This is a genomic window from Colwellia sp. (assembly GCF_013215345.1).
In the GTDB taxonomy this organism is placed as follows: domain Bacteria; phylum Pseudomonadota; class Gammaproteobacteria; order Enterobacterales; family Alteromonadaceae; genus Colwellia.
This window is the reverse complement of sequence record NZ_JABSOV010000028.1, coordinates 1-44,464: the sequence shown is the minus strand read 5'-3', so window position 1 is coordinate 44,464 and position 44,464 is coordinate 1. Positions and strand designations below refer to the sequence as shown.

Genomic DNA, 44,464 nt, shown 5'->3' with positions numbered 1-44,464 from the left:
CACAATAACCTATTGCGCGAGCTACATCACCATGAACAATTTGAAATGCACCTTTAGCTTTATCACGTGAATGTAAACTAAAGCCGTCAGCGTCAATATTAACTAATTGCGGTTCACTGTCTTGACGTAACATAGGATCGTCTTGCGCTAACATTTCAGTAGTGCGTTCTTGCTGGGGGTAGTACAAGATTTCTTGTTTGCCTTGTAGTTGCTCAGCTAATGAATCTAAACAGTTTTCATGAAAAATAATATCGCAATCAGTATACCATAACCAGTCTGCCTTACTTGAGCGGGCCGCTATGTTTCGGCCAATGCCACGTCTAAATAATTTACCTTTAGACATCTCTTGGAAGTTCCAAGTGACATTATCAACACTCTTTTGCTTGAAAAATTCCAACACCGCTTGGGTTTTAACATCTTCTTTGGCATAAAAAACGGTAACGGTAAGGGCACACTTAGTTGGTGGGTAGTTAACAAAAGAGCTTAATTGGTAGGTGAGCATGTTTGAATAGCCCCAGCAATGACTGACTATTTCTAACTGGAAAAAACCATCAACGGCAGTACGCTCTGTTTTTTGTGGCAATGCTTCTCTAAACCAAGATGGAGGTAAAATTCGCGTCATAACAAGACGGAAGAAGTGAATGGCATAAGTATTATACCAGCGTGGAGCGTGAGTGGTTGTCGTTATCATTAGCTAGTTCGCATTTTGATTAGTCATGATTTTTGAGCCTAGCAGTATATCATAAGTTTAATTTTTAAAATTAGCCGTTTATTATTTACTTACTCGAGTAGGTCGCGAGTAAGTAAATAATAATAAATAGTTAATGAAATATTAAAAACGATATTCCCACTTCACATAAGCATCAAACTCGGTACCGTCTTCATAGGTCGTATCGTTACTGATAGCGACCTGGTTATTAGCAAATTTTGAGTTGGTTACTATCATGCCAAGGGTGAAACGAGAATCGAAAGCGATGAATTTATATTGACCATCAAACTGTAAAATATCTTCGGCCACTTTAGATACAGGATTACCTAGATTAATATCGTCAGGATATTGGTCAATATTATCGGTATTTAATTGTACTTTTCTAAACTTTAACTGCCAGCTATTACCTGCTTTAGTTTGGATTAGAAATGTAGCCACTAAAGTTTTTGCATCATTATCATAAGTAGAGCCTATGGTGCGACGATAATAACGGTAGCCTGACTCATAGGTACTATGCTCATAAAAACAGTTGAGGTAGGTTGAATCACTACCGCCACAAGCTACTTGGGTATCGGTAAACTCTAAGTTGGCCATGATACGTTGATCTAATAAAGTGAAGCGGGTTTCAATGCCATACATATCGGCTTTATCGGTAATTATGCCCGCATTAGGTGAGCCATCTTCACCTATGGTCTGAAAATATAGCGCGTAAGGTAGGTCATATAGTGTATCAGACCAACGAATATCATAACCAGCAAGGTGATTACCTTGATAGGTATTATTCGATGAATCGCAGTTAGGATCGCCGTTGGCACATTCTTGACCACCAAAAAGTATTTTAAAAAAATCCGACATTGAACTCGGTTGGCCTTCGCCGGCCCATTGAAATGACCAAGAAGCGCCAATCTCTAAACCACGAAGTGGACGGAAAGTACCTCTAGTACTCCACATCATTGTATCAGGAACTTCGCGACTTTCTTCTAATTGTGCCATTTGTGCGGTAAGTGTCCAAGGACCAATCCAACTTAGCCAAGGGGTTTCAAAAGCTGCTGAGTTATCACGGGTAATACTCAACGCAGGTAAAGGTCTTGAATTGGTGGTCATAATTAAATTGGTGTCGATGCCAGGGCCCCACCAGCGTTCAATTGCACCGGCACTTAATACCCAATTACCTAATTTATAGGCCAGGTAACTGCCGTCGAGATTAAAGTCACTACCTTGATTTAATTCCGGGTTGTCATCTAAACCTAGGCGATAATTTACTTGTAATTTACCTGCTAGGTTACCAACAAAAAACTCATCGGAAAGTTCAATGTTTCCTTGGTCAAAATGGTCATTACCGTAACTGGTAAAGCGATTTTGATTAGTTGCTAAGTAAATACTCTTTTTGGTCGTATTTTGATTACTTGACGCATATTTATAGTTATACCTGACATGATCAAGGGCTTGAATTTGCTCATCACTAAGTAATGAGGTGTTAGCCGATAGAATGTCATCCTTAATAGCATTCCACATCAGCGGGTAAGTCGTTACCGGGGCGGTAATTAGACCTATATCAGCAAGTAGTTGAATATCATTTCTTAAAGCGAGATCATCTGGCTCTACCCAAGGTGCGGCAAAGCTTGAATTTAAAAAAAGTAAAGATAAAATGGCCAAACTAGGCTTTAACAACATTAAAATATCCTAAAGAGTGCAGTACACTGATAATAAAAGACTAATAAATAAACACTAAAAAATTGCCGCCTAAAGATATCAAAAAATTGCGACAATAAAAATTGCGCAAATTGTAGCAGTGTTAGCCCGTTAACTCATCTACTGTTTAAAGTAAGTAACAAAAAAAACAGCGGTAGCGATTAGAGCAATGCGCTATTTTCAGGTATTATGCATGGCTTTATTTCCCCTCTTAACTTTCGGTCTTATACTTTAATGGAACCTAACTGCGTATTATTTATTCCTGTATCTTCACCTTCCGGCATAGGTGAGTACATGCGCTCAATGATTATTGCCAAAGCGCTGAAATTGCGCTGGCCTAGCATAAACATCCATTTTATTTTAAATGAGCAAGTCGCTTATTTTCACGACTGCCCTTATACAGTACATGCTTGTCAGGATTCACCGACCAAAGATGTAGTAAGAGTTAACGCTATTATTGCTAAGGTTAGCCCTGACTTAGTGTTTTTTGATGCCTCGGGGCGCGCTAAACAGTTTAAGCAAGCGAAAGCTATCGGCGCCAAAGTTGCCTTTATCTCCCAACATAATAAAAAGCGTAGCAGGGGATTGAAGTTAAACCGCTTATTCAATACCGATATTCACTGGGTAGTTCAGCCTGATTTTTGTATAAAGTCGATAAGCTATTGGCAACGAGCGAAGCTAGCCTTTTTTAATAAAAAAGCCCCTCAAAATATAGGTCCTGTTTTTGAAGTGAGTAGCAGTGCATACCAAACCCAGCTTATTGAACAATTTGATTTAATTAAAAATGACTATTTTGTCTTTAATGCCGGCTCTGGCGGACATATAGTTGCGAGAGAACTTGCCGCAGATATCTATTATCAAGCAGCGCACACCTTTTACCGACTAACAAAAATAAAATGCTTAGTTATATTTGGGGATAATTATCCTAAAGCGCTTCCTGACGATAGTGATATCACCTGTGTGAAAAGTATTAGCAATAAAAATTTTATAGCCTTGATATCAACTGCTCAAGGTAGTGTTATCAGTGCTGGTGATACCTTATTACAGTGTATTGCTTTACACAAACCTTGTGTGGCCGCACCAGTATCGCCGGATCAACCTGCGCGTTTACAGCTCTGTCAGCAGAAACAACTTGTACTTGCGGCTGAAGCAACACCCGATAGCTTAGTGCAGCAGGCTCTGCGATTAATTGAAAAACAACAAGCTAAAACTCTTATTAGTAATATGGCACAACTTGCGCCAGTAAAAGCATTAGCGCAGATTGTCGATGATATCGCTGCGTTATTTTCTCTTGGTAATGAAAGTGATGTTCAGAAAAATAGTGTCCAACAAACTAGTTCTCAGCAAAAAACAACTCAAAAAGTCAATGTGCAGGATGATAATTAAATGAAAAATATAGCCATAGTCATCGATGGGCTAACGGGAGGCGGGGCTGAACGTGTAATGATCAGCTTAGCCACTGAAATGGTTGCGCAAGAGCATACAGTCACCATTTTATCATTAAGTAATCGTTGTGATTACGCTATTCCTGAAGGGATTAATGTTTGTTATTTGTTTGACCATAAAGCGTCAAAGGTTGATAGGTTTTGGCAAGTCAAAGCCAGTGTCGCTAAACTGCAGGCTTGGTTTGCTGATGCTGAACAGCAACAAGGCAAACCTTTTGAGTTAGTGTTATCTAATTTAGATCGCAGTAATAACTTACTGGCCAAAAGCCGAATTCGCTCGGTTTATTATATTGTGCATAACAGTGTTGAAGAAGAATTGCAGCGACAAAAAAAACTCGGGCCTTTAGCTTATTGGTACTTACTTAAATCAAAAAAGAATCTGTCTGGCAAGAATTTAATTGCAGTGTCTAAAGGAATAGAGCAAGAAGTATCTCAAGGAACGGTCATTTCCCCCAAAAACATAATGACTATTTATAACCCCTTCGATATTGAAGATATTCAGAAAAAATCATTGATAGAAAATAGCGCCATACCCAATGAACCTTACATTATCCATGTTGGCCGATTAGCTAGACAAAAACGGCATGACATTTTATTTGCCGCATTTGCTCAAGTCAGCCAAAAAGTTAAGCTAGTGTTATTGTGCAATAAGCCAGGAAAGGCGCTGAAGCTTGCAGAAAAATATGGTATTGCTGACCGCCTTATTTTACCTGGCTTCCAAACGAATGCTTATAATTGGATAAAACAAGCGCAAGCCTTAGTACTTAGCTCTGATTATGAAGGCTTTGGCAATGTACTCTTAGAAGCTATTGCCGTTAACACTAAAGTGGTAAGTACCGCTTGCCCTCATGGGCCGGATGAAATATTAACTGGACCATTAAGTGATTATTTAGTACCTAGACGAGATCCGAAGGCATTGGCACTGGCAATTGAACGTGTGCTAATTAGTGAACTTGATTTAGCCGAGGCAGATATTATTGGTAAGGTAACAGCAAGTAAAATTGCTCAACAATATTTAAGCCTAGCAAAGTAATCTGCTAGTGGACGAAAGAAAAGACCTTAGTGAGGTAATCACTAAGGTCTTTTTTTAGCATTAAGGTATTAATTATTTTTTAATACCCTTAAAAATAAGTTTCGATATTATGACCAGCTTTCCATAGCGCCTTTACGGCGAGTGAAGAACCTTGGTAAAATTAAGCCTAAAATTAAACCTATACCTAAGACCAAGGCGCCATTGAAGAACCATTGCTTTTTGATGTTGGTATCTTGATCTTTAATTTTTGTGCGTGTTTCTGCCAAGGTAGTGGTTAGCTGCTTCAGTTCAGCCGTTAACTTTTTCTTATCACTAGTTAGTAGCGTTACTTGGCTATTCAGGCCATTAACTTCACCATCTAGTTGGCTGGCAAAATCACTGTTAGTAGCAATTTTTCCATTAAGTTCAGCGACAATAAAGCGAAGTCCGGCTTGCGTGGTTACATATTTACTTTCCACCCAAGTGGCGCGATTCTTATCATCGATAATTTCACTATAGCCATTGTCTTGTGAACCGGTAATTTTAACTTCAGATCCTGCGATAACTGTGCCTAAAATTCTATAATTGGTGCCAGGTCCTGCATGCATATATATGAACAATTCATCAGAGATATAACCCTGCTTGTAATTGTTTTCTGCAGCCTGAGCAGATGAAAAAAGCAAGCTAGATAAAGTGATAGCAAGAAATGCTATGACGTTAATAACGTTATTCATAAAAAACCAATGTAGTATTTAAATCAAGGAAGACAAGATATTATGTGTTTGCAGCTTTGATGGCAAGCTAAGAATGATTTCATTATGCGCCAATATTAGCTCAAACCTTAAGCATATTTGGCTTTTTATTGGTAAGTTATCAGCAAGTTGAATTACTTAGCTAGTAATGTTTTCGTAGACTAACCTATATTCTATATGAGTTTGCGGTAATTAAGGGATAACTCTCTATTGGCATATTCATGTACTAAAGGTATGATTATTAAGTGATAGCTAAAATACTAATTGGAAGATAATGGTTACCGAAATTGAATTGAAATACTCCTTGCTTGAATGTCGCGATATGGCGACAGTTCAACAAGTTAAAGCACAAATATGCCAGTTACTTACCGAGCAAGAGTTAGCATTTGTTCATCAGGTTAAACAGCTAAGTAATCACTATTTTGATACCGAGAGTTTGTCACTGCGCCAACAAAGAATAGCATTACGAACTCGGGGCACTCAGGCTCTACACCAAGATGTACGTTTTGAGCAAACCATCAAAACTTCTGGCACCGTCATTGCCGGTTTGCACCAAAGACCAGAATACAATGTCGATATTGATGATGCTAAACCTATTCTGGCCCTGTTTCCGGAAGCCATTTGGCGGCCAGCTACGGATATTAAGCAACTACAACAAGAGATTGTTGAGCTCTTCTCTACTAACTTTACCCGCCATACCTGGTTAGTTACTTTAAGTAATGCGCAAGTGGAAATTGCCTTTGATAGTGGTGAGGTTGTTTGTCAGGGACATAGTAATAAACCACGTATTTATGAAATTGAGTTAGAGTTAGTGAGTGGCGATACTCAGGCGTTATTTGTCTTAACTAAGCTTTTATTTAGTCAATTAGCTTTAAGGCCAGGGCAGTTAACCAAAGCCGCTCGCGGTTATGCCTTATATCATGAGAGTATTGCCGTTAGTGGTAATCTTGAAAATATAGCTATTGATGATGACGAACTTGTTGAGCCGATAGCACTGACAATGATAGATTTATCCAAAAATAGCAGCATAGACAGCGCCTTTAATAAAGGCATAGAGTATTCTATAACTCAGTTACAGCTCAGTGTTGATAGCTATGTTGATGCGCCCTCATTGTCTAAATTAGCTAAGATAAGTGAATTGCTTGCGCTACTTAGGCAAGGTTTTTGGCTCTTTAATGAGTTATTTCCTGCTAACAAATCTCCCTCTGAGCAGCAAGAGTTACGCAGCGAACTTAGTTATTTTATTCGAACTATTCATTGGGTGAATAATGCCCACTATATTCAAGCACTAACGAGTAAGCGAAGTTCCAATCAAAAGGCCGCATCGGTAAACCAAGAGTTGATAACTAAGTTACAGTTGGCACAACAGCGTTACCCTAATGAGTCGCAAGTGTTAGCGATATTACATAGTGAGCGTTTTAATAATTTGCAATTAAACTTACTGTCATTATTGCTTAAAAGAAATAGTACTGATACAAATAAAACTGAAAATACATCGTCATTAATTGAGTTTGCCGCTAAGCACTTAACTCATAGCTCTAAGGCGATAAGTCGTGAACTCGCTAAATTGCAAACACCACCAAACGCTTCATCTAGCGAGTTATATTTAACCGCACACAGTTTATTGATTCGCGCACTATTAACCACAAGTTGGTTTGGTGGCTTAGTTTCGGGGTCAGAGAGCGATATGGTTAGCCGGTTTAGTATGCCTTGGCTTGATATTAAGCAAGGTATTAGTGAATTGCAGTCTTTGAGTTTATTACAGCAACAATTAGTACACTTGCCAGCATCCGAGCCGAAATTAGCACAATGGTTAACCAATAAAAGTGACAATTTAATTACCGCACTAGATCAATCTAGAGCTAAAGCCTTAACGATGAAACCTTACTGGTCATAGCCACGATGATAAAAAATAAAAAATCACGCGCTATTTTTATACACATCTCAATGTCATTGTTACTGTTATTTACTCAGCCGTTACTGGCCACCGTTTATGATATGGGCGAAGTGAACAAGCGCCTGATTGGTCAACCAAAAGTTCATATAGTAGTCAAGGGTGATTATTTTCAGCAACTGGCAGAGCAATATGATGTTGGATTTTTAGCTTTACTTGCGGCGAACCCACAGCATGACCCATTTTTACTTCAAATTGGTACAGAAGTCGTTATTCCCAACGAAATGTTATTACCCTTCATTACTCGTCAAGGCATAGTGATAAACCTACCAGAATTACGTTTATACTACTTCTCTCCTGACGCAAATAAAGTCCATGTTTTTCCTGTCGGCATAGGGAGACAGGGCTTATCAACCCCGTTAACTAGTACTGTTATTGGTGAGAAGAGAAAGGATCCGACTTGGCGGCCAACCAAAGAGATGCAAGAGCGTTACTTTGCTGAGCATGGCAAGTATTTAGCTAAAGAAATTGCCGCCGGGCCTAATAATCCTTTTGGTAAATATGCCTTACGTTTAGGCACCAGTGAATACCTAATTCATGGTTCGAATAAGCGCTTTGGTATAGGTATGCGGGCAAGCTCTGGCTGTATAAGATTATACGATAATGATATTAAATGGCTTTTTGATCATGTGCCGGTGAATACTAAAGTTAGAGTGATTAACCAACCGGTAAAAATGTCCTATGAAAATGGTGAAAAGCAATTAATAGAAATACATCAGCCGTTAACCGACCTTGAATCAAGCAAGGGTAATGTAATTGTAACCAAGGCCATGCAGCTATTTGTCGGCAGCAAGCGAGAGCACTGGCAGCAATTACTGCCCATTATTGAAAAGCCCCACGGTTTAGTGGTTGAACTCTCCAAGTAAGCGGTAATTTTAGCGATGAATAAACAATAAAAGCTAGACAATAAAAAAGCACCATGAGGTGCTTTTTTATTGTCTTTTACTCGTTGAGTTAACTCAACCCTAGCGATTACTTCTTATAAGAAGCAACAACATTATCAATGCGTTCGTTAGCTTTTTGTGCGTCACTTATTGCTTGCTCTGCTGCTGTATTAGCTGTTTGCGCATATGCGGCTGTTGATTGCTGCTGAGCTTCTAAATCAGCAACTTGGGCTGATAAAGCGTCAACCTTATTGTTTAATGAGCTAATGTTGGCATCAAGTGCATCAGTATTTGCACAAGCCGAAAGTGTTAAGGCGAAAGAAATTGCGGTGATTTGTTTTAACATAATGATATCCCAAGTGAAGTTATTATTAGATTCCGTTCATTGCAGTATGGCACAAAAAAAAACTTTAACAAAGCAGTTACATCTTGAGGTAAGTTATTGATATCAGGCATTGAAATGACTATTTATTTTCGTCGCTATTACCTAAGTTAATATGCGTGACTAAATCATCCATCAGTCTCTTTTTAATGCCGAGCTGGTCTTCGGCTGGCAGTTGATATTTTTCTGCGAGGATTTGGTAATCGCTAGGGGCAAGACTTACCGTTAAACGCGGACGTTTAGGTCTTTTATTTATCGGTAAACCTAAGATGTCACGAATTTGATCAGACGGGCTTAAGCCAGCATCGAGCGCCTGCTTACGGATAGACAGTTGGATTTTTTCATCCATATCAAAAGCAACTTGCACAGCTTTTATTGCTTTAACTGAGGATTGCCATTTCTCGGGGATTTTTCTCGCCATAGTACTTCCGCTTAACTTTTAGATTAACTTCTGCTGAAGGTGTCGATTAACTTGCTGGGTACATATCAATGATATCACTAAGCGGCCTAAATAAAGTTAAGCATACTTCGGTATCACCATCTTGCCAGACCTCAACATCAACGCCTTTGCTTTGGTCTTCATTAAAAAGGCTATATAACTCGAACTGCTCGCCGCTGTCTTTGCCTTCATATGCTGATAAGTTTTCACTACGGTGATCTTTACGATGAAAAAAGCCTACCTTAGCAAAAACACTTTGTTGATATTGCTCGCTACTCCACATAGCGGTGATTGCTGAGTCAGCTTTTTTATCCAGGAAAGCTTGTCCGGATTCATCAAAAATTTCGGCAAATTGCTCTAAGTCAAACAGTGTTTCGACATCTTCATGCTGAATTTTTAATGAAAGTTTCAGCTCGGTAATATCATCCACTTCTAGCGATAAAAATATCTCTAGGGCATTAGTGCCGACAAGTGCCCATTCTGTTTGTATATTGTTTTCAAATTCATAGCTATTTACTGCTTTCACTTGAAAGTCTTGCCCGCGTAACGACTCAGGTAAGGCAAAGCTGTCGGTTAGCACAATAATATCGCCAACCAGTAGTTGGTTTACTTCTGTTAACTTTCTCTGCTCATTATTTGATTTGTTAAATATTTTCTTTAAAAAATTCATCTGATGACCTAACGTAGAATGGGCACCTATCTAAAGCTTCAATAAGTAGCGATAAATAATAGTGCCCATTGGGTGTTGTTTATTATGCAAAAGCGTTAAACATGTTATTAGCTAACTAATGTTAGCTAATAACAGTCAGTCAGTTAACAGACTGACGTTCGACATTATTTTTGCTTAGCTTTCAAACGCTCTAATACTGAATTAGCGCTATTATCTTGTGAACCAATACCCGCTGCTTTTAATTGTGCTTGTAATGAGCTATCTGAGTCTTCAGATTCAAGTAGTTCAGCAGCTTTCATTCTATCATCAAATTTTTGCTGCTTCGCTTTAATACGCTCAAGTGAATCTTTAGCACTTAATAACTTAGAGTTACTTGATGAAAAGTTGTCGGTAATTGCTGAAGTCGCTTTTTGTACGCTTTCAGTGGTTTTCACCATAGACAGCTGACGTTTGTGCTCTGCGACTTGGCGCTCACTTTTCTTCACTAATTCTTTGAGACGCTCAGAGTTACCGCTAAAGCTATCGTGAGCGTGTTGTTGCTCTGCTAAAGTAGTTTCTAAGTTAGCAATTTTCTCTGCTACCGCTAGCGCTAAAGTTTCATCACCTTTTTCAAGTGCTTGGGTCGCATAACCTTCGTGTTCAGTAACTTCGCGACTTAAGCGGTCTACTTCACGCTTTGCTGACATTTGCTCAGCCATAACGCCGGTTAGGTCACGTTTTGCTTTAGTAAGGTGATTTTCAGCATCGCGTATCTCTTGCTCAAAAATACGGGTTGCATTAGCATCGATAATTGCTTCACCAGCTTCTGATGCACCGCCGCGAATTGCGGTCATAATCTTTTTAAATATACTCATTAGTAACTCCACTCATTCCTAATAATTAGGGGATAATTAAGGTCGACTCTTACTTAACTATATAACTAAAGTAAGTAATCACTCATATCATCAATAACTTCTACGGCATTATTACTCAATACCGCTAACTCATGTTCAACATCAATAAAGCTTGAGCTGATAGATAAAGCACCAAAAACTACATATTTATCACCAATTTTTGAAAATGATGATAATGGCATAGGGATATTCATTTCCAACATGCTTTCATGCATAGCATTAATACTCTCGGGTTTTACTTCTTCAACGCCCCATAAGTAGGTAATGCAAATAATTTGATCTTCGGTTACCGAGATAAAAACGGGTAATTCTTCACGGCCTAAGATACTAATTTGCAGGACGTCAACTTCGCCAGATATTGGTTGGCAATCAAAGCTCATTCCTGTGTCTGAATTATCTGCCAAGCTGTTTAAGTGATCGGCTATAGTATGAATATTCATGTATTTCCTATCCTTCCTTTCTTTAGTGAAAAAGTCAGATGACATATTATGTCGTCTGAGTTAAATTTAACACCTTGACATATTATGTCAAGGTGTTTTTATAAACTAATTGTTACTGTCTAGTATTACTACGTTTTATTTCTACCTAATTATCATTTGGGCATTTCAGTTTAATTCAAGCCTTGTTGATCTTGCCAAGCCTTTTGATGCAACTGATAAATGGTATGGCTACCCAATATATTAATGCCAATATCTGCTTTGTCTTGGTAGAAATTATTAGGGAAAATAAAAGCCGCTTTTAATATAGCTAAATTTATCCATTGATGCGCAACTGGCAACTGGCTTAGTTTGTTTAATCTTGTTAATGGGCTAGCACCACGTTTAGCCGCAATGGTCCAACCCCACTCACCAAAGCTGGGTACATTGTCGTGATACTGCTCAACATGGGCAAAATTTGCCGCTGCCACTGTCTTACCAATAGCAATAAATGAGTCTTTAGCATGATACGGGCTGCTTGATTGGATTGCGATTAAGCCATCGCCAGCAAGTAATAAATTAAGCCGAGCATAAAAATTAACCGAATAAAGTTTATTCAGATCCGGGTGACTAGGATCGGGTAAATCAACAATGATGGCATCAAATACTTGCCGATCTTTTAACAAGTCATTAATGGTAATAAAAGCATCCGCGCGATAAATAGTGACACGTTCATCTTGCAGGCTTTGTTCATTTAACTGCAATATCTGTCGAGCTAAGCGCGGATTTACTAGCTCCCTTGGCTTTTGAAAAATATCAATAAGCTCACTATCTAAGTCGATTAAGGTGACACTTTTTGGATTGTATTTTAATACATCGCGTAAGGCTAAACCGTCACCACCGCCAATAATTAATATATTATCATGTCGTGCAGAGCCTGCCATAACAGGGGCAACCAGGTAATCATGATAGATATGTTCATCAATAGATGAAAATTGTAAACGACCATTTAAATAAAAGTTAATAATATTATCTTGGTCAAGCCCCATGTGGCGCTCAGTAAAGGTAAGTTGTTGATAGCGAGTTTTGTCGGTATGCACCACCTTATCTAGGTAGAGCAAACTATTCATTTGATTGAGCCATTGATTACCATAGTTAAACATTAAAATAATCACCAAAGCTAATAGGCAATGTAAAGTGACGAACGTTTTGCGCCAATGCAGTCGCTGCCAATAGCGCATAATGAAAAAACCACCGGCAATAAGGTTTAAGCTAGCGGTTATTGCTGCGGCCTTACTGATATCTATACTCAATAAAAAAACAACCCAGATAGCAGCACCAATACCGGCGCCGACATAGTCTGCACCGTAAATTGTGCCTAAATTATTGGCAAGATGCTGTTGATGGATATTCTCGCGAATACGCGCAATTAGCGGGATCTCCATACCAATAAAAAAGCCCAGCAGTGCACCGAAGAAATAAGGGCTATTAAAAGCAAGCCAACTCAATTGTTTAAAAAGCCCACCCTGGGGTTTCATATCGGGTGGCAGTGATAGCATGTTCGATATTAGCTCTGGAAATATCTGGGTAATGGCAATTAAACCACCAATAATTAAAATAGCCGAGCTGCCGAGTAGGGCAATAATGAGTTCAAGCCAAACAAAGCCATTAAAAGCACAGCGGACTTTACGCGCTGCAAATGCGCCAAGCCCCATAGACACTATCATCAAACCTATCATGGTATAGATAGTACTTTCCATAACCCCCAACACTCGACCAGCGTAATGAGATAATAAATACTCATATATAAGGCCACAACCCGCTAACACGGCCATGGTTATAATAAGTAGGGTATCGTCGAGCAGGTGGGACTTACCTTGAGGTAATGAGTCTTGAGGTAAAATATTTTTGAGTAATGGGTCTTGAGGTAAAGTGTTTTGTGACATATTGGTTTAATTTCAGAGCAGAGGGAGGTTTAAGGCAGTGTTTACGTTAATTTTGGTAAATCACCATCAACTTTCACTAGAAATTTGATGGTGATTCAATAATGTTGTTATGCCATTAGCGCTGTCAAAATTAAGGCAATGGCTATACTGGTGGCCATCTCAATACTGGCGACACCAATATTATGTTGTTGATCAACTTCCTCAACTAAATCAATACCCCAAAGTACAATGCGTTTGGCTATTGCGGTAAGTACAGCGACAAGTAAAGTCATTACTACGCCAAACACTAACCAACCAATTAAATTAATCACTAAGGTCTCAGGGCTATAAATAAGGAAATGGCTGGCTGCGGTTACTGCTAACGCTGTGCTGATCACTTGGCCACTATAGCGAATTGCTAGGGCAAGCTGGCCATTACTTAAGGCTTCTTGCAAACAATCTTCTTGGTTGTTTTTTGCGTATTGTTTTTCTCTAAGTCGGGTGACAAGAACTAACATGGTTTGTGCAACAATAAAGCCGCTGGTGATGGCAATGAATGTGCTTAGGTCTAAACCATCAACCCAGAGTAAGACTGCGCGAATAACAATGGCGGTCGCTATCGCACCGGCGGCATCAATAATGCCTATGGTGAGATTTTTTTCAATAATTAAGGCATTTTTATCTATATGCTGCAGCGCCACTTTATCATGGATAACACGACCCACTTTTATCAGTATTAAGCCATAGCCGCCGTATGCCAACATGCCAATGGCTTCCATAGCATAGCTACTTGCGGCTTCTCCGGTTATGGCACCGGTAAGGACAATACCTAAGGCTAAGACACTACCAGCAACACTGATGCCAAAGGCGAAGTTGTCTTCTTTGGCTAGCTCTTCGGTGCTATTTACTTTCGCGCTCAAGCCAGAAAGGAAACGCATAGCGCCTAATAACAAGATGGCAATGGAAATGTCTATGGCTAAATAAACGAGTAAATCTAGGCTAATATTATTTAAGCTAACACCAACGAGTTCGATGACTGTGTTCATAATTTTGTTGTTCCTATTCTTTTCATATTAACGACTTATTATTATTTCCCGCGTCTAAAGCCGCGTGAGGTGTTGGTGTTTGAATTTCTAAAGCTTGAGTTTTTACTTTTCGACTTGCTGGCATAACTACTTTTCTTAACAGCATTAGTGCGAAAGCGGTTGGCACTGGTTTGTGCGGTTTTACTTTGGCTAGATAAACTCGATGATCCCGTTCTATTTTTACTGTAGGGACTGGTAAATTTTTGTCCGCTGCGGCTAAACGATTTTTTAGTGCGAGTATCTAGTGAGTTTTGTTTTTTTAATTGTCCAGGAGAGCTGTAGCGTGTTCTGCCGTAATCATTGTAATAGCTATAGTTACGGCTTCTACCCCAATCATTATAAGAGGTGCGTCGACCAAATACGTCGCCCATCATTGAATACATGCCATACCAAGCCCAAAAAGACATACCATTACTACCGGTTTGCCAGTTACCATAACTTGGATTGCCAATTAATTGCTCACCAGTACCGAAGTCTTGGGCATTATTGGCACGCTGGCTTTGTGCTTTTGATAACGAATTAATACGCGGCAATTGGCCATCTGACATGTCAGCTAAAACATTGAGTGGATCACTTAATGCGTCAGAATAGAGTACCGGATCTGCCGCTTGGTAAATATTAAGTAATTCATTATAAAGCGCCTGTGAAGAGTCAAACATTTGTGGTTGATTCTTGGCAGTGCTCACCCTATCCAATAGCGCTTTATACATAGGACCATCGATAGAAGCATCTTTGCGAAACTCGTTAATCAATGGGGTTAAGTGGGCTTTATTAACCTGAACCTTATCAGCATATTGGTTAATTAAGTTAGCATTGCGAACTTGGCCATTACTTAAGGCATCACCTAACTGAGCGACTCTTTGTTCAGTGATAGGTAGTTGCTGTTCGATTTGCGCTTTCACGGGATCGCCACAACCAAAAAGGCTAAGGCTGGTAATTGTGATCAAGAGCAATAAAAAAGGTGTTTTTAGTAAGTGCATTTCTGCCATCATCTCCTCAAAAATGCTATGTTATCGAAATAGTTAATTAATTTTAGCGATAAATCATAGACAAGTGTCAATTAATACCATTAACGACATATTATGTCTATAGGCAACGCTGCTTATGTAGGAATTCTTGTGACCTTATCCTTTTCTCCGCTCTTAAAGCAACAACAAACAACAAGTTGGCAACACTTTATTGAGCAACACTCTCAAGTATCTGCTGAGTTAAGCCAAGAGCAGTTGAGCACATTTAAACAAGCGATAACTATAAGTGACTATATTTTTGCCAGTGCTTTACAAGCACCTGAGCTGGTAATAGAAATTTTTAAAACGGCTAACGAAGATGTTTTACCAGATTATAAGCAGCTTTTACTTGCCCAATTAGCCGATTGTGCTGATGAAGCTCAATTACATCGCCTACTCAGACGTTTTCGTTTACAGCAAATGGTCAGAATAGCCCTTGATGATATGGTGTTTAATATCAGTTTAGATGCCTCATTAGCGCGATTGTCATCTTTGGCCGATGAACTTATATTAGCGAGCTTGCAGTGGCTGACTGATTTTTGTCGACGAAAGTGGGGCACACCTACCAATGAACGGGGCGAGCAGCAGATCTTACTGGTTTATGGTATGGGTAAGTTGGGCGGGAAAGAACTAAATTTTTCTTCCGATATCGATCTTATTTTTACTTATCCTGAATGCGGTGCAACCCAGGGTTGTCGTCGCAGCATAGATAACCAACAATTTTTTACCCGCTTGGCACAAAAGTTAATAGCCTCATTGCATCAAATCACCTGTGATGGTTTTGTCTATCGCGTTGATATGCGTTTGCGTCCCTTTGGTGACAGTGGTCCACTGGTATTAACGTTTAATGCCATGGAGGATTATTACCAAGAGCAAGGGCGAGATTGGGAGCGATACGCCATGTTAAAGGCTAGAGTTATCGGTCAGTCCAAATACCACCAAGAACTATCAAGTATGCTCAGACCTTTTGTCTATCGCCGCTATATTGATTTTAGTGTTATAGACAGTTTACGCCGTATGAAAATGATGATTGCTCAAGAGGTTCGTCGAAAACAGCTAGTCAATAATATTAAATTAGGGGCGGGCGGTATTCGTGAAGTTGAGTTTATTGTGCAAGTTTTCCAACTAATTCGCGGCGGACGGGTTAAGGAGTTACAGCAACGTAGTTTATTAACGGTGTTACCGAAATTAGTCTTGTCAGGGGAGATTAATGACACCAGCAAACAAGTACTTGAAAATGCTTATCGCTTTTTACGACGTGTAGAAAATATCATTCAAGCTATTGCCGATAAACAAACACAAACCTTACCGGATAATGAGCTTGATCAGCAGCGACTGCTCGCGGTACTTGCCATTGGCAGTTGGCCTGAATTTCTATCTCTACTAGCCAAGCATATGGAAGCGGTGCATCAAGAATTCGATTTACTTATTGGTCTTGATAGCCCTAATCATCAAGCACCCGATGAGCACTGGGTTACACTTTGGCATAGCCGTTGGAGTGATGAAGAGTCTATTGCTTGGTTGGAGCAAGAGGCTCTCGGCTGGCAAAGTGATAAAGTTTGGCAAACATTAAGTGCTTTTCGAGAAGATATTGGTAAACGCAGTTTAGGTAATCGTGGCCGACAGGTTTTGGATAAACTAATCCCATTGCTTTTATGTCGACTGCAAAAAAATGTCGATGCCGGGCAGGTATTAGCGCGGGTACTGCAAGTTTTTAGTAAAATAGTCACCCGTACCGCTTATCTAGAATTACTCTTTGAAAATGATGGCGCCTTAAAGCAACTTATTCATTTATGCCAAGCAAGTAGCTGGGTAGCTGATTATATTGCCAAATACCCAATATTACTTGATGAGCTTATTGATCCTGAATTACTGCATAATCCGCCACAGCTTTGTACTTATGCGGTGGAGTTACGCGAGCGCATGCTACGAATTCCAGAGGAAGATCTTGAAGCGCAAATGGAGTCGTTACGTCAATTTAAACAATCGCAGCAATTACGTATTGCTGCGGCTGAAATTGCTGACGTATTACCTGTCGGTAAAGTTAGTGAGCATTTAACCGCTTTGGCCGAAGCGATATTATCAGAGGTAATTAACCTTGCTTGGCAGCATGTTAATGAACGCTTTGGTGTGCCAAATTCATGTTTAGGTGGAGCCAAGGAAAAAGGTTTTGGCGTTATTGCTTACGGTAAAACCGGTGGCGTAGAACTTGGTTACAGTTCAGACTTAGATTTAGTGTTTGTACATCATAGTGAGCCTGATGAAGTGACTAGTGGTAGGGCCGATGGTAGTAAATCGGTACCAGCAAGCCAGTTTTATATGAAGTTAGCACAACGCATTATGCATCTATTTAATACTCGTATGAATAGTGGCATATTGTATGAGTTAGATATGCGCCTAAGGCCATCAGGTAACTCAGGAGTGCTGGTGGTACATCTAGCTACTTTTGCCCAATATCAAGATGAAGAAGCTTGGACTTGGGAACATCAAGCCTTAGTAAGAGCCCGAATGATTTTCGGTAATGAAAAGCTGCAGCAGCAATTCATCGCTATTCGACAAGCTGTATTATCAAAACCCAGAGAGCTAACCGAGCTTAAAAGCGAAATTATTAGTATGCGGGAAAAAATGCGCAGTCATCTAGATAACTCCACTGAATTGCAGTTTGATATTAAGCAGGGCAAGGGCGGTTTAGTTGATATTGAATTCATTGCCCAGTTTTTAGTGCTCGCTCATGCCAAGCAATATCCTGAATTGATGTTAGCTTGTGATAACTTAGGGATTTTTAAATTACTGCTCAAGTTTGCTTTACTTAAAAAAGTCGAACAGAAACTGCTTGGCGATATGTATCAAAAACTGAGAGCGCTAGGACATCAAGCAACCATGGAAAGTGCAGGACATTTAATTAATAGACAAAACGTCACTGGGCAAGCTGCTATTAGTGATATTTGGCAAAAACGCTTGGTTGATTAATAAGGGTGTTTAATAAAGTGAATTAAAGGATTTATTAATAAGAGTTTTCACTGGCAAGTAAAATACACTCCTCATCCAAAAAAGGCTGAGGAGCACTTTCAATAATGACAATAGCACGTTGACGATTACAAAAGAAAATCGACAGACCCGATTCAAAGTGACCCTCAATGGCCTTAGCTACTTGAAAGGAGGTTTTTAATATGTTTTTTTCAATCCTAAACGGGTCTTTTACCACATAATCTCGGTTTAACCACCAAATTAAATCGATACCATCTTTGTCAGAATATTCGGCAAGCTTTTGATTTAAGGTTTCACCGCGTCTAAAAGGGCGAGATTCAATACTGCCTTGCCAATTTTTTTTATAAGGGCGTACCATCATTTCTCGCGCTTGCAATAACTTGGTTAAATCACCTTTCGGCTCGGGCAGGTAAACAATATTGTTGCGAATTTTCGGACCTTTACCATCCATATCGCCACGTAAGTTCGCATAATATTTAGATAAACCTATGGCCGCGGCATTGGTTGAAGTCCTACCTTGCTGATAATCGGCCGCGCTACTTTTTGCCTGTTGGGGCAGTGGGGTTACCGACGTTACACTGTTACTTAGGGCACTTTGATCAACCTTGCCTAGAGAGCCATCAAGGGACAGCAAAAAGTCTTGGTTGGCAAAAAAGCCCCAAGCTAGCACTGTCAGGAGGAGTCCTAAGATAATATTCCGCAGCCAAAAGTTCATCGCTTAATCAATACCTTTGTTTTCATTACTTTAATTATAGTGAATTTAGCTTACTTTACCCAAAGAGTGATATTTATACAAATCCCTCTCTATTTTCACCTCAAGGCTTTAATGCTAGAGGGACTTAATGGGGGTAAATAACAATAATAATTAGTTAGTTATATATTAATAATTATTTATATAGTGAGGCATCGTCAGGGTTAGGTCTAGTCTTAAAGCGTCGATGTAACCACATATATTGCTCTGGTTGTACTAGAATAGCTTGTTCTATTGCTTGGTTTACTTTAATTAAGTCTTGTTCATCATTATCTGTTGGGAAGTTTTCTAATGGCGCTGATACTTCGATGGTGTAACCACTATCATCGGCATTTCTTCGCGGAATCATCATTACTGTTTTGGTATTTCGTTTTCGAGCGAAAATCAGCGTACCAGTGGTAGTTGCGGTTTCTTTAACGGCAAAAAAGGGTACAAATAGACTTTTATTACGGCCGTAATCTTGATCGGGTAAATAAGCGCAGGCCTCTTTATCATGCAGTGCTCTTAATAAACCTTTAACATCTCGTTTGCCGACCATATACTTATTTGAACGCGCTCGACCTCTATGCTGGAAAAATTCCATAAGTGGATTGTTATGTGGACGGTAAAATGCCACCAGTGGGTTATCAATGCCTGCGCCACGAGCGCAAATTTCTAAGCTTAAATTGTGCATAGCTAACATTAATACGCCATTACCTTGAGCTTGTGCTGATGTTATATGATGTGCACCAATTACTTTAACTTTTTTGGCTACTCGCCAATTTGGCCACCACCAACCCATACCGGTCTCAAATAAAGCAATACCGGTATTTTCAAAGTTCTTTTTTAAAATACGTTGTATTTCTTGCTCGCCTTTCTCTGGAAAGCATAAGCGTAAATTAGTCAGGGCAACATGTTTTCGCTTTGACGCAATGTTAAAAATTAACCGGCCTAAAACACGGCCCATGGCGAGTTGTAATTTGAAAGGTAGCCAAGAAATGCTGTAAAGGATAAAAACACCTAGCCAAGTTAACCAGTATTTGGGTAATAAAAAAGACAACTTAAAATTTGGCTGTAACACTTTATTTTTGCTCAATGTATTTTCTCATCTGACCTTTAGTTTAACTATGCATGATTATACGCAAGTTAGTTTGTCTTGGGCAATGAAGTTATTTACCACTTAATGGGTTTTTCCAGTAGAATAGCGGTCATTAGATGAATAATTGGTATTTTGAGAATTTTTTAATGGATGCAGTGGTTAACCAAGCGGTAAGCAGTACTGAAATTGAGCTTATTATTGGCAATTCAAAACGGAATTTTTCTGGAATTACCTCAACTATGTTGCAAGTGGTATCTTACCAAAAGCACATGATCCCATTACGTATTATGGGAAAAAACAATTTAACCGATGCCAGCTTAGCCATCAGCTTCTGGCAAGTGGTTAAAATGTGTCAACGCCCTTTAGCCAATGGCAAGTTACGGATATTTCATGCTCGTCGTGTTGATGAAATGATTCAAGGGGTAGTGTTAAAATACCTTTTTAGAGCCAAAATTAAGTTAGTATTCAGCTCTGCGGCTCAGCGAAAACGCGCAAAATTCACCTGTTGGTTAACTAGACGTATGGATGCGGTTATTGCCATGTGTAAAGCTTCAGCCAGTTATTTAGAAAACCCTCCTAGTACCATTATTTATCATGGCGTTAATACCAGCGCTTATACGGCGAGTGCAGACAAGCAACAAGCTTGGCAAGCTCTTAACTTATTAGCGCCCAGTCAAGTCAAAGGCAAACGCGGTATCGCTATTCTTGGCCGAGTGAGAAAACAAAAAGGCGTGCACCTCTTTGTGCAAAGCTGCATAGCGATATTAAATGACTATCCGGATTATACTGCGGTTATTGTTGGCGGTATTGCAGCTAAGCACGAGAAATATACCCAAGAGCTACGCGACAGCATTGCCCAAGCTGGCTTATCTGATCGAATAATATTTGCCGGTGAACAGGATTTTGCTGACATTCCTAAAATATTTAGCAGTTTATCGCTAGTGGTTGCCTTGAGTGAAAGAGAAGGCTTCGGCTTAACTATTCTTGAAGCCATGAGTAGTGGTGTTGCTGTACTTGCCAGTGAGGCAGGAGCTTGGCCTGAAGTTATTCGTCAAGGTGTCGATGGTTATGTCGTTCCGGTAAATGATTTAGCGGCAGTGAAAGATAAAATGGCGTTATTACTGAGTGATGAAACTAAGCTTGCTCAAATGGGCCACTCTGGTCGTCAGCGTGTTGAAGAATATTATACTGTCGAAAGAGAAGCAATAGAACTGACCCGTTTCCTTAAAACCCTAGTGTAAAATATGGGATAGAGAGTCGTTATTGTTAACGACTTTACTTATTTATTAAGTAACCCTTGCTGTTAAACAATCCTGCGCTAACTAGCCTGAACTCAATATAAACTAACTAAGGTAAGTCATTGTCCACCTTATGCGCTGCCAGTGCTCATACCCTTTATTATACCAATCCCATTAAATTATTGCCCACTTGTGCAGGATAAAATACGTCAAGGCGGCGTTGCTCACAATCACACACGCCAGCTACTGGTCAATCGAGCGCCTTGCTTTGATTTGTTTTTCCTGTGCACAACAAGATCACAAACTTAATTAAACTGCTATTAAACAACGAATATAGTGTGCCTACCTCTGGTTAAATTCCCAATACAAAAAAGCCCTAAGCAAAAGTATTACTTAGGGCTTTTTAATAGCTTGATTAACCGGCTATTTGTTAAGGAGTATCATTAATCAATAGACTAATTAACTGCCATTAAACCTGTGTTGATAGCACTTATATCTTCATCGGTAATAGTACCAGCCGCACGTTTCAATAATAAAACGTTTTGAATATAGTCATAACGTGTTGATGATAAGTTTCGTTTAGCATTGTATAAGTTACGTGTACTATCTAATACATCCACTATGGTACGAGTACCCACTTCAAAGCCAGCTTCTGTTGCTTCTAGTGCTTTATTGGCACTGAGAACCGATTGTTCAAAGGCTTTAATTGCAGAAATAGCAGCAATAACGGTATTGTAGGCATTACGTGTGGTGCGAACAACACCGCGATGTGTTAAAGATAAATCTTGGCTAGCAAGAACAAAGCGACTTTGTGCTTGGCGCACTGAACTTTGAATAGCTCCACCAGAATAAATGGGAACGTTTAAGGTAATACCCACCGAGTAATCATTGAAATAAGGTGTTTCATCAAAGTCTTCATTGAAACCTAGAGCCTCAACACTGGTTTTACTTTTACTACTGCCCCAATTACCGTTTAGCGATAAAGTTGGATAATGGCCTGCACGAGCTATACTGATATTTTCTTGCGCAATATCAATACCGACTTTTGCGGCAATTAAGTCAAGATTTTTTGCTTCAGCCGTTACTTGCCACTCATCAGCACTATTAGGCACTGGAGTGCTAGTGCTAAAGCGCTGTGTATTCAATATACTGACATTTCTCGGATAAGTATTGGTAATGACTCGTAACTCTTCTTCTGCTTGAAAAATGGCATTTTCGGCGCGAATCTCTTCAGTAACTGCACTATCAAATTGTGCTTGCGCTTCATAAACATCAGTTATTGCGGTCAAGCCAACAGAGAACCTTTGTTTAGTTTGTTCAAGCTGGCGGGCAATGGCATCTTTTTCTGCGGTAGCAAAAACGAGATCATCTTTGGTGCTTAATAAATCAAAATAAGCTTTTGCTACGCGAGTGATTAAATCTTGTTTGGCAACTTGATAGTTTAAATCACTTTGATGGGCTGATTTTTCGGCGTTACCTAAACGCAACCAGCTATCATGTCGATACAGTTGCATGTTTAAATTGGCACCAAAATTAGTTGCATCAGTATTGGAGGTTGTATCATAGACAACCACATCTGAGCCTACTAGTTGAGATTGTTGTGATTCACGCTCGCTAATGGATATACCACCCGAGGCATTAATTTGTGGTAATAATACTGAACGCGCTTGTTCAATATCTTCTTTTACGATCATAAACTGCGCTTGTGCTTTAAGTACCACAGGGTCGTTTAATAATGCCTGCTGGTAAACCGTCAGTAAATCATCAGCTTGGGCTTGTGTACTGCTAAAAGCCGCGGTTATCGCTATAATTAGGGTGCTTAGTGTTTTTTTCATGAGTAAGGAATTCCTTGGGTGTATTACTCTTGTTATTTATTTATTGGTATTCGCTGATAGAGTATCCTACATGGATTTTTAAATTAACCAAATAAAATAACTGTTTACTAGTGTAACAAATTATTTTACAAAGTATTTAACCAAAGAGAACCTTGATGAAAGTTAATAAAAATAAGCCTTTAGCTATGCTGCAATTCGATAATGAACAGGTGTCGGTGCACTCGGTTGATACCAAGTATCAGGGCTTTTTTAAAATGAATGAATACACACTGCAGCACAAACTTTTTTCCGGCCAGCAAAGTCAGACATTTACCCGAGAAGTTTTTGAGCGTGGCGATGCCGTTGTTGTTATGCCTTATGATGTCAAGCAAGATAAGGTGCTGTTAATCGAACAATTTCGAGCTGGCGCTATTAGGGGAGAAGATAGCCCTTGGTTATTAGAGTTTATTGCCGGTATGTTTGATGATAATGAAAGCCCAATCGAGGTCGCTATACGAGAAGCTAAAGAGGAAGCTAATATCAGCCTTAGTGCCGATACCTTACAACCGATTATGGAGTACCTTTCTAGCCCTGGCGGCATGAGTGAACGTATTCATCTTTATTTAGCGCATTTTGACAGTGATAAAGTTAGTGATGGTGGCGTTTATGGCCTGCTCGAGGAAAATGAAGATATTCTATTACATCTTGTTAGTCGCACTAAGGCTCTGGAGTTATTAGCGCAAGGTAAAATCACTAACGCAGCCACTATTATCGGGTTACAATGGCTGCAAATGAACTATCAATCACTTTCGCCTAAAAAGTAGCGGTATGAAAGAGAACTGTACTAAATCTTCCAGTACTAAATGAAGTAGTTAAGAGGCAGCTATGAGTTTTTTTCCCAATAGAGCGTTAGTTAATGGGGTTAGAAAAAATTATCAACCTAACTTAGTTAGCTTGATGACTTTGTGCGCCAACAACTATATGTTATTGCTGAAGGTGTTAGCGGGGAAATCAGCGCTTGATGAAAAACGCCATTTTTTTATTAGTGACTTCCTCTCTTATCAAGTAACCGTAACAGAGGTGACTCGTTATACCTCTGTTATTAGCTTTGAGCAGGAAAGCTTACGCCATTCCCTTAAAAATATTCCCGGTGTTGTCGCCAGTGCGCTACATCCGCGTATGACTATTCGTTTATATCACGATGCTCGCATGGCGGAAGTACTGGCTACGCAAGATATCAGGCAGGTAAAGCCTCGGTACGACTACCCTAATAGTCAAATGCATCAGCAAGATGAAAAGCAGCAAACTAATCAGTTTTTAAATGAATGGCTGCATTTATGTTTGCGTTTAGGGCAAGTGAATGTTGAGTTGCAGTCCTAATTTATGAACTTATCAGATGATAGCCCATTGAATAATAAGCCCATAGTGTTAGCGCAAATAAGCGATAGTCATTTGTTTTCATCGCTCAATGGCATGCACCATGGCCACAATGTGTTAGCAAACCTAAAAAAGGTGTTGCTGAGTATTTGTCGTAACTCTAACATTGACTATGTTGTTTTTACCGGTGATTTGACGCAAGATCACAGCGAGCAATCTTATCAAAATTTTGTTGACCTTGTCCGTGAGTGTGATATTGCCATACCTATTTATTATTTAGCGGGTAATCACGATGAGCCTGAGTTGTTAGCAAAATACTTTTCTGCAGCGCCGTTTTCATCAGATACCTGCATTGAGCACCCGCATTGGCAAATTCAACTCGTGGATAGCAAAAGCGCAACACCAGCAGGTTATGTCAGTGAGCAAGCATTAGCTAAATTGCAAAGTGCTATCAAGCAAGGTAAACATCAGCTCGTTATGATGCATCATCATCCTATAGATGTGGGTTATTTTATTGATAAACATGGTTTGCAAAATAAAGCGGACTTTTGGCAAGCCATAAACGACTATGACAATATAAAAACCATCGCTTGCGGCCATGTACATAGTGCTATGCAACTCTCGAAGCAAAGTGAACCAGCTGTGGTAGTTAATGCATCTAATGGACCTAACGCAATTAAAACAACTAAAGCTGTAACAGCTCAATCGATAGCAGTAAATAAGCCCGTTACTTTATATACCTGCCCGGCAACATCGATACAATTTGACCCTAGTGTCGATGGCGTGACCGCTTTAGCGAAAGGACCGGGTTATAGAATTTTTAATTTATCTGCTGATGGTCACTTGCATAGCGATGTTATTTACTTATAAATAGTGCCTTTATCCTTGCCTGCGGAGCCTGTAGTTTAGTGTCGCCTATGCCATGGTAGTTCTTTTAAAGAATAGATTCGTTACTGCCTTCATTATTAATAGAATAAATAACATTATGAAAAAAAACATTCTCTACATTCATGGTTTTAACTCTTCGCCATTGTCGCTAAAAGCCGAACAAACCCGTCAATACTTAGCTAAAAACTATCCTAATGTTGGCTTTGTCTGCCCGCAATTAGCCTCGACACCAGCCAAAGCTATTAGTCAATTAGAGCAACTCATTGAAAGTCACAGCACAAATAGCCAGTGGTATTTAATCGGTTCTTCATTAGGCGGTTATTTTGCTAGTTACCTGGAGGGAAAATATCAATGTTTAGCGGTGTTAGTGAACCCAGCGATAACACCATATGAATTATTGTATGACTATATTGGTGAACAGGTTAACCCTTATACCCAAGAGGTGTACCAAGTAACCGAAGAACATATACAGCAATTGCAAGCGCTTGAACAAGCAGCCCCGACAATTGCTGACAAGAAAAAAAATAATTACCTAGTTATGGTACAAACAGGTGATGAAGTGTTAAATTACCAACAAGCTGTGGGAAAATATCAACATTGTCGATTAATAGTACAAGAAGGAGGCGATCATAGTTTTATTAATTTTGATAAATGCTTAGCAACCATAAGTGACTTCTTTCAACTTGATAATACCCAATAAATTAGCGATAGCTAATACCATAAATATCTAAACCTTTTAACCGCGATTAAATTGAGTTTCAAATGACTGACCAATACAACTCCGACTCCATTGAAGTACTCAGTGGCTTAGATCCCGTTCGCCGCCGTCCAGGTATGTATACCGATACCACAAGACCCAATCATTTAGGTCAAGAGGTAATTGATAACTCAGTGGATGAAGCGCTTGCCGGCCATGCACAAAATATTAGTGTTATTTTATATGAAGATCAGTCACTTGAAATAATCGATGATGGCCGTGGTATGCCTACTGATATTCACCCTAAAGAAGGGGTTTCAGGGGTAGAACTTATCTTTTGTAAGCTGCATGCAGGAGGTAAGTTTTCCAATAAAAGTTACCAGTTTTCCGGTGGTTTACATGGTGTTGGTATTTCGGTCGTAAATGCCTTATCGACTCGGGTCGATGTCAGTGTTCGTCGAGACAGTAAAATCTATCAAATGGCCTTTGAAAATGGCTATAAGGTAGAAGAACTGCGCGAAACTGGCACAGTAGGAAAACGTAACACTGGCACCAGTGTTAAGTTTTGGCCCGATGCTAGCTATTTTGATACCGCTAAATTTTCGGTCCGTCACCTCACCCATTTACTTAAAGCTAAAGCGGTATTATGCCCGGGCTTAACCATTAAATTCCATGACAAAATTGAAGATAAAAAATATCAATGGTGTTATGAATACGGACTTACCGATTACTTAAAAGATGCAATAAAAGACTATATATCATTACCTGAAGAACCTTTTACGGGCAGTTTTACTTCTCAACATGAAACGGCCGATTGGGCGGTTACTTGGTTACCAGAAGGCGGCGATAGTATTGGTGAAAGTTACGTTAACTTAATCCCAACGGTTGCTGGTGGTACTCATGTTAATGGTATGCGCCAAGGACTGCTTGAGTCGATGCGAGAGTTTTGTGAATTTCGTAATATTTTACCGCGCGGGGTAAAACTAACTCCAGATGATATTTGGGATAAATGTAGTTATATCTTATCGATTAAGATGCAAGATCCACAATTTGCCGGACAGACTAAAGAGCGATTATCGTCACGTCAATGTGCCGCCTTTGTTACCGGCGTAGTAAAAGATTCTTTTAGTTTGTGGCTTAATGAACACACTGACAAAGCGGAATTATTGGCAGAGTTTTGTCTCAGTAACGCGCAAAAACGTATGCGAGCCAGTAAGAAGGTAGTACGTAAAAAAATCACTTCTGGTCCTGCTTTACCCGGTAAGTTGACCGATTGTGGTAGCCAAGATTTAGCCCGTACCGAATTGTTTTTAGTGGAAGGTGACTCCGCTGGCGGTAGTGCTAAACAAGCGCGCGATCGTGAGTTTCAAGCGATTATGCCGCTACGTGGTAAAATTTTAAATACTTGGGAAGTCGATTCAGGGCAAATATTAGCATCGGAAGAAGTACATAATATCTCAATAGCTTTAGGGATTGATCCTGACAGTGATGACTTATCAGAGCTACGTTACGGTAAAATTTGTATTTTAGCGGATGCCGATTCTGATGGACTGCATATTGCCACCTTATTGTGTGCCTTATTTACTCAGCACTTTTTACCGCTTGTTCAAGCGGGTCATATTTATGTTGCTATGCCGCCATTATATCGAATCGATATCGGCAAAGAAGTTTTTTATGCTTTAGATGAAGCAGAAAAAGAGGGTATTTTAGATCGAATCGAAGCCGAGAAAAAACGCGGTAAAGTCAACGTACAACGCTTTAAAGGCTTGGGTGAAATGAACCCGTTGCAGTTACGTGAAACCACCATGGATCCAAATACTCGTCGCTTAGTACAACTTACCGTTGACGATCATAGTGAAACCATGGAATTGATGGATATGTTATTGTCGAAAAAACGTGCCGGTGACCGTAAAGCATGGCTACAAAGTAAAGGTGATATGGCCGTCGTTTAAGCTAGCTCTTAATGCAAAATTGTCTAGGTGAAGCTACTACAGCAAGTATGAATGAATAGATAGTAAGCTATGGTGCTGGTGTACATTACTGATATGTTTTAGTGAGGGGAAATAAAAGTAGCCGGATTAAATCACATAATACTTATTGTGATTTAATTCGGCCATTTAACAGCAATCTTATCTTTATGACATTGAAGAAACTTCTTTTGTAGTCGCTAGTTCTTCTGCTACCGATGACTCAGCAGTCACTAAAACCTCTACACGTTCATCTTCTTCATCAAAATCAACGACATCACCGTCAGGAAGAATTGCATTTAAAAGTAGGGCAATTAGTGAGCCGGTAGTAATACCAGAGGCTAAAATTACTTTAATGAAATCAGGTAATTGACTTAGTAATTCTGGACGAACTGTTACTGCCATACCTGCACCAATACTTACCGCGATAATAATACCGTTTCTTTTGGTATGTTTAGTCTCAGATAAAATATTTATACCTGCAGTGATTATCATAGCAAACATAACTAACCCTGCTCCGCCAAGTACTGGCAGTGGTATAGCTACTACTAATGCACCGATAATTGGGAAAAGCCCAGCAAGAATCAACATAGCACCAGTAATCGCCACAACATAGCGACTAGCAACACCTGTCATACCTATGATACCTACATTTTGCGAGAAAGAAGAAAAAGGCGTGGTAGAGAATACTGACGCTAAAGCCGAACCTAGCCCGTCACACAAAATACCGCTAGATAATTTCTTACCCGTTAGTTTAGTTTTAGTCACATTTGATAAAGCTAAGAAATCACCTGTTGATTCAACTATGGTAACTAAATAGGCGATAGACATACCGATAATACCGCTAATTGGAAAAGATAAACCAAAATGGAAAGGGCTAGGTAAGGCAAATAAAGGTGCTTCTTGTACCGGTGTAAAGTCAACAAGACCTAAGGTAACACAAACAATAAACCCGACTACCATACCAATAACTACCGCAGCTGCAGACAATATACCTTTACCAAACATAGATAACAGTACTACCGTTATTAACACCAGCATACCTATGGCTAAGTTTGGTAATGAAGCATAACCTTCACTGCCAACTTGTCCACCAGCAAACCAATCAACGGCAACTGGGATTAACGACAGACCAATCAAGGTAACTACAGTACCGGTAACAATCGGCGGGAAAAATTTTCTGATGAATGGCATAAAGAAACTACCAATAATCATCACGAGTGAAGCGACGAGGGCTGAACCTAAAATACCGGCAACGCCATGCTCAAAGCCAATGGCAATAGAAACACCAACAAAGGTAAAGCTAGTACCCATAACACAAGGAAGTCTGATACCTACTGGGCCAACACCTTTACATTGAATAATAGTAACCACACCAGAAACAAGCATTGCCGCGTTAACTAGTACTACAATATCTTCTACCGGCAAACCTAAAACGCCGCCAACCACTAAAGGCACGGTAATTATTGCCCCTAAAGCAGCAAGTAAATGCTGGGCTGCCAATATCAGGCTGGTGCCTGTCGGTGGCTTATCTTCAACGTTATATAATATTTCCATAATAGCTCTCTCTGTTATTTTCTTATTATTTTAATAGGTTACAGCAGGTTCTTAGCGAGTAATTAGCCAGTACCGTGGCAACCTTATGAAAAAAACTGTGCTGAAAACCTACATAAAGCTGTCACTAGTGTCAATTAATGGAAGTGGTAATATTAGGGTTATTGACTTAGTTGTTGGTTGTTTTTACATCAATGTAATCTTTTACCGAGCAAAGAGTGTGGCTACTCAGTTTTAGTAATGCTGGTAAATCAAGGAGCTATCGACTTTTTTACGTAATACTGGTGCCTGATAAATGTACAGTTTTAATTCCACATAGTGAAACTGGCTTTTATCAGGTTGATTTTTATAAAACACACTTTTATAAATAAATAACGGTTAAGTTAACTCGTTATTATTGAATATTTTAACTAAACGCTTACATATACATATGGAAAAACATATGTATAATGTGAGGCAACTAATCCCAGAGACCAAGTTCGAGCTAACGAGACAGAAAATAATGAATACTGCTACAAAACGAGTTACAGAAAGTGACTGCTTATTATTTTTTAAAGTCATGGCTGATGATACACGCTTGAAAATCATATTGATGTTGATGTGTGAAAGTGAATTGTGTGTTTGTGAACTGACTCATGCGTTGGAGTTATCTCAGCCGAAAATATCTCGCCACATAGCCTTATTAAAGAAACAGCAGTTACTTAGCGAACGTAAGTCAGGTCGTTGGGTTTATTATTCTATGGCAAAACCTCTTTCGCAATGGAAACAAGCAGTCATCAAAAGTTGCTTTGAGGAAAACTTGCCGGTGATTGATGAATGTCTTAAAAATTTAGCAATGATGGGTGAACGCCCTGCACGTACGCAACAGTGTTGTAATTAAATCAGCTAGTTTAGGGAATAATAGGAAGAACAAATGACAATAAAAGTAGGTATTAATGGCTTCGGCCGTATGGGACGATTAATTTTACGCGCTGCCTGGCATTGGCCAGAGGTACAGTTTATTCAAATTAATGATCCCGCTGGTGATGCCGCCACACTGGCTCACTTGCTTAATTTTGATTCTATTCATGGTCGTTGGCAATATGAAGCGACAGCTAGCGATACAGTAATGCATATTGAAGAGAAGCAGTTAATCGTTAGCCAGAATAATGGCATAGCTGAAACTGACTGGTCAGCGTGTGATTTAGTTATTGAAGCTTCAGGCGTGATGCGCGATAAAGCTAAGCTGCAAGCTTACTTTACTCAAGGTGTTCAAAAAGTACTGGTTACCGCGCCGATGAAGTTAGCCCAAGATAGCTCAGGTAATATTTTAGATCAGGATATCGTCAATATTGTTATGGGTGTTAATCAACATTTATACCAAGAAAATAAGCATAGTATCGTCACTGCTGCCTCATGTACCACTAACTGTTTAGCGCCTGTGGTTAAAGTATTACAAGATAATATTGGCATAAAACATGGCAGCATGACGACCATTCACGATATTACTAATACCCAAACCATTTTAGATGCCCCCCATAAAGATTTACGCCGTGCACGTGCCTGTGGTCAGTCGCTTATTCCAACCACGACCGGCTCGGCAAAAGCCATCACCGATATTTTCCCCGAGCTAAAAGGTAAATTAAATGGTCATGCTGTGCGAGTGCCATTGGCAAATGCCTCATTAACTGACTGTGTTTTTGAAATGCAGCGTAATGTCAGTGTTGGAGAAATAAATCAATTAATGTCTGATGCCGCAGCAGGGGAATTAAAAGGAATTTTGGGCTATGAAGAAAGGCCTTTAGTTTCCGTTGACTATAAAACCGATGCCAGATCTTGTGTCGTCGATGCTTTATCAACTATGGTGGTAAATGATACGCAGTTGAAAATGTATTTATGGTATGACAATGAATGGGGCTATGCTAATCGTAGTGCTGAGTTGATGAAACTGATGGCAAATAGTTTAACCAGTCATAGTGAGTAATAGCTTGTTTTCATTGAGTTCACTTTTTCCATCAGTAAAACTGTCTGCACCGGTAAAAAAGTACCTAGTGATCACAGCTAACTATTGGGCCTTTACCTTAACCGATGGCGCGTTGCGCATGTTGGTATTGCTGTATTTTTATCAATTAGGTTATAGCCCATTAGCGTTAGCTAGTTTATTTATTCTTTATGAAGTTTTTGGCGTTATTACTAACCTTGTTGGTGGCTGGCTGGGGGCGCGTATTGGCTTAAATAAAACCATGTTTATTGGGCTAGTGGTGCAGGTATTCGCTTTATCAATGTTGGCAGTGCCGAGCGAGTACTTAAGTATTGCCTATGTCATGTTTGCGCAAGCACTGTCGGGCATTGCTAAAGATCTCAATAAAATGAGTGCTAAGTCGAGTATTAAGTTATTAGTCACAGGTCTAGATAGCGAGCAAGGGCAAAGTAAGCTTTTTAAGTGGGTGGCTTTACTGACAGGCTCCAAAAACACCTTAAAAGGTGTTGGTTTTTTTCTTGGCGGTCTATTGTTGGCTCTTTTTGGCTTTCAAAACTCACTATTACTGATGGCTGTTACCTTAGCAACTGTTGCTTTAAGTACTTATCCTCTGCTGCGTGGTGATATAGGTAAAACCCGTTATAAAGCTAAATTCAGTCAGTTATTCTCAAACAATGCACCGTTAAATTATTTATCTGCAGCGCGTTTATGTCTGTTTGCTGGTCGTGATGTTTGGTTTGTTATTGCGTTACCTGTTTATTTGGTAAGCCAATTGCAATGGCACCACCAAGGCGTTGGCACTTTTCTTGCCAGTTGGATTATTTTTTATGGCGTCATTCAAGCGAACGCGCCAAAGATACTTACCTTGTTATCTGGGAAGAGGGAAAGAAACAGTTATCAACAAACAGGATTTTGGTCGGTATTATTGGCACTAGTAACCTTGCTTTTATCTGTCGCTATTTACCTTTTTCCGTACAGTAATAGCATACTCATTTCAGGCTTATTTATATTTGCTGCAGCCTTTGCTATAAATTCATCTTTACATAGTTATCTTATTCTCAGCCTTGCTAGAGATGAAGGCGTGTCTATGGATGTCGGCTTCTATTATATGGCTAATGCCATGGGGCGGCTGCTAGGAACCGTACTCTCAGGTGTTATCTTTCAGCAATTTGGCTTAACAGCCTGTATGTTTATTGCCTTTATATTCATGTTACTCGCCAGTTACTTTGTGAGAAAAGTAGCGTAAATAGTCAAAGATTACGGTTTAACTCTTAGAGTAAATCGTTTTATACTGCCTTATCCGATCAAGTCATTTTGCTTTATTTAAGGAACTACAGTTTGTTGTGTTTTGCTAAAAAAATTGCTCAAGCAATACAAATTGTTATCAGTATTACCTGCCTGTTATTCCCCATGGTTAGTGTCAGTCAAACAAGAGTCGACCTTAAGCAATTTAACCAAGTAGCCGAGCAAGTTGAAGAGCTGAAAAAAACTGACTTATCACTCTCCCTCAAACAACTCCTGATTTATGAAGACTCACTGAGTGCGCTAACCATAGAGCAAAATTTATTATATTTTAAACTGCTTACTGAAATACAAATAGAGCAGAACAAATATACTACGGCTAAGAAAACGGCCAATCAGGGATTAACCATAGCGAAAAGGCTGTCGAGCCCCAGTATTTTAATTAGTGAACTTTTGTATTTAAAGGGCTTTGCTTTTGAGAACTTAGGCAATATTACTCAAGCAGCTAAAGAATATAAAAAAGGTTTAGAAGTTGCAGAGTCTTTACATAACAAAGTACAAGTCGCTGTAGGTCTTATTAATTTAGGTGCTATAGCTTATCTCACCAATGATTATAAGCGCTCTTTAGTCTTGCTTAACGACGCCTATAACATTGCCGGACAAACGGATGATGAAGATCTGAAAGGTACGGTAAATAGTGAACTTGGTATTGTCTATTCTTATTTACGGCAAGAAAAGCAGTCAATGGCCTATTATCAGCAGTCATATTCTCACTTTAAAAAAGCTGGCTCGCTCTTAGCTGCTCATATCAGTTTGTATAATATTGCTATTATGCATACCTATAAAAAAGATTATCAGCAAGCGATAAAAGTTTTTAACACCATCATTGCCGAATCAAATAAAGATAGCCCAAACGAAAGCATGTTTATCGTTTATTCGGGCATGGCTTGGGCACACTTAAAAAAAGAAGACAGTAACCCTGATGCAGCCTATCAATACTTAATGATGGCTAAGCAGTATTTGCAATTAACCGAGCGGTTCGATTATCAGTTACAGTTTTATTATGATCAGGCTTACGTTTTATTTAAATTAGACCGTTTAGATGAAGTTTTGCTCAGTATAGCTAAAGTAGAGAAAGTAGTCGCTAACCATCAGCAGTTGTCACAAATTAAACAAGAAAACTATGTCAATATTATTGACCTCAAAGCACGTGTATATAATAAGCAAAATAGATTTAAACAAGCCTATGAAAGCCAATCTCTAGTGATCGCTTTAACCGCTAAATTGTATGCAAATGAAGATAACCGCTCTATAACTGAAGTTCGTCTCAGGCTTGAAGCGGAGCAGGCCGATAAAAAAAATAAGGTATTACACAATCAACAAATAGTCTATGAGAGAAATTTAGATGAAGCAAATTTAGAAAATGAAGAGCAGCGCTTATACCTTATTGTCAGTGCACTAATTGCTTTAGCTTTTGCTTGGGTGCTAGTTAAACTGCTGCAAAGTCAACAGAAGCTTAAAGTTGCCTCTAATATTGATACCCTTACGGGAGTCGCCAATAGACGAAGTTTAATGAAGCAAGCTCAACAGGCCTTTAAGCAGGCTCAAGTAAAACCGAGTCATTTAACGATTATGATGATAGATGTCGATCACTTTAAAGACATTAATGACTCTTTAGGTCATAGCTCTGGCGATAAAGTGTTAGCGAAGGTTGCTAGTCTTGGCGCTAAAATGATGCGAAAAAGTGATATGTTTGGTCGCTTTGGTGGTGGGGAGTTTATGGTCTGCTTACCAAAAACAACGTTGAAATCAGCATTAGAGGTAAGTGAGCGTATTCGCTTAGGGGTTAATCAACACCTATGGGCGTTTAATAAGCTTGAAAAAGTCACTGTAAGTATTGGTGTTGCTTCATTGTCAGGTGATGATGACTTAATTAGTTTGATTAAACGAGCAGATGAACAGCTTTATCAAGCCAAAGCATCAGGAAGAAATAAGGTCTGTGGCTAATGAAAATGATCAATCCAAGTTTGCTAATTATCTTACTAATGCCGCTATTTTTGCCATCTTTTAGTCTAGCAAAAGAGTCCTCTAGTGCCTTGGTCGTTACAGAGGGCCAAGATAATAAAAATAAACTATTACATTTAGCTGCAGTAAGTGTATTGCCAATAAATGCCGAACTACTGGCTTTAATGACACAGCTTAGGCAAAAGAGTATCGATAGTGAGAAAATTGAACTAGCACTTACTCAACCTAGTTTTGCTAAAAAAACAGTTAATGTTGCGGAGCAATATTTACTGTTAGTTGCACAGGCGTTATTAAAAGAAAATGCTATAGATAGAAGTTACGACGGCGAAAATAGCCGCGATATTATTGTACTTTTAGAGCAGGCTACTAAGTTATCGGCACAAATTTTTGAGCCGCAATTACACCAGCCCAACTTTTTACAATTGCATTTGATATTAGCCGAGAATTATGCACAACAAGGTCAATTTGATTTAGCTTACCTCGAGAAAAAATCTTATCTAAAAAAATACCATAGCTATCGTAAAGAGAAGCGCTTAGCAATGATAGCGTCTTTAGAGCAATCGTTTGAAGTGAATGATAAAAAGGCCAGCAATAGCTTGTTGGCAAGTCAAAATAAATTAAAAGTTCGCCGTGTTGCTGAAGTACAAGATCAAAAAGCCACCCAGCAGTATAATTTCACCTTAATTATCAGTACCGCTATCGTTTTTATGCTGCTTTTTTTTAGGCAGTTAAGAATACGTAACAAGTTAATTCGATTAACCCGAACAGATGCCTTAACTGGCTTAGGGAATCGCAGTGCTTTATTTGAACATGGTGAACATATGGTGGCTAGTTTTGCTTCGCAACCAGAAGAGTTATCGGTGTTATTGTTGGACCTAGATCACTTCAAAAAAATTAATGATAACTTTGGTCATCATGCTGGCGATAAAACACTTAAGGTCATCTCACAACTGGTAAAAGAAACCATGCGTTCAAGAGATGTATTTTATCGTTTAGGTGGTGAGGAATTCGTCGCGATATTACCATTTGCTGATTGTAACAAAGCGAAAGCGATAGCTATGCGTATTAATGAAAAAATAGCACGGCATGACTTCTCATCGTTAATACACCAGAGCAAGGTGACTGTCAGTATTGGTGTGGCAACCATGGCGCCTAATCAATTGACCTTTGAGCAAGTATTGCACTGTGCTGACTTGGCAATGTATCAAGCGAAAGAGCTAGGTCGAAATAGTGTTGTTTGTTATCAAAACATCGCCCAAGCACAAGAAAGACGGGATAATTAACTGTTTTGTTACCTTAGCTATTTTTTATAAGGTCATAATCAGATAAGCTATAACTTTATAAAATAACTAAATTTGTACGATCAGGAAAATCATTTCATGTCAGATGCGCTCGAATATAGCCTTGATGGAGTAGAACAAGTTCCATTAAGGCGGTTTACTGAAGAAGCTTATTTAAACTATTCCATGTACGTTATTATGGATCGCGCCTTGCCACATATTGGTGATGGCTTAAAGCCCGTACAAAGACGCATAGTTTATGCAATGTCAGAGCTTGGTTTATCTGCGACTGCTAAATATAAAAAATCAGCACGTACCGTTGGTGATGTACTAGGTAAATTTCACCCACACGGTGATAGCGCCTGTTATGAAGCCATGGTGTTAATGGCGCAACCATTCTCGTATCGCTATCCCTTAGTTGATGGTCAAGGTAACTGGGGCGCACCCGATGATCCTAAATCTTTCGCCGCCATGCGTTATACCGAGTCACGCTTATCAAAATTTAGTGAAGTATTACTGGCTGAATTAGGGCAAGGTACTGTTGATTGGCAGCCAAATTTTGATGGCACCATGAAAGAGCCCATTACCCTACCAGCTCGTTTACCACATATTTTACTGAACGGTATTACCGGTATTGCCGTGGGTATGGCGACAGATATTCCGCCGCACAATGTCCGTGAAGTGGCTGATGCTTGTGTGCACTTAATAGAAAACCCTAAAGCAGAAGTCAGTGACTTACTTGAGTTTGTGAAAGGACCTGATTATCCAACAGATGCTGAGATTATCACGCCAAGAGCTGATATTGAAAAAATTTATCAAACCGGTCGCGGCAGTATTAGAATGCGCGCCGTCTATGATGTTGAACATGGTGATATTATTATTACCGCACTGCCACATCAAGCCTCTGGCGGTAAAATCTTAGAGCAAATTGCTGGGCAAATGACGGCGAAAAAACTGCCTATGGTAGCTGATCTTCGTGATGAATCAGATCATGAAAACCCAGTTCGCCTGGTGATAATGCCACGTTCAAATCGAGTCGATATAGAACAATTAATGCAGCATTTATTTGCCAGTACCGACTTAGAAAAAAGCTATCGCGTCAATATCAACATGATAGGCCTAGATAACCGTCCAGCGGTTAAAAACTTATTAGTCATTTTATCTGAATGGCTGGAATTTCGCCGTGATACCGTGCGTCGACGGTTGCAATATCGTTTAGATAAAGTACTAGCTCGTTTACATATTCTTGATGGTTTACTGGTTGCTTACTTAAATATTGATGAAGTAATAGCGATCATTCGTGGTTATGATGATCCTAAAGCGGAATTAATGTCGCGCTTTTCTTTATCTGAAACTCAAGCGCACTCTATTTTAGAAATTAAACTACGGCAACTTGCCAAGCTTGAAGAAGTAAAAATTCGTGCCGAGCAAGACGAATTACATATTGACCAAGAATACTTAGAGAAAATCCTTAATTCAAAAGCGCGCATGAGCACGCTAATGAAAAAAGAGATTCTTGCTGCAGCTGAAGAATATGGTGATGATCGCCGCTCTAGAATAGTCGAGCGTACTGAATCAAAAGCACTTACTGAAAAAGATTTAGTGCCAAGTGAGTCGGTTACTGTTGTGGTATCTGATAAAGGTTGGGCACGCTGCGCTAAAGGCCATGATATTGACCCTACCAGCTTAAGTTATAAAGCGGGTGATGGTTATTTATGCTCCTCAAAAGGGCGCAGTAATCGCCCTGTGGTATTTATCGGCTCTGATGGCCGGGCATTTACCACTGACGCCCATACTTTACCCACAGCTCGCTCTCAAGGCGAACCGCTTACCGGTCGTTTTAATTTGACCACAGGGCGAACATTTGTGCATAGCATAATGTCAGATGACGAGGCTAAGTACTTATTAGTCAGTGATGCTGGCTATGGCTTTGTTACTAGCTTTGCCGATATGGTTAGTCGCAATAAAAATGGTAAGGCACTGATTAGCTTACCTGAAGCCGCTAAAGTAATGGTGCCGAAATTAATTAGTAATATTGATAGTGATTACTGTCTAACAATTACTAGCGAAGGGCGCATGCTGGTTTTTCCGGTACAAAACTTACCGATACTCAGTAAAGGTAAAGGTAACAAGATTATTAATATACCTTCTGCCCGTGCAAAAACGAGAGAAGAGTTTGTTAGTTTACTGAGTATTATTCCACAAGGGGCTGCCATTACCTTGCATGCAGGTAAGCGTAAACTTACCCTTAAGGCTAGCGATATTGAACACTATATGGGTGAGCGTGGTCGTCGTGGTAATAAGTTGCCTCGAGGTTTACAGCGTGTTTCACAAATAGATATTGAGCCTGCTGGCGTCAATAATGTCGGTGAAGATGTTGCTGAAACACCTCAAGCAAGTGAATAAAGTTTTTACTTGTTAATAACAATTAACGTCTCATTGTAATGATGAAATAAAAAAGGCCAACAAATGTAAAGTATTTGTTGGCCTTTTTTATGTTTAGCTAATACCCATTTCATTAAGTTTTTGATCTTGTTGTGCACAGAAAAAATAAATCAAAGCAAGGCGCTTGATTGACCAATAGCGGGCTATTGGGATTGAGAGCAACACCGCCTTGGAGTATTTTATCCCGCACAACTAAAACAGTTTTTTGCTAGCAACCATATTGATATTGGCTTGAGGAAAACTGCTGCTGGTGTAGAGCAAACGATCTTTTGTGGCTAAATAGGTAATACTGTCAGTCTTAGATATAGAGTTTAACGGTAACCTTACTAGCGGCGTTTGAATTTTTTCTTCGATATCGTAGGATATCAATTGATAGTGATCATCAAAGGATTTTTGATAATAGACCTGACCTTTTTCATAAGTCCAGGCGTATAATGTATTAAAGAGACTACCCTTAATAACCCTATCACCTGCTTGCACATCATTGATGTTTTTTTGCCATAAACCTTTCCTAATTTTGGTATAAAGTAAGGTGTCAGCTGATACCATTACGCCATAACGTGCACCGTCAAAAGTGAGGCGTTTGGTACTGGAGTCTGCGATATTAATGCTATAAATATCGGTATGATGATTACCATAAATGGCCGAAATAACTTGTTTATCATCCATGGACCAATTTGGACGATTATGCTGGACAAAGGGACTTTTGAGTAATGTCACCCGCTCATTTTTCAAAGAATATATATATATACCATCACCTCTATCTTCAGATAAAGGTGCTAAAAAGGCAACCTTTTGACCATCATGTGACCACTTAGGGTAACGTAGTGGTTGTTTTAAATTGGTTAACTGTTTACGTGCGCTACCATCGGGTTTGGCTGACCAAAGCTCATCAAAGCCAGATTCATTGGAAGAAAATACCACTAAATCATTGATAGCACTGTAATCAGGTGATTCATAAGTGAAGTTAGATTGTAGAACAGGGAATGGACTACTGGCGATAACATCATTAAGCTGCAAGCTAAAAAGTGAAGAGCTTTCTATGCGTTCTTGGTAATACAGCTGTTGTGATTGCTTGGCAATACTGGGGTAGCTAAAGCCAGTTAGGTTCAATGCTTGTTTTACTCTACTTTGAATATCGATAACAAAACCAAAGCGATTATCAGCGCGTTGCGCCGCAAAAACTAACTTTTGGCTATCGCCAAACCAAGACATACCGACAATATCTTCTTCATCAAAAGTAAGTTGTTCTGTCACTTTAGTTACTAGCTTAATAAGATAAATATTTTCACTTAAGCGGTTGATTCGCCTAGAAACAGCTATGTATTTACCATCGGGAGAGAAAGACATATCTCTATCTTTGTAAGTACAATCACTATCACAAGAGAAACGCGTCATGGCAAAGTTTTTTGACGATAAATCAATAAAGTAAATTCCAGTTCTTTTAGCAAAAACGCCCTTGTTATAGACAGCAAGGGTTTGGTCATCAGGGGATATATCAAGGTAATAATAAACCCCTTGCATTGGACAAGTTGCTAGTTGTGTTTCTTGCTGACTAGAGACTTTTAATTGAATGTAATAACAGCTGTTGTTCGCTTTATCTTTACGAGCAAAATACAAATATTGGCCGTCGTTACTCCAAACACTATGCATCTCGATAGCATTATCAAAGGTTAATTGCTTAGGCGGCAATTCTACTTGATGGGTATCTTTCATAAACAAATTGGTTGGTTTATTGGTTGATACTTGGCTGTAGACCAAAAAACGACCATCCGGTGAGGGGGAAGGAAACAGCTCACTACCGGGGTGTTTAGTGATGGCGGTAATTCTAATATCGTCATCATCAGAAAGTTGCTGAATATAAAGCAGCACTAACAAGCTGAGAATTAAAGTCACCAGTACATGGGTACTGCTTATATTAAACACTTTACTCTTATTAGTAGTTTTTTCAGCGGACTTCACTGCTTGCTGATTACTTACTATACCTTGTGTTTGGTATACCGGAATCTCAGCTGAATCTTCAATGGCGCTATCAACGGAGTAATTTATTGAACTTTCTAGTAGTTCAGGGCTAGAAACTTTACTGACACTTTCCGGGCTAGCTTGCCATTGCGGCTCTGGCATTAACTGATAGCCAGCTTTTCGAATGGTCTTAATTATTTCTTCTTCGTCGTCAGCGTAGCTGAGTTTTTTACGTAAATGCCAGATAGCATTAGTTAAGCTTTTTTCACCCACATAACTATCTTGGCCCCAGATGTGATCAATAAGTTCATCTCTTGGCACAACCCGACCATGGTGCTCTGCTAAATAAAATAATACTTCAATAAATTTTGGCTGTAATGACTGCTTATCAAAGCCATCGGCTTGAATGGAGAATTCTGCAGGTGTTACCTGATATTGATTAATCTTAAATGGTTTATTACGCATGATTTGGATTATTTATTGCTTTAAGTAGTCTGATTTTTTGACTTTATCGTCGCTGCTATTTGTCCTTGTAGTTACCTTAACAACCCCTCCTTAGGCTAATTTAATGCTAACAAAATTATCAAAGCTAAGTAACTTGTTTATCTAAATATTATCTAATTTGTAGTCATTATGTTTTTAAGTATCTAAAAATTGAGAGATATAGTTTTTAAATGTGACTTTTGTAACCTCATGTTTTCATAGTTTTATTTTTGTATTTTTTGGTAATAGATATTAAATCGATGTACAAATGATTTTCTATAGATTGTATATGTAGGTGTAGTTACTTAAAACAGAGAAAAGCTTAATTAACTCTACGTTTTATTAACACAAAGTTACTTGAAACAAAGATGTTTGCTTTTGTGAGTTTTGCTTATGACCTGATCTGTCAATACACGTTTGTAAGTAGCTCAGCTATTACTAACAGCAGTAAATTATCTGTTATTAGCGGTAAACCAAAATATAAAAACAATATAAAAATAATATTAAAAATATAAATAACAAAACTTAAACAAAAACACTAAGAGAGATGAATGATGAATAAAAGTCCAATCACCATCGCAATTCAAACTGCTATATACACTGCCATCGCTGGTTCAGCATTAACATTTGCACCAGCAACTTTTGCTGCTGACGCTGAAAATGCAATAGCTAAACCCGTTGTTAAAACAGCACCAGCAGAAGTGAAAAAAGCAAAAGCTGACGAGAAAATAACTGTTACAGGATCACGTTTACGTCGTGACAGTTTTAGTGTAGCAACACCGCTAGCAACCATGGACAGAGATGCGATTGAAGATGCCGGTATTGGCTCTTTATCCGATATCTTAATTGATGAATTACCACAACTTGCCGAAGGTTTTAGTAACTCAAACTCACAATCAAGTGTCTCAGGCACAGGCCTTTCAACCGTCGATTTACGTAATCTAGGTACTAACCGTACGTTAACGCTAATTGATGGTCGACGTACTGTTTCAAACAGCTACTCAGGTAACTACGTAAGTTTATCAACTATTCCTTCAGGCATGGTAGATAGAGTTGAAGTTATTACGGGTGGTGCTTCAGCAGCTTATGGCTCTGACGCCATTGCTGGTGTGGTAAACATTATTACCCAACAAGACAAAGAAGGTTTATCTTTCAAAGTAAAGGGCGGTGAAAGTACAGATGGCGGCGCTAAAGAGTTAGGTCTTGATTTCGACTTTGGTACTGGATTTGATGATGACCGTGGTTATATGTTCTTTAGCTCTTCTTATGATAAAGACTGGGGGCTTACTTTTGATGATAGAGAACGTGCTCAACAGGAAGATTCATGGGATTATGATGATAAGCTAATGTGTAACCAGATGCAGACTGAAGACGGTGATAAATGCATGCGTGATATTTCACCTGCTGATTGGAGAAGTCGCAGTGACGGTATCTTAGGTGGTGTATTTGATGAAGGTAGCGGTGGTGAAGGTGGCTATTGGTATGATGGTAATGAATATAAAGGTGATACTTGGCTAGAAGAACGTGATGGTATCAATAGTAACCAGTACGTTATGCTTAAAGTACCTGATGAAAAAGCCTCTGTTGCATTAAAGCTTGATTATGACTTAACTGATGATGTGATGTTTTATGGACAAGTACAATACAGTTATAACCGCTCTATCAATAATAAATCACCTGAAGATTCATATGAAGGTGAAACTGCGGTAACTTATAATCCTGAAACTGGTGAGTTTGGTGAAATTAAAGCAGGTCGAATCCCTGCTGATAATCCGTTCATGCATCCTGAAATTGCTGATCAAGCCAGCTCTAAAGGCGTGAAATGGGATCGCCGATTTGGTGAAGTTGGTAATATTCTCAACGACAATACCCGTACCACTATTCGTTCATGGGCTGGTCTGCAAGGTACTATGTTTGATGGTAGCTGGGATTGGGATTTATCTGCAGGTTACGGTAAATTTAAACAAAGACAAGTGCGTTCAAACGAAATTAATGTTTACAACTTAAAAAATGCATTAGATACCGAAGTAGTGAATGGTGAAGTGCAGTGTGCAAATTCTGTCGCTGAAGCTGATGCAGGCTGTGTACCACTTGATTTATTTGGTGAAGGCTCAGTTACTACTGAAATGGCCAACTACCTTCGTGTCAATCCTGAAATAAATACGGATAATGAACAAATGAATGTACTTGGTTATATTGCCGGTGATTTATTTGAAATGCCAGCGGGCGCGGTTTCATCAGTATTTGGTTTTGAATACCGTAAAGATACTCAAACAGTAAGTACTAACGTACCTCAAGGTGGTATTACTTTTAACTATGTACCTGACTTTAAGGGTTCTATTGGAGTAGCAGAGATTTTTGCTGAAGCGGCTTTCCCATTATTAAGAGATGTTGCTGGGGCGAAAAGCTTAACGGCTGAAGTATCAGCACGTGTCGGTCAATACGACCTTGATAACGTTGATATGGTTGAAAGTTATAAAGTAGGTTTAGTATGGGAACCTATTGAAGGTTACGCCTTACGTACTAACTGGGCAACTTCACAGCGTGCACCAACTATTACTGAAGCAATGTCGCCACCACGGGGTGATTTTGATTCATTCGATGATATCTGTGATAAAACTACTGAGACTTCAGATGAACCAGGGCACAACAATTGTCGTTTAGAACAGGGTATCGCTGATACTATTGCTGGTGGTAATGAATTTGAAGATGATAACAATGGTTATTCACCAAACGTAGGTAACTCTGATTTATTTGAAGAAACGGCTACTACTTTTACTGCCGGTGTTACTATGGCACCGGCCTTTTTAGAAGATTTCAACTTAGCGGTTGATTACTATGATATTTCAATCGAAGATGCGATTACTTCATTTGGTAATGAAGAGATTCTTGAGTTTTGTTATGACTCATCGTTAGACTTTGGTTCGGAAAACTCTTTCTGTAATGACGTGAGTCGTGGCCCTGATGGTCAAATTACAGGTATCATGCAACGTGTATACAACCAAGATGAAATCCGCACGAGTGGTGTTGATATTGCTGCTCAATACCGTTTAGATTTAAATGATTTTGGTAATCTTAAGTTTAAACTTGATTGGACACACGTACTTACTCATGAAGAAACCAAGACTTCACCTGATGGCCAATTTACTACTGACTATGTAGGTTCATTATCAGCAGGGATTTTTGAAGATAAAGCAACTGCATCAGTGAGTTGGTATAAAGACGGCTGGCGCGTACGTTGGAGCATGAAGTACAAAAGTGGTGTGAATTCAAGCGTTTCTCGTTATGACGAGTTCTATGGCCCAGCACAGGCCGATGGTAACGGTGGTATTTTCGCTGAATATGAAGTTAGATGTGCTGCAAAATCGTAAAATCGTTCGGCGAGTCGTAAGAACACTCCTTATCAAGTCGTGAGATCGTTCGACGAGTTTCAAGATCGTCTGACGAGTT

The 44,464-nt window shown here is 39.3% G+C and carries 34 protein-coding genes; 18 read left to right on the top strand and 16 right to left on the bottom strand.

What is annotated here, in order from left to right:
• Both HRT50_RS06225 and HRT50_RS06220 read right to left on the bottom strand, forming a co-directional pair.
• Positions 1-691, bottom strand: a 691-nt coding sequence (locus tag HRT50_RS06225) for a glycosyltransferase family 2 protein (RefSeq protein WP_291612435.1), incomplete at its 3' end; no start/stop codon positions are given.
• A 141-nt stretch (positions 692-832) separates the two neighbouring features.
• Positions 833-2,383, bottom strand: coding sequence for a capsule assembly Wzi family protein (locus HRT50_RS06220; RefSeq protein WP_291612433.1), 1,551 nt, complete (start codon positions 2,381-2,383; stop codon positions 833-835).
• 312 nt (positions 2,384-2,695) lie between these two features.
• On the opposite strand from HRT50_RS06220, the gene HRT50_RS06215 reads away from it, so the two are divergent.
• Positions 2,696-3,787 (top strand): hypothetical protein, encoded by a 1,092-nt coding sequence (locus HRT50_RS06215; protein WP_291612431.1) that lies wholly within the window; start codon positions 2,696-2,698, stop codon positions 3,785-3,787.
• On the top strand, positions 3,788-4,879 hold the full coding sequence (locus HRT50_RS06210; protein ID WP_291612429.1) for a glycosyltransferase: 1,092 nt from the start codon (positions 3,788-3,790) through the stop codon (positions 4,877-4,879).
• A 107-nt stretch (positions 4,880-4,986) separates the two neighbouring features.
• Here the strand turns inward: HRT50_RS06210 and HRT50_RS06205 are convergent, their stop codons facing one another.
• Positions 4,987-5,592, bottom strand: a complete 606-nt coding sequence (locus HRT50_RS06205; protein WP_291612426.1) for a TIGR04211 family SH3 domain-containing protein — start codon at positions 5,590-5,592, stop codon at positions 4,987-4,989.
• 292 nt (positions 5,593-5,884) lie between these two features.
• On the opposite strand from HRT50_RS06205, the gene HRT50_RS06200 reads away from it, so the two are divergent.
• Both HRT50_RS06200 and HRT50_RS06195 read left to right on the top strand, forming a co-directional pair.
• Positions 5,885-7,507, top strand: coding sequence for an inorganic triphosphatase (locus HRT50_RS06200; RefSeq protein ID WP_291612424.1), 1,623 nt, complete (start codon positions 5,885-5,887; stop codon positions 7,505-7,507).
• 5 nt (positions 7,508-7,512) lie between these two features.
• Positions 7,513-8,430, top strand: coding sequence for a L,D-transpeptidase family protein (locus HRT50_RS06195; RefSeq protein ID WP_291612422.1), 918 nt, complete (start codon positions 7,513-7,515; stop codon positions 8,428-8,430).
• Between the two features lie 106 nt (positions 8,431-8,536).
• On the opposite strand, the gene HRT50_RS06190 is transcribed toward HRT50_RS06195, so the two are convergent.
• The 8 genes from HRT50_RS06190 to HRT50_RS06155 form a co-directional block, all read right to left on the bottom strand.
• The gene (locus HRT50_RS06190; RefSeq protein WP_291612420.1) at positions 8,537-8,794 is read right to left on the bottom strand and encodes an Lpp/OprI family alanine-zipper lipoprotein; all 258 of its coding nucleotides are present in this window, start codon (positions 8,792-8,794) and stop codon (positions 8,537-8,539) included.
• 118 nt (positions 8,795-8,912) lie between these two features.
• The gene (locus HRT50_RS06185; RefSeq protein WP_291612418.1) at positions 8,913-9,251 is read right to left on the bottom strand and encodes a hypothetical protein; all 339 of its coding nucleotides are present in this window, start codon (positions 9,249-9,251) and stop codon (positions 8,913-8,915) included.
• A gap of 46 nt (positions 9,252-9,297) precedes the next feature.
• Positions 9,298-9,939, bottom strand: a complete 642-nt coding sequence (locus tag HRT50_RS06180) for a hypothetical protein (RefSeq protein WP_291612416.1) — start codon at positions 9,937-9,939, stop codon at positions 9,298-9,300.
• 164 nt (positions 9,940-10,103) lie between these two features.
• Positions 10,104-10,793 carry a PspA/IM30 family protein gene (locus tag HRT50_RS06175; protein WP_291612413.1) on the bottom strand — a complete coding sequence of 230 codons (690 nt, stop codon included), beginning with the start codon at positions 10,791-10,793 and terminating at the stop codon, positions 10,104-10,106.
• Between the two features lie 65 nt (positions 10,794-10,858).
• Positions 10,859-11,272, bottom strand: a complete 414-nt coding sequence (locus HRT50_RS06170; RefSeq protein ID WP_291612411.1) for a DUF2170 family protein — start codon at positions 11,270-11,272, stop codon at positions 10,859-10,861.
• A 170-nt stretch (positions 11,273-11,442) separates the two neighbouring features.
• Entirely contained in the window at positions 11,443-13,194 is a 1,752-nt protein-coding gene (locus HRT50_RS06165; protein WP_291612408.1) for a polyamine aminopropyltransferase, read from the bottom strand.
• Positions 13,195-13,301: 107 nt separating this feature from the next.
• Positions 13,302-14,219: a DUF350 domain-containing protein gene (locus HRT50_RS06160; RefSeq protein WP_291612406.1), complete on the bottom strand. Its 918-nt coding sequence runs from the start codon at positions 14,217-14,219 to the stop codon at positions 13,302-13,304.
• Between the two features lie 41 nt (positions 14,220-14,260).
• The gene (locus tag HRT50_RS06155; protein WP_291612405.1) at positions 14,261-15,247 is read right to left on the bottom strand and encodes a hypothetical protein; all 987 of its coding nucleotides are present in this window, start codon (positions 15,245-15,247) and stop codon (positions 14,261-14,263) included.
• Positions 15,248-15,376: 129 nt separating this feature from the next.
• On the opposite strand from HRT50_RS06155, the gene glnE reads away from it, so the two are divergent.
• Positions 15,377-18,235 carry a bifunctional [glutamate--ammonia ligase]-adenylyl-L-tyrosine phosphorylase/[glutamate--ammonia-ligase] adenylyltransferase gene (gene glnE, locus HRT50_RS06150; RefSeq protein ID WP_291612402.1) on the top strand — a complete coding sequence of 953 codons (2,859 nt, stop codon included), beginning with the start codon at positions 15,377-15,379 and terminating at the stop codon, positions 18,233-18,235.
• Between the two features lie 34 nt (positions 18,236-18,269).
• Here the strand turns inward: glnE and HRT50_RS06145 are convergent, their stop codons facing one another.
• Together HRT50_RS06145 and lpxL are read right to left on the bottom strand one after the other, a co-directional pair.
• On the bottom strand, positions 18,270-18,968 hold the full coding sequence (locus HRT50_RS06145) for a TcpQ domain-containing protein (RefSeq protein ID WP_291612401.1): 699 nt from the start codon (positions 18,966-18,968) through the stop codon (positions 18,270-18,272).
• A gap of 172 nt (positions 18,969-19,140) precedes the next feature.
• On the bottom strand, positions 19,141-20,079 hold the full coding sequence (lpxL, locus tag HRT50_RS06140) for an LpxL/LpxP family Kdo(2)-lipid IV(A) lauroyl/palmitoleoyl acyltransferase (protein ID WP_291612398.1): 939 nt from the start codon (positions 20,077-20,079) through the stop codon (positions 19,141-19,143).
• 149 nt (positions 20,080-20,228) lie between these two features.
• On the opposite strand from lpxL, the gene HRT50_RS06135 reads away from it, so the two are divergent.
• Positions 20,229-21,323, top strand: a complete 1,095-nt coding sequence (locus HRT50_RS06135) for a glycosyltransferase family 4 protein (RefSeq protein ID WP_291612437.1) — start codon at positions 20,229-20,231, stop codon at positions 21,321-21,323.
• A 452-nt stretch (positions 21,324-21,775) separates the two neighbouring features.
• On the opposite strand, the gene tolC is transcribed toward HRT50_RS06135, so the two are convergent.
• Positions 21,776-23,155 carry an outer membrane channel protein TolC gene (gene tolC / locus HRT50_RS06130; protein WP_291612396.1) on the bottom strand — a complete coding sequence of 460 codons (1,380 nt, stop codon included), beginning with the start codon at positions 23,153-23,155 and terminating at the stop codon, positions 21,776-21,778.
• Positions 23,156-23,310: 155 nt separating this feature from the next.
• Here tolC and HRT50_RS06125 point away from each other — a divergent pair, with 155 nt between their 5' ends.
• From HRT50_RS06125 to parE, 5 genes are all read left to right on the top strand, one after another.
• A complete protein-coding gene (locus HRT50_RS06125; RefSeq protein ID WP_291612394.1) occupies positions 23,311-23,958 on the top strand; it encodes an NUDIX domain-containing protein in 648 nt (215 codons plus the stop codon).
• A gap of 61 nt (positions 23,959-24,019) precedes the next feature.
• Positions 24,020-24,514, top strand: coding sequence for a DUF1249 domain-containing protein (locus HRT50_RS06120; protein WP_291612392.1), 495 nt, complete (start codon positions 24,020-24,022; stop codon positions 24,512-24,514).
• 3 nt (positions 24,515-24,517) lie between these two features.
• Entirely contained in the window at positions 24,518-25,381 is an 864-nt protein-coding gene (locus HRT50_RS06115) for a metallophosphoesterase (RefSeq protein WP_291612390.1), read from the top strand.
• A gap of 115 nt (positions 25,382-25,496) precedes the next feature.
• Entirely contained in the window at positions 25,497-26,099 is a 603-nt protein-coding gene (locus HRT50_RS06110) for a YqiA/YcfP family alpha/beta fold hydrolase (protein ID WP_291612387.1), read from the top strand.
• 62 nt (positions 26,100-26,161) lie between these two features.
• Positions 26,162-28,048: a DNA topoisomerase IV subunit B gene (parE, locus tag HRT50_RS06105; protein WP_291612385.1), complete on the top strand. Its 1,887-nt coding sequence runs from the start codon at positions 26,162-26,164 to the stop codon at positions 28,046-28,048.
• A gap of 183 nt (positions 28,049-28,231) precedes the next feature.
• Here the strand turns inward: parE and HRT50_RS06100 are convergent, their stop codons facing one another.
• Positions 28,232-29,620, bottom strand: coding sequence for a nucleobase:cation symporter-2 family protein (locus tag HRT50_RS06100; RefSeq protein ID WP_291612383.1), 1,389 nt, complete (start codon positions 29,618-29,620; stop codon positions 28,232-28,234).
• Positions 29,621-30,119: 499 nt separating this feature from the next.
• Here HRT50_RS06100 and HRT50_RS06095 point away from each other — a divergent pair, with 499 nt between their 5' ends.
• The 6 genes from HRT50_RS06095 (at position 30,120) to parC (ending at position 38,530) form a co-directional block, all read left to right on the top strand.
• Positions 30,120-30,497, top strand: coding sequence for a metalloregulator ArsR/SmtB family transcription factor (locus tag HRT50_RS06095; protein ID WP_291612381.1), 378 nt, complete (start codon positions 30,120-30,122; stop codon positions 30,495-30,497).
• Between the two features lie 33 nt (positions 30,498-30,530).
• Positions 30,531-31,580: an ArsJ-associated glyceraldehyde-3-phosphate dehydrogenase gene (locus HRT50_RS06090; protein WP_291612379.1), complete on the top strand. Its 1,050-nt coding sequence runs from the start codon at positions 30,531-30,533 to the stop codon at positions 31,578-31,580.
• Between the two features lie 13 nt (positions 31,581-31,593).
• Positions 31,594-32,823 carry an organoarsenical effux MFS transporter ArsJ gene (gene arsJ / locus HRT50_RS06085; protein ID WP_291612377.1) on the top strand — a complete coding sequence of 410 codons (1,230 nt, stop codon included), beginning with the start codon at positions 31,594-31,596 and terminating at the stop codon, positions 32,821-32,823.
• 92 nt (positions 32,824-32,915) lie between these two features.
• Positions 32,916-34,826: a tetratricopeptide repeat-containing diguanylate cyclase gene (locus HRT50_RS06080; protein ID WP_291612375.1), complete on the top strand. Its 1,911-nt coding sequence runs from the start codon at positions 32,916-32,918 to the stop codon at positions 34,824-34,826.
• Positions 34,826-36,127, top strand: coding sequence for a GGDEF domain-containing protein (locus tag HRT50_RS06075; protein WP_291612373.1), 1,302 nt, complete (start codon positions 34,826-34,828; stop codon positions 36,125-36,127). Before HRT50_RS06080 ends, HRT50_RS06075 begins: the two co-directional genes overlap by 1 nt.
• A 96-nt stretch (positions 36,128-36,223) precedes the next feature.
• Entirely contained in the window at positions 36,224-38,530 is a 2,307-nt protein-coding gene (parC, locus tag HRT50_RS06070) for a DNA topoisomerase IV subunit A (protein WP_291612371.1), read from the top strand.
• 231 nt (positions 38,531-38,761) lie between these two features.
• On the opposite strand, the gene HRT50_RS06065 is transcribed toward parC, so the two are convergent.
• On the bottom strand, positions 38,762-40,996 hold the full coding sequence (locus HRT50_RS06065) for a winged helix-turn-helix domain-containing protein (protein WP_291612369.1): 2,235 nt from the start codon (positions 40,994-40,996) through the stop codon (positions 38,762-38,764).
• Between the two features lie 569 nt (positions 40,997-41,565).
• Here HRT50_RS06065 and HRT50_RS06060 point away from each other — a divergent pair.
• Positions 41,566-44,385 (top strand): TonB-dependent siderophore receptor, encoded by a 2,820-nt coding sequence (locus HRT50_RS06060; RefSeq protein ID WP_291612366.1) that lies wholly within the window; start codon positions 41,566-41,568, stop codon positions 44,383-44,385.
• Positions 44,386-44,464 lie beyond the last annotated feature (79 nt).

What these genes read in the sequence shown, in the direction of transcription:
- HRT50_RS06175 (WP_291612413.1), bottom strand. Translation starts at nt 10,793, where the DNA reads ATGAGTATATTTAAAAAGATTATGACCGCAATTCGCGGCGGTGCATCA.
- HRT50_RS06120 (WP_291612392.1), top strand. Translation starts at nt 24,020, where the DNA reads ATGAGTTTTTTTCCCAATAGAGCGTTAGTTAATGGGGTTAGAAAAAAT.
- HRT50_RS06145 (WP_291612401.1), bottom strand. Translation starts at nt 18,968, where the DNA reads ATGAACTTTTGGCTGCGGAATATTATCTTAGGACTCCTCCTGACAGTG.
- HRT50_RS06205 (WP_291612426.1), bottom strand. Translation starts at nt 5,592, where the DNA reads ATGAATAACGTTATTAACGTCATAGCATTTCTTGCTATCACTTTATCT.
- HRT50_RS06195 (WP_291612422.1), top strand. Translation starts at nt 7,513, where the DNA reads ATGATAAAAAATAAAAAATCACGCGCTATTTTTATACACATCTCAATG.
- HRT50_RS06165 (WP_291612408.1), bottom strand. Translation starts at nt 13,194, where the DNA reads ATGTCACAAAACACTTTACCTCAAGACCCATTACTCAAAAATATTTTA.
- HRT50_RS06215 (WP_291612431.1), top strand. Translation starts at nt 2,696, where the DNA reads ATGCGCTCAATGATTATTGCCAAAGCGCTGAAATTGCGCTGGCCTAGC.
- HRT50_RS06160 (WP_291612406.1), bottom strand. Translation starts at nt 14,219, where the DNA reads ATGAACACAGTCATCGAACTCGTTGGTGTTAGCTTAAATAATATTAGC.
- HRT50_RS06075 (WP_291612373.1), top strand. Translation starts at nt 34,826, where the DNA reads ATGAAAATGATCAATCCAAGTTTGCTAATTATCTTACTAATGCCGCTA.
- HRT50_RS06190 (WP_291612420.1), bottom strand. Translation starts at nt 8,794, where the DNA reads ATGTTAAAACAAATCACCGCAATTTCTTTCGCCTTAACACTTTCGGCT.
- parE (WP_291612385.1), top strand. Translation starts at nt 26,162, where the DNA reads ATGACTGACCAATACAACTCCGACTCCATTGAAGTACTCAGTGGCTTA.
- HRT50_RS06220 (WP_291612433.1), bottom strand. Translation starts at nt 2,383, where the DNA reads ATGTTGTTAAAGCCTAGTTTGGCCATTTTATCTTTACTTTTTTTAAAT.
- HRT50_RS06170 (WP_291612411.1), bottom strand. Translation starts at nt 11,272, where the DNA reads ATGAATATTCATACTATAGCCGATCACTTAAACAGCTTGGCAGATAAT.
- HRT50_RS06210 (WP_291612429.1), top strand. Translation starts at nt 3,788, where the DNA reads ATGAAAAATATAGCCATAGTCATCGATGGGCTAACGGGAGGCGGGGCT.
- HRT50_RS06115 (WP_291612390.1), top strand. Translation starts at nt 24,518, where the DNA reads ATGAACTTATCAGATGATAGCCCATTGAATAATAAGCCCATAGTGTTA.
- HRT50_RS06135 (WP_291612437.1), top strand. Translation starts at nt 20,229, where the DNA reads ATGGATGCAGTGGTTAACCAAGCGGTAAGCAGTACTGAAATTGAGCTT.
- parC (WP_291612371.1), top strand. Translation starts at nt 36,224, where the DNA reads ATGTCAGATGCGCTCGAATATAGCCTTGATGGAGTAGAACAAGTTCCA.
- HRT50_RS06110 (WP_291612387.1), top strand. Translation starts at nt 25,497, where the DNA reads ATGAAAAAAAACATTCTCTACATTCATGGTTTTAACTCTTCGCCATTG.
- HRT50_RS06060 (WP_291612366.1), top strand. Translation starts at nt 41,566, where the DNA reads ATGATGAATAAAAGTCCAATCACCATCGCAATTCAAACTGCTATATAC.
- HRT50_RS06100 (WP_291612383.1), bottom strand. Translation starts at nt 29,620, where the DNA reads ATGGAAATATTATATAACGTTGAAGATAAGCCACCGACAGGCACCAGC.
- HRT50_RS06200 (WP_291612424.1), top strand. Translation starts at nt 5,885, where the DNA reads ATGGTTACCGAAATTGAATTGAAATACTCCTTGCTTGAATGTCGCGAT.
- HRT50_RS06180 (WP_291612416.1), bottom strand. Translation starts at nt 9,939, where the DNA reads ATGAATTTTTTAAAGAAAATATTTAACAAATCAAATAATGAGCAGAGA.
- HRT50_RS06095 (WP_291612381.1), top strand. Translation starts at nt 30,120, where the DNA reads ATGAATACTGCTACAAAACGAGTTACAGAAAGTGACTGCTTATTATTT.
- tolC (WP_291612396.1), bottom strand. Translation starts at nt 23,155, where the DNA reads ATGAAAAAAACACTAAGCACCCTAATTATAGCGATAACCGCGGCTTTT.
- HRT50_RS06185 (WP_291612418.1), bottom strand. Translation starts at nt 9,251, where the DNA reads ATGGCGAGAAAAATCCCCGAGAAATGGCAATCCTCAGTTAAAGCAATA.
- HRT50_RS06155 (WP_291612405.1), bottom strand. Translation starts at nt 15,247, where the DNA reads ATGGCAGAAATGCACTTACTAAAAACACCTTTTTTATTGCTCTTGATC.
- HRT50_RS06065 (WP_291612369.1), bottom strand. Translation starts at nt 40,996, where the DNA reads ATGCGTAATAAACCATTTAAGATTAATCAATATCAGGTAACACCTGCA.
- HRT50_RS06125 (WP_291612394.1), top strand. Translation starts at nt 23,311, where the DNA reads ATGAAAGTTAATAAAAATAAGCCTTTAGCTATGCTGCAATTCGATAAT.
- HRT50_RS06090 (WP_291612379.1), top strand. Translation starts at nt 30,531, where the DNA reads ATGACAATAAAAGTAGGTATTAATGGCTTCGGCCGTATGGGACGATTA.